We start from the raw sequence: 56,782 nt of genomic DNA on the forward strand, positions 1-56,782 counted from the left end.
GTGCGGAATATCGCGGAGGTGACGACGGCGGTGGCGCGCGGTGACCTCTCCAAGAAGATCACCGTGGACGTCAAGGGCGAGATCCTGGAGCTGAAAGACACCATCAACGTGATGGTGGACCAGCTGTCGTCGTTCGCGTCGGAAGTGACGCGGGTGGCGCGCGAGGTGGGCACCGAGGGCAAGCTCGGCGGCCAGGCTCAGGTGGAGGGTGCGGCCGGCACCTGGAAGGACCTGACCGACAACGTCAACTTCATGGCGGCCAACCTGACCGCGCAGGTACGCGGCATCGCCGGCGTGGTGACCGCGGTCGCGAACGGCGACCTCAAGAAAAAGCTGACCGTGGCCGCGCGAGGCGAAATCGCCGCGCTGGCCAACACGATCAACGAGATGACCGATACCCTGGCGGTGTTTGCCGACCAGGCCACCACCGTGGCGCGCGAAGTGGGCGTGGAGGGCAAGCTCGGCGGCCAGGCCTCGGTGCCGGGCGCCGCCGGTACCTGGAAGGATCTGACCGAGAACCTGAACCGGATGGCCGCGACGCTGACCACCCAGGTGCGTGCGATTGCGGAAGTGGCGACTGCGGTGACCCGCGGCGACCTCTCGCGGTCGATCCAGGTGGAAGCGCGCGGCGAGGTGGCGGACCTGAAGGACAACATCAACGAGATGATCCGCAACCTGAAGGAAACCACGCAGAAGAACGCGCAGCAGGACTGGCTCAAGACCAACCTCGCGCGCTTCACCCGCCTGCTGCAGGGCCAGCGCGACCTGACCGCGGTGACGTCGCTGATCCTGTCCGAGCTGGCGCCGCTGGTGTCGGCACATCACGGCGTGTTCTACATGATGGATTCGCAGGAGCCGGATGCCCGTCTGCGGATGATTGCGAGCTACGGCTATCGCTCCAGCCGCAAGCTGCCGACCTCCTTCCTGCCGGGCGAAGGTCTGGTGGGACAGTGCGTGCTGGAAAAGCAGCGCATCTGGCTGACCAATGTTCCGCGCGACTACATCCAGGTCTCTTCCGGACTCGGCGCCGCGCCGCCCACCAATATCGTGGTGCTGCCGATCCTGTTCGAGCAGCAGGTGAAGGCGGTGATCGAAATCGCCTCACTCGACCGCTTCACCGAGACCCACCTGTCCTTCCTCGACCAGCTGATGGAATCCATCGGCGTGGTGCTCAACACCATCGAGGCCAACAGCCGTACCGAGTCGCTGCTGACCCAGTCGCAGTCCCTCGCCCAGGAACTGCAGCAGACCAACCTGGAGCTGGCGGAAAAGGCGCGCCTGCTGTCGGAACAGAACATCGAGGTGGAACGCAAGAACCGCGAGGTGGAGCAGGCCAAGCTGGCGCTGGAAGAAAAAGCCACGCAGCTGGCGCTGTCGTCCAAGTACAAGTCCGAGTTCCTGGCCAACATGTCGCACGAGCTGCGTACGCCGCTCAACAGCCTGCTGATTCTGGCCCAGCAACTGTCGGACAACCCGGACGGCAACCTGACCGAGCGCCAGGTGGAATTCGCCAAGACCATCTTCGGCTCCGGCAGCGACCTGCTGACCCTGATCAACGACATTCTCGACCTGTCGAAGATCGAGTCGGGCACCGTCACGCTGGAACTCAGCGAATACCGCTTCCGCACGCTGGCGGGCTATGTCGAGCGCACCTTCCGCCACATGGCCGAAGCCAAGCAGCTCGGCTTCTCGGTGGAGCTCGACGAGGAGTTGCCGCAGTCGATGATGACCGACACCACGCGCCTGCAGCAGATCCTCAAGAACCTGCTGTCGAACGCGTTCAAGTTCACCAGCCGCGGCAACGTGGCCCTCAGGATCGGCATGGCGCGCTCGGGCTGGACGCCGGAGCATGCCAACCTGGCGCAGGCGGACGCGGTGCTGGCCTTCTCGGTCAGCGATACCGGCGTCGGCATCGCGTCCGACAAGCTGCAATTGATCTTCGAAGCCTTCCAGCAGGCCGACGGCAGTACCGCGCGCAAGTATGGCGGCACCGGCCTCGGCCTGTCGATCAGCCGCGAGCTCGCGCGCCTGCTCGGCGGCGAGATCAGGGTCGAGAGCGTGGTGGGCGCGGGCAGCACCTTCACCCTGTACCTGCCGTACAACCGCTCCGGCTTCATCGGCAATGAAAGCGGGACGTCGTCCCGCCGCGTGCTGGCGCTGCACTCTGCCGACGACGGCGACGTGATCGACGTGGTCGATAACCAGGCCGAACTCGAACACAGCCAGCTGAGCGTATCGCCGGCGGCGATTCCCTACGAAACCAGCAGCGACGACCGCGCGCTGGTGTCGCCGGGCGATCCCTCGGTGCTGATCGTGGAGGATGACGCCCGCTTCGCCAATGTGCTGCTCGATCATGCACGGGAGAAGAACTTCAAGGGCATCGTGACACACAGCGGGGATTCCGCGCTGACGCTGGCGCGCGACTACCTGCCGGCCGCCATCCTGCTCGACATCGACCTCCCGGACATCGACGGCTTCACCGTGCTGGACCGCCTCAAGCGCGATCCGGGCACGCGCCACATCCCGGTGCATGTGATGACCAACCTGAAGGAGCGCGAACGCGTGCTGCGCCAGGGCGCGATTTCCTATCTCCACAAGCCGGTCAGCCGCGAGCGCCTGCAGGAAGAATTCAGCCGCATCCAGCAGTTCCTCATCCGCGGCAAGCGCAGCCTGCTGGTGGTGGAGGACGATGTGCTGCAGCGCGATTCCATCGTCGAACTGATCGGCGCCGGCGATGTCCATATCGTCGCCGTCGGCAGCGGCAAGGAGGCGCTGGAAGCGCTCGAGGCGGCGCATTTCGATTGCATGGTGCTCGACCTGACGCTGCCCGACATCAGCGGCTTCGACCTGCTGGCCCGTATCGGCGACGATGCGGCCCTGCGCGATCTGCCGGTCGTGGTGTACACGGCCAAGGATCTCAGCCGCAAGGAGGTCGCCCAGCTCAAGCGCGTGGCCAAGACCATCGTCGTCAAGGATGCGCGCTCGCCGGAGCGGCTGCTCGATGAAACCGCGCTGTTCCTGCATCGTTCGCCGACCAGCCTGCCCGAGATGCAGCGCCGCATGCTGGAGGAAATCCAGGCGGCCGACGGCGGTCTCGCGGGACGCAAGGTGCTGATCGTCGACGACGACCTGCGCAACATCTTCGCGCTCAGCTCCGTGCTGGAGCGCCAGCAGATGCAGGTGCTGTTCGCCGAGAACGGCAAGGACGGGATCGAGGTGCTGGAAAAGGATCCGGGCATCGAGATCGTACTGATGGACATCATGATGCCGGAGATGGATGGCTATGACACGATGCGCGCGATCCGGGCGATTCCCCGCTTCCGGTCGCTGCCCATCATCACGCTCACCGCGAAGGCGATGAAGGGCGACCGCGACAAGTGCCTCGCCGCCGGCGCATCGGATTACATCACCAAGCCGGTGGACGTGGCTCAGCTGCTGTCCCTGATGCGCATATGGCTACATCAATGACAGGAACGCCCTCGGGCGCGGTGCCGCAGACCGTGGAGGCGCTGGAGATCGATCTCCTGCTGGAGGCGATCTTCCGCTGCTACGGCCACGATTTCCGCGGCTATCGGCGGGAGGTGCTCAAGCGGCGGCTGCAGCCTCTGATCAGGGACGAGGGGCTCGACGGATTGTCGGCGCTGCAGGGCAGGGTGCTGCACGACCCCGCGTGCAGCGCACGGGTGATCCGGGCGCTGACGCAGCGCCCGGCCTCGCTGTTTGACGATCCGGAGTACTTCAGGCAGCTGCGGGAAGTGATGACGCCCTGGCTGCGCTCCTGCCCGTCGCCGAGGGTGTGGCTCGCCGAGTGCGGGACCGCGGAGGACGCCTGCGCGCTCGCCATCCTCCTCGCCGAGGAAGGCTTGCATGAGAAGACGCATATCTTTGCGACCGCGGAGGACGAGGGCTTGTTGCGGGACGCCAGCAGCGGGCGCTTCGCCGCCGGCCGCCTGGCCGAGTATGTCTACAACTACCGGGCCGCGGGCGGCAAGCGGGAGCTGTCGGACTACTTCGGCCGCGACGCCGGCGGTCCGCTGTTCAGCGAGGCGCTGCGCAGCAATATCACCTGGGCGCAGTACAGCCTCGCCACGGACGCATCGTTCAATGAATTCCAGATGATCGTTTGCCGCCGCGCGCTGCGCGACTTCGGCGGCCACCTGCGCCGCCGCACCCTGCAGCTGTTCTATGAAAGCATGCCGCTGTTCGGCATATTGAGTGTCGACGAGCGGGACGACATGCAGGCCGCGCCCTTCGTCCAGCGCTACAAGCCGGTCGCGGAGGCGTGCGGCCTGTACCGCCGGATTGCGTGAGCGGCGCCGCGCCGCGTTTTCAGCCGGCGGCGGGCAGTGAATAGCCGAGCACGCTGGAGATGCGGCCGGCGGTGCTCACCAGGTCTTCCACCCATTCATCCTGCAGGCGGTCGGCCGGCGCCGAGATAGACAGGCCGGCCACCAGCTTGCCGCTGTCGTCGTGGATGCCGGCGGCGATGCAGCGCACCCCGAGTTCCAGCTCTTCATTGTCGCGCGCGTAGCCGCGGGCACGCACCAGGCTCAGCTCGCGTTCGAGCTTCACCAGGTCGGTGATGGAATTCTTGTTGTGCCCCGCCAGCCCGGTCCGGGTGGCATAGGCGCGCACCTGCTTGGGATCGTCGGCCGACAGGAACAGCTTGCCGGTCGAGGTCAGGTGCAGCGGCGCGCGTCCGCCGATCGCACGCACCACCTGCATGCCCGAGCGCTCCGAGAACGAACGGTCGATGTACACGATCTCGTCGCCCTGGCGCACCGACAGGTTGACCGTCTGGTGGGTCTTGCGGTGCAGTTCGCGCATGAACTCCAGCGCCGCTTCGCGCACATCCAGCCGGCTCTTCACGATATTGCCCAGTTCGAGCAGACGCATGCCAAGCCGGTAGGAGCCTGCTTCCGCGCGGTCGACGAAACGCTTGACGACGAGGTCGTTCAGGATGCGGTGGGCGGTGGAGGGATGCAGCCCGGTGGTGGCGGACAACTCCTTCAGGCTGACGGGATCGGGATATTGGGCCAGAGCGTCCAGCAGCGAGATCATGCGCTCGATCACCTGGATCGATATCTGGCTTTCGGTGGAGGACTGTTCCGTTTTCATGTTCCGATTGGTGCGTTGCAATAAGCGCTTTTATACCACATTGTGAAAAATACGAAAAGGCGTGCGAAAATTTTTTCGCTCTTGCAGGCCGAATTTTTCATCCTTGGTGCGCGCGCCTTTTTCGCGCTGTCGGCCTCATAATGCGGGATCGGAAATTCGGGGAAACAGATGCGCGTAGGATTGTTTGTCACCTGCCTGGTGGACGCAATGCGGCCGGAAATCGGCTTTTCGACCTTGAAACTGCTCGAGGCGGCGGGCTGCGAAGTGGTGGTGCCGGAGACTCAGACCTGCTGCGGACAGCCGGGCTACAGTTCGGGCGACCGCAAGGCCGCCCGCGCGCTGGCGGAAAAGTTCGTGCAAGAGTTCGAGGGATTCGACTATGTCGTGATCCCTTCCGGCTCCTGCGGCGGCAATGTGAAGACGCATTACGCCGACCTGTTCGCGGATGATCCGGCGTGGTCGGCCCGCATGGCGCGACTCGCTCCGCGTGTGTACGAGCTGACGGATTTCCTGCACAGCGTGGCCCGGATCCGGGACCTGCCCGGCGCCGGCAAGTGCAGCGCCACCATCACCTACCACGACTCCTGCTGCGGCCTGCGCGAACTCGGCGTGCAACGCCAGCCGCGCGCACTGCTGGAGCAGGCCGGGGTGACGGTTACCGAGATGAAGGACAGCCGGCAGTGCTGCGGCTTCGGTGGCACCTTCGCCGTCAAGTACGGCGACATCTCATCGGCGATCGTCGACGACAAGTGCGCCAACATCCAGGCCAGCGGCGCCGACGCGGTAGTGCTCGGCGACCTCGGCTGCATGCTCAACATCGAAGGCAGGCTGCGCCGCACCGGGGACGACAAGACGCGCGTCCTGCATGTGGCGCAGGTGCTGGCGGGAGACATCTGATGCAGATCCAGTCCATGCATTTCAAGGCGCGCGCGGGCCAGAAACTCGCCGACCAGCGCCTGCAGCAGAATCTGAAAAAGCTGTCGACCAAGTTCGTCAGCGGCCGCGCGTCGGCGATCACCGAACTCGACGACTTCGAGGGCACGCGCGATGCCGCCATCGAGCGCCGCATGCGCGCGATCGAGAACCTCGACGTCTGGCTGGCCACCTTCGAGCAGAACGCCACCCGCGCCGGCGCCACCGTGCTGTATGCGGAGAGCGCGGAAGACGCTTCCCGGCTGGTGGTCGAGATCGCGAAGAAGCACGGCGTGAAGAAGGCGACCAAATCCAAGTCCATGGTGTCCGAGGAGATGGCGCTCAACAAGGCGCTCGAGGCCGCCGGCATCCAGCCGGTGGAGACCGATCTCGGCGAATACATCCTGCAGATCAACAACAACGAGGCGCCGTCGCACATCATCGCGCCGGCGGTGCACAAGGACAAGGAGGAGATTTCCGATCTCTTCGCACGCGTGCACCAGCGGCCGCGGCTGACGGACATTCCGCAGATGACGCGCGAGGCGCGCGAGATGCTGCGCCCGCACTTCCTGTCTTCGGACATGGGCATCACCGGCGGCAACTTCGTGATCGCCGAGACCGGCTCGGTCGCGGTCGTCACCAACGAGGGCAACGAGGGCATGTGCACGATCCTGCCGCCCAAGGTGCACGTGGTCGTCACCGGCATCGAGAAAGTGCTGCCGACCCTGGAGGACTTCGCCACCGTGATGCGGCTGCTGCCGCGCTCGGCCACCGGGCAGTCGATCTCCAACTATGTGTCGCTGCTTACCGGCCCGCGCCGCGAAGGCGACCGCGACGGCCCGGAGCACATGTACTTCGTGCTGGTGGACGGCGGCCGCACCGGCCTCGTCGGCAGCGAGTTCCAGGAGATGCTGCGCTGCATCCGCTGCGGCGCCTGCATGAATCACTGCCCGGTCTATCAGAAGATCGGCGGCCACAGCTATGGCTGGGTGTATCCGGGCCCGATGGGCAGCGTGCTCACGCCGTCCTATGCAGGCGTCGAGAAAGCCGTCGACCTGCCGCAGGCCTCGACCCTGTGCGGCGAATGCCATGTGGTCTGCCCGGTGCGCATCCCGCTGCCCGACCTGTTGCGCAAGCTGCGCGAGAAGCAGGTGGCGCAGCATCTGCGGCCGGGATTCGAGCGCCTGGGACTGACCGTCTGGGCATTTGTCGCGCGCCGGCCGGCGCTGTATCGTATCGCCAGCAGGTTCGGCGTGCGCGCGCTGCGGCTGCTGGCCGGCGGCCGCAAGACGATTTCCAGGCTGCCGTTCGCGCGCGGCTGGACCGATTACCGGGAGATGCCGGCGCCCAGCGGCAAGACATTCAGGGAGCTGTACAGGGAACGCAAATGACGGAGCAGTCCAGGGTCAGCGAGTTCAAGAGCAAGAGCGGCATCAGGCGCATCCTCAATGCCTGTTCCTATTCCCTGCAGGGCCTGCGCAATGCGTTCCGCACCGAGCATGCATTCCGCCAGGAGCTGATGGTGGCGGTGCCGGCGGCCGTCGTGGCGCTGCTGCTGCCGCTGCCGGCGCTGCACAGGCTGGCCCTGATCGGCGTGCTGCTGCTGGTGCTGATTGTCGAACTGATCAATTCCGCCATCGAGGCGGTGGTCGACCGCATTTCCCTCGAACGGCATCCGCTCTCCAAGAACGCGAAGGACTTCGGCAGCGCGGCGGTCATGATCGCGCTGCTGCTGGCCGCCGCGACCTGGGCAGTCATTCTCTGGCCCCTCCTGGCATGACGCGCGGTGTCGCCTCCGCGCATCGCCGGAGGGCATAAGCATTGCCAAAATCCTTCGTTTCCCTCACGCCCGCGCCGCGCTAGTCTACAATCTGCGGAGATTTTTCCTTGCGGCACCCCGACTGCCGCACCAGACCATGAGCGCGAGGTAAGAAGGGATGCAGATCGAGATTCGGACAGCACGGACGGACGATGCGCAGGAGGTATGCAGCCTTCTTTGCAGAAGCATCGCGCAATGCTGTACCGAGGATCATCGCAATGACCCCGCCATACTCGCCGCCTGGCTCGGCAACAAGACGCCGGAAAACATCGCTTCCTGGTTTGCCTGCGGCGCCAACATCTCTCTCGTGGCCGAACTCGACGGCCGGATCGCCGGCATCGCCATCCTCACCCGGGCCGGCAAGATCGCCTTGTTCTATGTGAGTCCGGAGCTGCGCTTTCAGGGCGTCGGCAAGCGTCTGCTGCAGGAGGTGGAGCAGCGGGCGGGCGGCCTGGGCGTGCAGACAGTGCAGGTGCCGAGCACGCTGACCGCGCGCCGCTTCTACCAGAGCAGCGGCTACGAAGACCGCTGCACCACCATCTCCGCCTACGGCGCGGAAGCCATCGTCATGGCCAAGGTCCTGCCCGCGGACACGCATAAACGCTGCCGCTGCGGCGGCTGAGGCAGTCGCAAAGTCGCAGGGCGCGTGGACGACGCCGATGCCGAGGATATCGAGCCGCATGAGGTCGTCCTGCGCGTAGACCTGGCGTCGGCCTGCTGCGCTTGATGCCTCGGGCCGTCATGCTGCAATGCGGGTGTGACGGCTGGTCCGGGCATGCATCTTATCCCCGCTGTCCTCCTGGTCAAGTCCGCAGAAGCGCCTGAGTACGTTGCGCATGATCTGCTGCACGGCCGGATTGACCCGGTCGCCCCAGGGGCCGAAGTCGTCCAGTCCCCAGTTCCACTGCATCGACCCGGTTGCGAACACGCCGGCACCGCTGGCGGCGGTGTAGTAGGTCATGTTGGAATACCGCACTTCCATCACCGGTACCGGTGCGGTGTCGTCTATCGGTGCCTGGTAGGGGGAGGACGCCAGGATCTGGGTGCCGGCCGGCGTCAGCAGCGGGTCGACGCGGTCGACCTCGTAGCCCAGCATGCCCCTGAGGACGGAACCCCGGCGCAGGTCCGTCCCGGCGCAGATCCAGCCCGAGCAGTCGTCCATCACCATGTCCAGGTCGACGGAGTTGTAGTCGTACATCACGCCGATCAGCGTCACCTCCGGCCGGTTGATGGCCAGGTCGCGCCATGTCAGCGTAGTGAGGGAGAGATTGCTACCGTACATCGGGTCGGCCGCCGCCGAGTGATACTTGTAGCAGACCACAGTGCGGTCAGGCTGGAGCCGGGCATCCGGCTCCAGCCTGATCTGCCAGTAGCCGGCGTTGGCGCCGACGAAGGCCAGGTGCACGCCCTTGTCGCGCGCCTGCTCCAGCGCGTCGCGCATGTTCCTGGTCCAGTATTCGTCATGGCCGACCGAGAGGAAGCCGCGATACCGCTGCACGGCTTCCGGTTTCCTGTGCACGGCGATGTTGGTTGTGTATGCAACGTCGTAGCCCTCGCGCTCGGCGAAGCGCAGCATCTTGTGCTCCCAGCTGAGGAAGTCGCCCGCGCCCTTGCCGTCGCACGGCCGCTGCGGATTGCGGTAGGGGCGGTTGAAGGACAGCTTGTACGCATGCCTGTTGCCGAGGCTGTTCTCGTCGTAAAAGCTGTAGCCGCCCCAGTTGTTGTAGGCCGCATAAGTGGTGACGCTGGCCTGGAACAGCAGCGCCGCCTCGCGCTCGTCGTCGCGCACCACGAAGATGATGTAGCTCTGCTTGCCGCTGACGCCGGCTCTCAGCCTGACCAGGTAAATGCCGCTTGCCCAGTCCGTGGGGTCTTCCTCGTTTCGTGGAACGGAAAGCACATAGGGATCGGTCCAGTCGCATTCCACGAGACGATTGACCGAGTCGACGGACGGCAGCGGCTGCACTACCCCCGCGCGGGTGATCGGTCCCGCCACCAGCCGTCCGCCGGCGCCGCCGTACCAGCCGATGCGGTACACCGACATGGTGTAGCCCGGCTCCGGGGTGTTGACGTACAGGCGGATGGACTCGCCGCGATTGATGCTGGTGGCGGACGCATAGCCCTCGATCTCCCCCAGGCGCGCATAGTCGCGGTCTTCGATGTACCAGTCGCGCGTGACGCCCTCCGTCTTTTCGTTCTCCAGCTGGATCACGTTCTTTTGGGGAGGCGGGGGATCCTGCGGCGGGGGATCCTCGGGAGGCGGATCGGCGGGAGCCGGGTCGCGCGGCGACAGCGGATCGGCCGGTTTATCCGCCGGAGGCGTGACCGCCGGCCCGTTGCCCGAGGCCTTGTCGCCGCCGCCGCCTCCTCCTCCGCAGCCCGCCAGTACAAGAGGAACCGTACAGAGAAACTTCCTTCGTGTGAATCGCGTCATCGCTGCCCCCCCCTTTGTGTCGGCATTGCGGCGGTCGTTATAGATTTTGTAATTGTTGAGAGATTGTAAGAAAGTGAAACAGGACACTATTGAGGTTTTTCAAGGGAAATGCGCCTGCAGGTTAAGCGCGCGAAGCGCGAACCGGTTAAGGGGAATGCTGGCGTTCAAGCGGGAAGGAGGGGAGAAACGCTTTGATCGCGGCTTACTTTTCCAGCAGAGCCCACCGCAGGCGTCGTATTCTCGAATTTGATCAAAGCGGGCTTGACGAACTATCATCCCCCCGATGGCATCATTGCCACGCGGACGTTCCCACAACAAACAAGGAAAGGATTTGCCATGAACGCATACCAGTCGGGCGGGGTGTCTGAAGACATGGGCAAGCTGCTGCTGCGGGCAACACTGGCCATTCTCATTCTGTTCCACGGGGTGGCGAAGATATTCAACGGCGTCGGCGGCATCATGGGCATGGTGGGCAAGCTCGGGTTGCCCGCGGAGTTCGGCTACCTGGTCTATGTCGGTGAGGTGCTGGCGCCGCTGCTGGTGCTGATCGGCATCATGACCCGGCCGGCCGCGCTGATCATTGCCGTCAACATGGTGTTTGCGGTGGTGCTGGCGCATATGGGCGACCTGTTCTCCGTCACCAAGACCGGGGGCTGGGCCCTCGAACTGCAGGCGATGTTCCTCGTCGCCGCGCTGGCCGTGGCGCTGCTGGGCGCGGGCCGGTACAGCGCCGGCGGCAGCGGCGGGCGGTGGAATTGACAGTCCGCGGCCGACCCGGACCCGCTCGGTGAGCGGGTTTTTGTTGGCTTATGAAGAAAGCGAATAAAGAACCGCAAAACTATTCGTTCTGAATCTCTGGCCGTTTCTTTAACCTGAGGTCCTTCGTAAAAGTCCTCAGGGAGAAAACATGCTGCTCAAGAAACTGGTCCAGGTTGCTCTCGGCATCGCGCTTGCCGTGCCGTTCGCGCACGCCGCCGACGTCAACCTGCTCAACGTCTCCTATGATCCGACGCGCGAGCTGTACCAGGACTTCAACAAGGCCTTCGCTCAGCAATGGAAGTCCAGGTCGGGCGACAACGTCACCGTCAAGCAGTCGCACGGCGGTTCGGGCAAGCAGGCGCGCTCGGTGATCGACGGCCTCGACGCCGATGTCGTCACCCTGGCCCTGGCCTACGACATCGACGAGATCGCGAGCAAGGGGCTGCTGGCCAAGGACTGGCAGAAGCGTCTGCCACACAACAGCTCTCCCTATACCTCGACCATCGTTTTCCTGGTTCGCAAGGGCAATCCGAAAGGCATCAAGGACTGGGCGGATCTGGTCAAGCCGGGCGTATCGGTGATCACGCCCAATCCCAAGACCTCCGGCGGCGCGCGCTGGAACTACCTGGCGGCCTGGGGCTATGCGCTCAGGCAGCAGGGCGGCACGGAAGCGACCGCCAAGGATTTCGTGACCCGGCTGTTCAAGAACGTGCCGGTGCTCGACTCGGGCGCGCGTGGCGCCACCACGACCTTCGTCGAGCGCGGCATCGGCGACGTGCTGCTCGCCTGGGAAAACGAGGCCATCCTGGCCATCAAGGAACTCGGTCCGGAGAAGTTTGAAATCGTCGCGCCGTCGCTGAGCATCCTCGCCGAGCCGCCTGTCGCGGTGGTGGACAAGGTGGTGGACAAGCGCGGCACGCGCAAGGTGGCCGAGGCCTACCTGCAGTTCCTCTACACCGAGCAGGGGCAGGAGATCGCGGCGCAGAACTACTACCGTCCGGTCTCCGAGAAGGTCGGCCAGAAGTATGCGGCGCAATTCCCCAGGCTCAAGCTGTTCACGATCGACGAAGCGTTCGGCGGCTGGGGCAAGGCGCAGAAGGCGCACTTTGCGGACGGCGGGTCCTTCGACCAGATCTACCAGCCGGGCCGCAAGTAAGCGGCGCGGATCTGCGGAGCCACCCATGACTATCCTACTGCTTGCCGGCAGTCCGTCGATTCCGTCGCGTTCGACGCGGCTGCTGCACTATACCGGCGAGCGCCTGGCCGAGCGCGGGATGCGCACCGTCAAGCTGCACGTGCTGGACCTGCCCGCGCAGGCCCTGCTGCACGCCGACTTTGCCAGCCGCGACATCCGCACCGCCCAGGAAACCCTTGCCAGCGCCGAGGCGGTGGTGGTGGCGACGCCCGTCTACAAGGCTGCCTACAGCGGCATCCTGAAGGCTTTCCTCGACCTGCTGCCGCAGGACGGCCTGGCCGGCAAGCTGGTGCTGCCGCTGGCCACCGGCGGCAGCCAGTCTCACATGCTGGCGCTCGACTATGCGTTGCGGCCGGTGCTGACCGCGCTCGCCGCCCGCCACGTCCTGCCCAGCGTATTCGCCACCGACGCCCAGGTCGAATGGAACCAGCAGCAGGGCCTGCTGCTCGCGGAGCCGATCGTCAGGCGCATCGAAGCCGGCGTCGACCAGCTGACGGCCACCCTCGCATCGCTGCGGGCCGCGCGCGAAGAAGCCTTTGCGCCGGTGCATTTCTCGCAGGTCCGATGTAGCGTCTGACGGCTTCGCCGTCTCTCTCCCACTGAAGAAGAACATCTGCCCGTCACGGGCAGGAGGGCGGGCTTTTGCCCTGCAATCCGCAACGACAGACAAGGAAGGAAAGAAGATGAGCAATTTCGACGACAAGCGGCAGGGCCGGCGGCGCACGCTGGGCATCCTGTCCGCGGCGGCACTCGGCGCGCTGGCATCGGGCCTGAGCACCGCGGCATCTGCGCAGCAGAAGGGCGGCCTGCGGATCGGATATCAGAAGTACGGGACGCTGACCATCCTCAAGGCGCGCGGCAACCTGGAAAAGCGCTTCGCCGCGCAGGGCATCGACGTGCGGTGGACCGAATTCCCGTCCGGGCCGGCCCTGCTGGAAGCGCTGAACGTCGGCAGCGTCGACTATGGCACGGTGGGCGAGGCGCCGCCGATCTTTGCCCAGGCAGCGGGCGCGAACCTGGTCTACGTCGCCAACGAGCCGCCGGCCCCCGCATCGGAAGCGATCGTGGTGCCGAAAGACTCGGCGCTCAAGTCGGTGGCCGAACTCCGGGGCAGGAAGGTCGCGCTGAACAAGGGCTCCAACGTGCACTACCTGCTGGTGAAGGCGCTGGAGCGCGCCGGCGTCGCCTACAAGGATGTCAACGTGGTCTACCTCCCGCCCTCCGACGCCCGTGCCGCCTTCGAGCGCGGCAGCGTGGACGCCTGGGTGATCTGGGATCCCTTCCTCGCGGCGGCGGAGAAGCAGCTCGGCGCACGCATACTCGCCGACGGCCAGGGACTGGTCGCGAATCACCAGTTTTTTCTCGCTTCGCGTCCCTATGCGGAGAAGAACCCGGACGTGATCAAGGCGATACAGGATGAGCTGGTGGCGGTCGACGAATGGAGCAGGCGCAATGTCAAGGAGGTCGCCGCCATTCTGTCGCAGCAGATCGGCCTGCCCGCCGACATCGTCGAACTCGCCGCCGCGCGCTACAGCTACGGCGCGCAGCCGGTGAGCGACGCAGTGCTGGCGGAACAGCAGAAGATCGCGGACGTGTTCGCCTCGCTCAAGCTCATTCCGAAGAAGATCGACGTGCGCGCAGCGACGCTGCAGTCGCGCGCCTGAGGGAAAGGACAACAGCGATGAGCCTCAATGTATTCTGGTTTCTGCCGACCCACGGCGACAGCCGCTATCTCGGCACCAGCCGCGGCGCGCGATCCGTCAATCACGACTATCTCCGCCAGGTGGCGGTGGCCGCCGACAGCAACGGCTATGACGGCGTGCTGATTCCGACCGGGCGCTCCTGCGAGGATCCGTGGGTGGTGGCGTCCAGCCTCATCGGCGCCACCCGCAAGCTGAAATTCCTGGTCGCGATCCGGCCCGGCCTGAGCACCCCGGGACTGGCGGTGCGCACCGCGGCGACCTTCGACCGGCTGTCCAACGGCCGCCTGCTCGTGAACGTGGTGACCGGCGGCGACCAGGGCGAGCTGGAAGCCGACGGCCTGTTCGCCGATCATGCGCAGCGCTACGAAATCTCGGCGGAATTCCTGCGCGTGTGGCGCGCGGCGCTGGCCGGCGAGGGTGGCGCCGCGGGCTACGACTACGAGGGCAGGCATGTGCGCGTCAAGGGCGCGAAGACGCTGTATCCGGCGGTGCAGAAGCCATACCCGCCGCTGTACTTCGGCGGATCGTCCGAGGCGGCGCACGAGCTGGCGGCCGAACAGGTCGACGTCTACCTGACCTGGGGCGAGCCGCCGGCCGCCGTGGCCGAGAAGATCGCCGACCTTCGCGCACGCGCGGCGAAGCATGGCCGCACGCTGCGCTTCGGCATCCGCCTGCATGTGATCGTGCGGGAGACGAACGAACAGGCCTGGAAGGCCGCGGATGAACTGATCAGCGAACTCGACGACGAGACGATCGCCAAGGCGCAGGCATCGTTCGCGAAGATGGATTCGGTCGGCCAGCGCCGGATGGCGGCGCTGCACGGCGGCCGGCGCGACAGGCTGGAAGTGTCGCCCAATTTGTGGGCCGGCGTCGGACTGGTGCGCGGCGGCGCGGGCACCGCCCTCGTGGGCGATCCGGAAACCGTGGCCACGCGCATGCGCGAATACGCCGAACTCGGCATCGATACCTTCATCCTGTCCGGCTATCCGCACCTGGAAGAAGCCTATCGTTTCGCGGAACTGGTCTTCCCGCTGATCGGCAAGCGCAACGCGAACGCGCCGGAGGGATCGCTGACGGGACCGTTCGGCGAAGTCATCTCCAACGACATCCTGCCCAGGGTTTCGCAGAGCTGAGGAGCATTCCATGCATGTGACCACTACGGATTTCGAAGCGCTGCTGCCGGCGGCCGCCGGGCACCGCGCGAGCGCCTGGCGCGCGCAATGGTTTTCGCGCCTCGCGCCCTGGCTGGCGCCGCTGACCCTGGTCGCCGTCTGGCAGTTCGCCTCGCAGGCGGGCTGGCTTTCGAGCCGCATCCTGCCGGAGCCGCTCGCCGTGCTGCGCGCGGCATGGGAACTGGCCGCTTCGGGCGAGTTGTGGGTGCACCTGAAGACCAGCGCGTGGCGCGCATTGTCGTCGTTCGCCGTCGGCGGCGGGCTCGGCCTGCTGCTGGGCCTGCTGACCGGCACCTTCCGGCGCGCCGAGCTGCTGCTCGACACCACGCTGCAGATGATCCGCAACATCCCCGCGCTGGCGCTGATTCCGCTCGTGATCCTGTGGTTCGGCATCGATGAAACCGCGAAGCTGTTCCTGGTCTCGGTCGGCGTGTTCTTCCCCGTCTATCTGAATACCTTTCACGGCATCCGCTCGGTGGACCGCGGACTGATAGAGATGGCGCGCAGCTACGGGCTGTCCGGCTGGGCACTGTACCGGGACGTGATCCTGCCGGGCGCGCTGCCGTCCATCCTGGTCGGCGTGCGTTTTTCGCTCGGCCTGGTCTGGGTGCTGCTGATCGTGGCCGAAACCATCTCCGCGCAATCCGGCATCGGCTACATGACGATGAATGCGCGGGAGTTTCTGCAGACGGACGTGGTGCTGGTCGGCATCCTGCTCTATGCGCTGCTCGGCAAGCTGGCCGACATGCTGGCGCGGGGCGTGGAGCGATTCGCGCTGCGCTGGCATCCGGGATACCGTCAGGGAGGGCAGGCATGAAGGTAGATCGACAGGAGCGGCGCGAGCTGCAGCAGGCGGCGGGCGCGCCCAAAGCAGGCGCGGCCCTGCGCCTGCAGGGCTTGTGGAAGTCCTTCAGCGGCCGCCATGTGCTCAGGGCCATCGACCTGCAGATCGAACCCGGCGAGTTCGTCGCCATCGTCGGCCGCAGCGGCTGCGGCAAGAGCACCCTGCTGCGGCTGGTCGCCGGCCTGGAGCAGGCGGACAGCGGCCGCATGGAGTTCGACGCGGCCGGCGAGCGGCCCGATACCCGCATCATGTTCCAGGACTCGCGGCTGCTGCCGTGGAAGAAAGTGCTCGACAACGTTGCCCTCGGCCTGCAGGGCGGGCGGGAGAGAGCAGGGCAGGCGCTGGAGAAGGTCGGCCTGCGCGAGCGCGCCGGCGAATGGCCGGCCGTGCTGTCCGGCGGCCAGCGGCAGCGCGTGGCGCTGGCCCGTGCGCTGGTGCATGAACCGCGGCTGCTGCTGCTCGACGAGCCGCTCGGTGCCCTCGATGCCCTGACGCGGATCGAGATGCAGCAGCTGATCGAAGACTTGTGGCGCCAGCGCGGCTTCACCGCCCTGCTGGTCACGCATGACGTGCAGGAAGCGATCGCGCTCGCGGACCGCGTGCTGCTGGTCGAAGACGGCCGCATCACGCTCGACCAGCGCATCGATCTGCCGCGGCCGAGAGCGCGCGGCAGCGCCGCCTTCGCCAGCCTGGAAGAAGCCGTGCTCGCACGCGTGCTGCAGCATCGGCCGGCGACGGCGAGCGGCGAGGGCGAATTCGGCGACGTTTCGCTGCTGCGCACCGTCGGCCAGGTGGCCTGGGCCGTCTGACATCGACCATTCAACCGTTACAACTAAGGAGAAAACATGAGCATTACCGCCATCAACGTACGCAACCAGTTCCGCGGCAAGGTCAAGGCCATCATCGACGGACCGGTGGTGTCCGAAGTGGATGTCGAGACGCCGGCCGGCATCGTGACGTCCGTGATCACCACGCGCTCGGTGCGCGACCTCGGGCTGGCGCCGGGCGTGGAAGTGGTCGCGCTGGTGAAGGCGACCGAGGTGTCGATCGCCAAGCTTTGATCTTGCGGAGGCGGGCATGCCTTTTCCCGTGCTGCAGGATTATCTCGGCAGGCTTTACAGTACGCCCGGGGCCAATACCCGGGTCTGGGCCGACGCCTCGGGACGCGCCTTCGGGCGCTTCTTTTCATTCCGGCGTTGGCACATTGTTAGAACGGGCCCAGGCAAATACGAAATCCTGATAAACACATGCAAAAAGATTCGTTCGCCATATAACGACGCAATGCAATCATGGCGCTTCCTTAGCAGATTTTGTAATAAGAGAAGAACCATGGCATTGGCAATCGCTGCGGCAGGGCAAGTCAGAAAGCCCGCTCGCGTGATACCGGGCTTTCATCTGTCGCTCGGTTTCACCCTGTTTTACCTGGCGCTGATCGTGCTGATCCCGCTGTCGGCCGTTTTCCTGAAGACCTTCACCATGACCTGGGATGCCTTCTGGACCGCGGTCAGCAACGAGCGGGTGGTCGCGTCCTACAAGCTCACCTTCGGCGCCTCGCTGATCGGCGCGGCGCTGAACGTCGTGTTCGGCGGCATCGTCGCCTGGGTACTGGTGCGCTACCGCTTCCCCGGCAAGAAAATCGTCGACGCACTGGTCGACCTGCCGTTCGCGCTGCCGACCGCGGTCGCCGGCATTGCGCTCACCGCCCTCTACTCGGGCAACGGCTGGATCGGCCGTCACCTCGAACCGCTCGGCATCAAGGTGGCGTTCACGCCGCTGGGCGTGCTGGTGGCGCTGACCTTCATCGGCCTGCCTTTCGTGGTGCGCACCGTGCAGCCGGTGCTGGAAGAGGCAGAGCGCGAACTGGAGGAGGCCGCGGCCAGCCTCGGCGCGAGCCGCCTGCAAACCTTCGCCCGGGTGATCTTCCCGACGATCCTGCCGGCGCTGCTCACCGGTTTCGCGCTGGCCTTCGCCCGCGCCACCGGGGAATACGGCTCGGTGATCTTCATCGCCGGCAACATGCCGATGGTTTCCGAGATCACGCCGCTGTTCATCATTACCAAGCTGGAGCAGTACGACTACACCGGCGCCACCGCGATCGCGGTGGTCATGCTGCTGGTCTCGTTCGCGCTGCTGTTGACCATCAACCTGTTGCAAGCCTGGACGCGCAAGCGCGGCCATGGCGGGAGGGCATGACATGAGCGGCGCAGCCGTATCCACATTGCCGGTCGGCGCCGTCGCGGCGGAGCCGGTCTACGCGCCGGCGGCGACCGTCGAACCCGCCTGGGTGCGCGGCATGCTGATCGCCGTCGCGCTCGGTTTCCTGACGCTGTTCCTGTTCATCCCGCTGGTGGCCGTATTCAGCGAAGCGCTGCGCAAGGGCTGGGACGCCTATGCCGCGGCCATCGTCGAACCCAACGCCCTGGCGGCGATCCGCCTGACGCTGCTGACCGCCGCCATCGCGGTGCCGCTGAACCTGGTGTTCGGCGTGGCCGCCGCATGGTGCATCGCCAAGTTCGAATTCCGCGGCAAGAATATCCTGCTGACCCTGATCGACCTGCCTTTCTCGGTGTCGCCGGTGATCTCGGGCCTGATCTATGTGCTGCTGTTCGGCGCGCAGGGCTGGTTCGGGCCCTGGCTGCGCGAGTACGACATCAAGATCCTGTTCGCGGTGCCCGGCATCGTGCTGGCCACCATCTTCGTGACCTTTCCCTTCGTCGCCCGCGAACTCATCCCGCTGATGCAGTCGCAGGGTACGGAAGAGGAAGAGGCGGCCCTGGTGCTGGGCGCCTCGGGCTGGCGCACCTTCTGGCACGTGACCCTGCCCAACATCAAATGGGGCCTGCTGTACGGCGTCATTCTCTGCAACGCGCGGGCGATGGGCGAGTTCGGCGCGGTGTCGGTGGTGTCCGGGCATATCCGCGGCGAGACCAACACCATGCCGCTGCAGGTCGAGATCCTCTACAACGAATACAACTTCGCGGCGGCGTTCGCCGTGGCCTCCCTGCTGGCATTGCTGGCGCTGGTCACGCTGGCGCTGAAAACCCTGGTCGAATGGCGCGCCAGGGACTCGCATCTGAAACCTCTGCATGAAGGCCGGGAGCAGCAATGAGCATCGAAGTCAAACATATCCATAAACAGTTCGGCAGTTTCGTCGCCCTCGACGATGTCTCGCTCGCCTTTCCGCAGGGCGAACTGACGGCGCTGCTCGGCCCGTCGGGCTGCGGCAAGACCACGCTGCTGCGCATCATCGCCGGCCTCGAGCAGCCCGATTCGGGACAGGTCTTCCTCGACGGCGAGGACGCCTCCGGCCATCATGTGCGCGAGCGGCAGGTCGGTTTCGTGTTCCAGCACTACGCGCTGTTCAAGCACATGACGGTGTTCGAAAACATCGCCTTCGGCCTGCGCGTGAAGCCGCGCAAGCAGCGGCCGTCGGAAAGCGAGATCAGGAAGAAAGTCATGTCGCTGCTCGAGCTGGTGCAGCTCGACTGGCTGGCCGACCGCTATCCGCCGCAGCTGTCCGGCGGCCAGCGCCAGCGCATCGCTCTGGCCCGCGCGCTCGCGGTGGAGCCGCGCGTGCTGCTGCTGGACGAGCCCTTCGGCGCGCTCGACGCCAAGGTGCGCAAGGAGTTGCGCCGCTGGCTGCGCCGCCTGCACGACGAACTGCATGTGACGAGCATCTTCGTTACGCACGACCAGGAAGAGGCGCTGGAAGTGGCGGACCAGGTGGTGCTGATGAACAAGGGCAGGGTGGAGCAGATCGGCGCGCCCGACGATGTCTACAACCATCCCGCCACGCCTTTCGTCTACGGCTTCCTCGGCAACGTGAACCTGTTCCATGGGCGCGTGCATGAAGGCGTGCTGGAAGACGGCGGGCTGTCGCTGCAGGCGCCCGACCATGCCGGCGCGCGCAATGCGCGGGGAACCGGCTACGTGCGTCCGCACGAGCTGGAGATCGACCGCTACCGCGCCGACGCGGAGGGCATCGTCGCCCGGCTGCGCCGCGCCCATGCGCTCGGACCGCTGGCGCAGCTCGAGCTGGAGCGCGCCGACAACGCGCAGCTGATCGAAGCCGTGATCTCCACCGAGCGCTATGCGGAGCTGGCGCTGCAGGAGGGCGAAACGCTGCTGGTGCGGCCCAGGCGCCTGCGCGTCTTCGTCGATGCCGCCGAGGGAGGCCGCGCATGAACTTCCAGCAATTGCGTTCGGTGCGCGAAGCCGCCAGGCGCGGCTACAACCTGACCGAGGTGGCGAACGTGCTGTTCACCTCGCAGCCCGGCGTCAGCCGCCAGATCCGCGAACTCGAGGAAGAGCTGGGCGTGGAGATCTTCGAGCGCAACGGCAAGCGCCTCACCGGGCTCACCGAGCCGGGCAAGGGCATCCTGCACATCATCGAGCGCCTGCTGCTCGAAGCGGAAAACCTGCGCCAGGCCAGCCAGGAATACGCGGGCGAGCGCAGCGGCACGCTGACCATCGCCACCACCCACACGCAGGCCCGCTACGTCCTGCCGCAGGTGGTGCAGTCCTTCCGCAACGCCTTTCCCGACGTGCGCATCGCGCTGCAGCAGAGTTCGCCGGAACACATCGCGGAATTAGTCATCTCCGGCAAGGCCGACATCGGCATCGCCACCGAGGGCCTGAGCCAGTTCGAGGAACTGGTGTCGTTCCCGTGCTACCACTGGAGCCACATGGTGGTCGTGCCCGAGTCGCATCCGCTGGCGGCGCTGACATCGGTATCGCTGCGCGACCTGGCCGACTATCCGCTGATCACCTACGACGTCGGCTTCACCGGCCGCAGCCACATCGATGACGCCTTCGGCGCTGCCGGTATCAACCCGGACATCGTGCTGACCGCGATGGATTCCGACGTCATCCAGCAGTACGTGTCGCTCGGACTGGGTGTCGGCATCGTCGCCTCCATGGCGGTCGAGCACAACCGCGCCGGTGGCCTGGTCGCGCTCGAAGCCGCGCATCTGTTCGCGCCCAACGTGACGCGGCTCGCGGTGAGGCGCGGCGCCTACCTGCGTTCCTATACCTATGAATTCATCCTGCGCTTTGCGCCGGAGCTGAAGCGCTCGGACGTCGTGACCGCGCTCAATCTGAGCGGGCAGTGAACAACCGTCCCGCGGGCGCGGGACGGTGCGGGAGAGTGATCAGGGCACCAGCGGGCGGTTGGCGGCCTGCTTGGCGCGGATATCCTTGAGTGCCTTGTCCATTGCCGCCACCCGTGCGGCCGTGGCCGGATGCTGGGCGGTGTAGGCGTTGAGCACGGTAGCCGGATACTGGCTGGCGGTACGCTGCCAGAACGGAATCACGCCGTCGAGATTGTAGTTGGCGCGCGCCAGCAGGTAGAGCGCGAGCCGGTCGGCCATCGCATCCATGTCCTGCGGTACCGGCTTCACGCCTGCCATGCCGCTCATGCTGCTGGTGTCAGGGCGGATGCGGGTGAGGTTGTCGATGATGCCGCCGAGCGTCGCGCTGAGCTTGCGGCGCGACGGATGGGCGAGGATGTTGTGGGCCAGCTCCCTGGCCATCACATAGGCCAGTTCGTCGTCGTTGCGCACATGATTCATCATGCCGCGCGTGATCATGACCCGGTAGCCGTCGGACCAGGCGTTGACGGCGTCGCTGTTGCCGAGCTCGACGCCGAAACCGCAGGCGTTCGTCAGCGGCACATTGAGCTGCACCGCGCCGCCGTTGCGCAGCACCGTCATCGCCACGGCGGAGCGCTTGCTGACCAGGGGCGCGAGTATGCCGGCCGCCTGGCGTTCCGCATTCGCGCCCTCGGGCAGCGGCTGATCTTCCACGGTAAGCAGGGTGTCGCCGCGCTGGACGCCCGCGCGCTCGGCGCCGCTGGGACTCAGCACACCCATCACCTGCAGCCGGTCGGACAGGCCGAGCACCTTCTGTGCGGCGGCGGCGTATTCCGGCGAATAGGAGTGACGGTTCTTGGCGGTGAAGCCGAGCAGGTTGCGCGCGGCCGCCTTGCACAGCGCGGTATTGTTGGTCAGCAGCGGACCGGCGACGCGATACAGCCGGTCCTGCAGCGCGGCCAGGTTGCGGACCGTGGTTTCCTCCGGCGTCGGCGCCGCCGCCACCGGCCGGTCGTCGACCGGCTTAGGCTGGGCCTGGGGCGCGGGCGGCGTCGGGCTGGTGGCGCAGGCGGTGAAGAGCACCGCGACCGGCAGCAGCATCAGCCGGGCGCGTGATTGGGTCAGTAGTACTTGTATTGCCGACATCTTTTCTCCCTCAGTGTTTTCCGGTGCTGCCGAAACCGCCGGCACCCCGTTCGCTGTCGCCAAATTCCTCCACCACCTCGAAGCCGACCTGCAGCACGGGCACGATCACCAGCTGCGCGAGCCTTTCCATGGGATTGAGTGTGAACTCACCCTGGCCCCGGTTCCAGGTCGATACCATAAGCTGACCCTGATAGTCGGAGTCGATCAGACCTACCAGATTGCCCAGCACGATGCCATGCTTGTGGCCGAGGCCGCTGCGCGGCAGGATCATCGCGGCATAGCCGGGATCGGCGATATGGATCGCGAGTCCGGTCGGCACCAGCTGGGTTTCGCCGGGCCTGAGCACCAGCGGCGCATCGATGCAGGCCCGCAGGTCGAGCCCGGCGCTGCCCGGGGTGGCGTAGGCGGGCAGCTGGTCTTTCATGCGCGGGTCGAGGATTTTTACGGCGACGGTTTTCATGTTTGGCAAGAATAAATACAAGAACCCGGCTTTCTGCCGGGAATTACAAAACGATACAGCGTCGGCGCATCAGCCAGGCAGGCGGCCGGCGATTTCCGCGACCAGCGCACGCGCCAGCTCCTGCTTGCCCGCGCGCGGCAGGTGCTTGTAGCCGTCATGGTCGAACAGCACGAGTTCATTCTCGTCGCGCCCGAAGGTCTCATGGCCGATGTTGCCGACCAGGAGAGGCACTTTCTTCTTGCGCCGCTTTTCCTCGGCATACTGGAGCAGGTTCTCCGACTCGGCGGCGAAGCCGACGCAGTAGGGCGCCTGCGGGAGCGCGGCGACGGCCGCCAGGATGTCCGGGTTCTGCTCGAAGCGCAGCTGGGGCGTGTCGCCGTCCGCGTTCTTCTTGAGCTTCTGCGCGCTGGCATTGGCGACGCGCCAGTCGGCCACCGCGGCGACCGCGATGAAGACGTCCTGGCCGTGGGCCGCCGCCATCACCGCGTCATGCATCTGCTGCGCGGTCCTGACGTCGACCCTGCGCACGCCGAAGGGCGTCGGCAGCGCGGTGGGGCCGGCCATCAGCGTCACGCTCGCACCGGCTTCGCGGGCCGCCCGCGCGATCGCGAAGCCCATCTTGCCGGAGGAGAGATTGGTGATGCCGCGGACCGGATCGATCGGTTCGAAGGTCGGGCCGGCGGTGAGCAGTACGCGTTTGCCAGCGAGCCGCTTGGGCTGGAAGGCGGCGACGATCTCTTCCAGCAGCTGTTCAGGTTCCAGCATGCGTCCCATGCCGGTTTCGCCGCATGCCTGGTCGCCGCTGCCGGGGCCGAGCAGCATCACGCCATCCTCCCGGATGCGCTCGACGTTGCGCCGGGTCGCCGGGTTCTGCCACATCTCGACGTTCATTGCCGGCGCTGCCATCAGCGGCAGCCCCGCCGGCCGGGCGACGCAGAGCGTGGAGAGGAGATCGTCACAGGCGCCGTGCGCCAGCTTGAAGATGAAGTCCGCCGAACAGGGCGCAATCACCAGCGCATCGGCGTCGCGGGTGAGATCGATGTGCGGCATGTTGTTGGCGATGCGCGCGTCCCACTGGCTGGTGTAGACCGGCTGTCCGGACAGCGCCTGCATGGTCACCGGCGTGATGAAATGCTCGGCGGCGGCGGTCATCACCACCTGTACCTTCGCCCCGGCCTTGCCGAGCGCGCGCGTCAGTTCGGCCGCCTTGTAGCAGGCCACTCCCCCGGTGAGACCGAGGACGATTCGTTTGCCGGCGAGATCCATGCTGCTCCTGTGTCGACGACGAAATGCGGCTAGTGTAGCAGTTGCGGCAACATCTATTTGCCGACCCGTCGCAGCTCATCGATGATGAACAGCGCGGCGCCGCCGACGATGGCCATGTCGGCGACATTGAAGGCCGGCCAGTGCGGCAGCGTGGAGTTGGGGATGTAGAAGTCCAGGAAGTCGATCACGTGGCCGTACGCGAGGCGGTCGATCAGGTTGCCGATGGCGCCGCCGAGTATCAGCGCCAGCGCCCAGCAGAACATCCGCTGTCCCGCGTGGCGCCTGAGCAGGTGGAGGATGAAGATCACCGCTGCCACCGCGACCGCCGTGAAGAACCAGCGCTGCCAGCCGTCCTGGCCGGCGAGGAAGCTGAAGGCGGCCCCCTTGTTGTAGGTCAGCACCAGGTTGAAGAAGGACGTCACCGGCATCGAGTCGCCATAGGAAAACAGGCGGGTGATCGTCACCTTCGTGATCTGGTCGATCAGGATGATGATGGTGGCGATGCCGAGCCAGGGCAGCATGCTGGATTTCGGGCTCGATGACAGATTCTTGAAGCTCTTTTGTTTGGCCATGTCTTCTCGATAGATTGCCGTTCCCGGGCGGGAACGGCAGATTGCACTCAGGCGTACCGGCGCGGCTCGCCGCGGCCGAAGAGATTGCTCACGCAGCGGCCGCAGAGGCAGGGATGCGACGGCTCGGAGCCGACGTCGGCGCGGTAATGCCAGCAGCGCTCGCATTTCTGATGCGCGGACGGCGTGACGACCACGCCTTCATCGGCTTCGCCATCGACCCGGGTGACCCTGGCCTGCGACGTGATGAAGATGAACTTCAGGTCGTCGCCGAAACTGTCGAGCAGCGCAAACTTGTCGCCGCTGGCCTTGATCTCCAGCTCGGCCTGCAGGGAGGAGCCGATGCCGCCCGCCACCCGCAGCTCTTCGAGCTGCTTGGTGACGACTGCGCGCACCTCGCGCAGCGCGGCGAAGCGGGCCAGCAGTGCCGGCGCGTCGCCGACTTCCGGCAGCGCGTAGTAGACCTGGGTGAAGATGGTCTCGTCGCTCTGCGCATAGCCTTCCGGTCCCGCGAACACCGCCCAGGCTTCCTCGGCGGTGAACGATAGGATGGGCGCCATCAGGCGCAGCAGGGTCTGCGTGATGTGCCAGATCGCCGTCTGCGCCGAGCGGCGCGCCTTCGATTCGACGCCGGTGGTGTACAGCCGGTCCTTCAGGATGTCGAGATAGAAGCCGCCGAGGTCTTCCGAGCAATAGGCCTGCAGCCTGGCCACCACGGGGTGGAACTCGAAGACCTGGTAGTGCGCGAGGATCTCGGCCTGCAGTTCCGCCATGCGCGCGATCGCGAAGCGGTCGATCTCGAACAGTTCCGGCACGGGCACCAGATCCTTCTTCGGATCGAAGTCGGAGGTGTTGGCCAGCAGGAAGCGCAGCGTATTGCGGATGCGGCGATAGGCTTCCACCACGCGCTTGAGGATTTCGTCGGAGATCGACAGTTCGCCCGAGTAGTCGGTGGAGGCGACCCACAGGCGCAGGATTTCCGCGCCCAGCGTGTCCGACACCTTTTGCGGCGCCACCACGTTGCCCTTGGACTTGGACATCTTCTTGCCCTCGCCGTCGACCACGAAGCCGTGGGTGAGCAGCGCCTTGTAGGGCGGGCAGCCATTGATCATGGACGAGGTCAGCAGCGAGGAATGGAACCAGCCGCGATGCTGGTCCGAGCCCTCGAGGTAGAGGTCGGCCGGGAACTGCGACTGCTCCGCGTGCGAGCCGCGCAGCACCGTCTGGTGCGTGGTGCCGGAGTCGAACCAGACATCGAGCGTGTCCTTGTTCTTCAGGTACATCTCCGCCTCGGCGCCGAGCAGGTCCTTCGGGTCGAGCGCCTGCCAGGCCTCGATGCCGTGCTGTTCGACGCGCCGCGCGACTTCTTCCAGCAGTTCCGGCGTGCGCGGATGCAGTTCGCCGGTTTCCTTGTGCACGAAGAAGGCCATCGGCACGCCCCACTGGCGCTGACGCGACAGGGTCCAGTCCGGGCGGTTGGCGATCATGCCGTGCAGGCGCGCCTTGCCCCATGACGGGAAGAAGGCGGTCGCGTCGATGCCTTCGAGGGCGGTCTCGCGCAGGCTCTTGCCGCCGTCCTTCGGCTTGCGGTCCATGCTGGCGAACCACTGCGAGGTCGCGCGGTAGACCACCGGCGTCTTGTGGCGCCAGCAGTGCATGTAGCTGTGATCGAGCATGGCCAGCTTGAAGAGCGCACCGGCTTCGTCGAGTCTGGCGCAGATCGGCTTGGAAGCTTCCCAGATCGTCATGCCGCCGAACAGCGGCAGCCAGGACGCGTACTTGCCGTCGCCCATGACCGGATTGAGGATGTCCTCATCCTTCATGCCATGCGCCTTGCAGGAATTGAAGTCTTCCACGCCGTAGGCGGGCGAGGAGTGCACGATGCCGGTGCCGGAATCGGTGGTCACATAGTCGCCGAGGTAGACCGGCGAGCTGCGATCGTAGCCCTTGTCCATCTCCGCGAGCGGGTGGCGGAAGCGGATTTCCGACAGCTTCGCGCCCTGCGCGGTGGCGATGACGCTGCCCTGCAGGCCGAAGCGCTGCAGGCAGGAATCCACCAGGTCCCTGGCCAGGATCAGCAGCAGGGCCTCGCCGTTGCGCTCGGTCTGCACCAGCGCGTATTCCACTTCCGGATGCATGTTCAGCGCCTGGTTGGCGGGGATGGTCCACGGCGTGGTGGTCCAGATCACCGCATAACCCTTCTGCACGGGCAGACGGGGCAGGCCGAACGCGGCCGCCAGCTTGTCGTGTTCGAGGAAGGGGAAGCCGACGTCGATCGCCGGATCGCGCTTGTCCTGGTACTCGACCTCCGCCTCCGCCAGGGCCGAGCCGCAGTCGAAGCACCAGTTGACCGGCTTCAGGCCGCGGTAGACGTAGCCCTTCTCCAGGATGGTGCCGAGCGCGCGGATCTCGTCGGCCTCATTGCTGAAGTTCATGGTCTTGTACGGGTTGTCCCATTCGCCGAGCACGCCGAGGCGGATGAAGTCCTTCTTCTGGCGCTCGATCTGCTCGGCCGCGTAGGCGCGCGACTTGGCCTGCACTTCGGCGGTCGGCAGGTTCTTGCCGTACTGTTTTTCGATCTGGATCTCGATCGGCATGCCGTGGCAGTCCCAGCCCGGTACATACTGCGCGTCGAAGCCCGCCATGTTGCGGCACTTGACGATCATGTCCTTGAGGATCTTGTTGACCGCGTGGCCGATGTGGATGTCGCCGTTCGCATACGGCGGGCCGTCATGCAGGATGAATTTCGGGCGGCCCTTGGAAGCCTTGCGGATGCGCTGGTAGATCTTCTTGTCCTGCCATTCCTTGACCCATTTCGGTTCGCGCTTGGCGAGGTCGCCGCGCATCGGGAAGGCGGTTTCGGTCAGGTTGACCGGGTACTTGTTTTTTTGCTCGGACATGTCGGTTTCAATCGTAAGAATCGGGTGGATCGGGCGAAGCCAGGGGCTAGTTCGTCCGGTCCTGAATTCGGTCGGTGGCGGAGACGGCCAGCGCGCCGCGCTCGCGGAAGTAGGCGCGCGCCTGCTGCGCGTCGCGCTCGATGGCGGCGGTCAGGGTGGGCAGGTCGACGTATTTTTCTTCTTCCCGCAGCTTCTTCAGGAATTCGACCCGCACGATGCGGCCGTAGCATTGCTCGCGGTAGTCGAACAGGTAGGTCTCGAGCAGCACGCGCCCGCTGTCTTCCACCGTCGGCCGCACGCCCATGCTGGCCACGCCCGGAATCGGCTGCGCCGCCAGGCCGTGCACCTGCACCACGAAAACGCCGGACAGCGCCGGGCGCTTGTGGGCGATTTTCAGGTTCATCGTGGGGAAGCCGATGGTGCGGCCGAGCTTCCTGCCATGGATCACATGGCCCGACACCGCATACGGATGGCCGAGCAGCTGCGCGGCCAGGCCGAAGTCGCTGGCGGCGAGCGCCGCGCGCACCGCCGACGACGAAATCCGCACGCCGTCGTTGAGCACCGCCGGCAGGGCCTCGACATGAAAGCCGTACTTGCGGCCCGCTTCCTTGAGGGTGGCGACATTGCCCGCGCGCCGCGAGCCGTAACAGAAGTCTTCGCCGACCATCAGCCACTTGACGTGCAGGCCTTCCACCAGCACGCGCTCGACGAATTCCTCGGGCGGCATGGAAGCGAAGTGGGCATTGAAATGCTCGACGATCACCCTGTCGATGCCGGCGTCGGACAGCGACTGCAGCTTGTCGCGAAGATTGGCGATGCGGGCCGGCGCCCTGGACAGGTCGCCCGCCTGCAGCGCGAAGAATTCCCGCGGGTGCGGCTCGAACGTCATTACCGCCGCTTCGATCCCCAGGCGTCCGGCGGCCTCGCGCACGCGCGACAGCAGGGCCTGGTGGCCGCGATGCACGCCGTCGAAATTGCCGATCGTCAGGGCGCACGGGGCGCGCGACGCGGCATTGGGAAGTCCGCGGAAAACCTTCATCGGGAAAAGGCGGGGAACGTTTGCAAAACGAGAGATTATAAAGGCATGAGGGGATTTTGCCGGTAATACAGACGCAGCAGGTCGAAAACCTCGGGATATTCCCGCGCCAGCGGTTCGGGCAGCACGAAAAACGCTTCCGAGGCGACCGCGAAGAATTCCGCCGGATGACGCGCCGCATAGGGATCGAGCGGCAGCTCGGCGGCCAGCCCGTCGTACAGGGACGCATGCGACGGTTTGTCGTCGTCGAAATCGTCCGGCAGCTGCGCCTCCAGCGCATCCACCCGCGCCACGAAATCCTCGTAGGCGGCCTCGAATTCCCGCCGCCAGCGGCCGGGCGACAGTTCGCGATGGAATTCGGGAAGGAAGGGCGGGCGGCCGTTGGCGCCGCCGTCGGCCATGTCGATCTTGTGCACGAACTCGTGGATCACCACGTTGTAGCCCGCCGTGTCGCTCTGCTGCGCGTCTTCCCAGGACAGCACCACTGCGCCGCCGGCATCGATCGCCTCGCCCGACACCGGTTCTTGCCATTCATGCACGACACCGGCTTCGTCGATTTCGGTCTGCGGTATGACGAACGCGGCCGGATAGACGATCACGCCCGCCATGTCGCGGTAGAGATCCAGCGTGAGATTGAGCACCGGCAGGGTGGCCTGGGCCGCGATCAGCACCGCGGTTTCATCGTCGAGCGCCAGGCCGTCGGCGCCGCTGAAGGTTTTCCGCGCCAGCAGCTCTTCCGACAACGTCTTCAGCCGGGCCTGATCGTCGGCCGGCAGGCGGGCGAGGAAGTCCAGGCGCGCCACGCAGTACTGCCAGAGCGGATCGGGGATGCGCGGCGCATGGCGCCGGAAAAGTTGAGTCAGCCATTCCATGCGGGCATTGTGGCGGAAACCGTCCGCCCCCGCCATGAAATCAATGGAACCCGCCCATGAAATGGTCGAGCAGCGCACTCATGTTGCCGACCCCGCCGCGCGGAATGCGGCCCTCCGGCGTCAGCTGGTCGACCAGGTCCGGCAGCATCGCCGACAGCCGCCGCGCGACGTCGGGCTCTGCGTAGCCGGTCTCCTCCGCGATCTGCTGCAGGTGGCCTTCGCCGAGGACCTGCTGCAATTCGCCGGCGCTGACCTCGATGTTCGGGCCGTCGGCGATCCAGGACTGGATCACGTTGCCCAGCCCCGCCTCCTGAAAGCGCTCGACCAGGCCGTGCAGTCCTCCCGCCTGGCCGTTGTTGGCGACGAGCGAAAGCGCCGCCTGCAGCAGCCGGGTGCGGGAATCGAGAAGCGGAAAATGGTTATCCTCCAGCATGTCGAATGCCCTGTCGAGCAGTCCCATGTCCGTCTCCGGTTCGTTGAATTAGGGCCTACCTTAGAAGAAAGCCGGACGGGACGCAGAGGTATTCGAGGATTATTTGATTTGCATTAGTTTCCGGAATGGTCAGATCTCGCCCCAGCAGGCGTTGAGCGCGGCAAGCGCGGCCAGGCCGGCGGTCTCCGTGCGCAGGACCCGCGCGCCCAGGCCCAGCACCAGCGCGCCGGCGGCGATCGCCGCATCTTCCTCTTCCGGACTGAAACCGCCCTCCGGGCCGATCATCAGCGTGAGCGCCTGGGGCGGATGGTGCCGCGCCCAGGCCGAGAGTTCCTGCCCGGCGCGCGGCGAAAACAGGATGCGCGGATGCAGGCAGCTCTGCGCCATCCAGGCGTTGAATTCCATGGGCGCGCCGAGCTGCGTCAGGCGGTTGCGGCCGCATTGTTCGGCGGCGGCGGCGGCGATCGCCTGCCAGTGCTCCAGCTTCTTCTCCGCGCGCTCCGGCGACAGGCGCACGACGCAGCGGCGCGCGGCCAGCGGCTGAATCGCGGCGGCGCCGAGTTCCACCGCCTTTTCCACGATCCAGTCCATCTTCGATCCTTCCGGCAGCGCCTGGGCCAGCGTCAGCGCATACGGCAACTCCGCCTCGCGCGGCGAAAAGGCCTTCACTTCCGCCTGCGCCTGCCTTTTGCCGATCACGCTCAGCACCGCCGCGTATTCGCCGCCTTCGCCGTTGAACAGCGTCAGCGTGTCGCCCGCGGCCAGGCGCAATACATGAACATGGTGGGCAATGGCGTCCGGGAGGGTGACGGTGGCGCCGACGGCGAGCGGGAGTGGGCAGTAGAAACGGGGCATCGAAGGTTTTTGTTTTGACAAGAACGGCCGCGGATGGCGCCGGGCGGGCCTTCGCGCCGCGTTTCGGGGCGCGTTCGGAATCCGGCGATTTTAATGCCGCCATGTCCAGTCTGGTAAAATACCGGGCTTTTCATGCTTCCCCGGAACGGCCCGCATTCCGCTCCACCCCGCCACACACCTTGCTTGATTTGAAATGACTTCCTCTCTCCCCACCGACAAGATGGCCAACGCGATCCGCGCGCTGGCGATGGACGCAGTGCAAAAGGCGAATTCGGGCCACCCCGGCATGCCGATGGGCATGGCCGAGATTGCCGTCGCCCTGTGGACCAGGCACCATCGCCACAACCCGCTCAATCCGCGCTGGATCAATCGCGACCGCTTCGTGCTGTCGAACGGCCACGGCTCGATGCTGCAGTACGCGCTGCTGCACCTGTCCGGCTACCGCCTGTCGATGGATGAGATCCGCAATTTCCGCCAGCTGCATTCCAAGACCCCGGGACACCCGGAGTATGAAATCACCGAAGGCGTCGAGACCAGCACCGGCCCGCTCGGCCAGGGCATCACCAATGCCGTGGGCATGGCGCTGGCCGAAAAGCTGCTGGCCGCCGAATTCAACAAGCCCGGTTTCGAAATCGTCGATCACTACACCTACGTGTTCACCGGCGACGGCTGCCTGATGGAAGGCATCTCGCACGAAGCCTGCTCGCTGGCCGGCACGCTGCGCCTGAACAAGCTGATCGCGCTGTACGACGACAACGGCATCTCGATCGACGGCAAGGTCGACGGCTGGTTTACCGACGACACGCCGAAACGCTTCGCGTCCTACGGCTGGAACGTGATCGCCGACGTCGATGGCCACGATGTGGCGGCTGTCGACGCCGCGATTGCGGCAGCCAAGAAGTCCGATCGTCCGACGTTGATCTGCTGCAAGACAGTGATCGGCAAAGGCGCGCCTAATATGCAGGGTTCCGACAAGGTGCATGGCGCCGCGCTGGGCGACAAGGAAGTCGCCGCCACGCGCGAGGCCATCAACTGGCCGTATCCGCCCTTCGAGATTCCGGCCGACGTGTACGAGGCATGGGATGCGAAGAAGGCCGGCCAGGCGGCGGAAGATCAGTGGAATGCATTGTTCAGGGCGTATGACGAGCGTTATCCGCAGGAGGCAGGCGAATTGCTGCGCAGGATGAAGGGCGAACTGCCCGGCAACCTGGACTCGGCAATGGAGGCCTACATCGCTTCCTGCGTCGAGAAGAAGGAAAACATCGCGACCCGCAAGGCCAGCCAGAACGCCATCCAGGCGCTGGCCCCGGTGCTGCCGGAATTCCTCGGCGGTTCCGCCGACCTCACCGGTTCCAACCTGACCAACTGGAAGGAATGCGTGGCGGTGCGCAGCGAGCAGCCGGGCAACCACATCAACTATGGTGTGCGCGAATTCGGCATGGCCGCGATCATGAACGGCATTGCCCTGCACGGCGGCTACCTGCCTTTCGGCGCGACCTTCCTGACCTTCTCGGACTACAGCCGCAATGCGATCCGCATGGCGGCATTGATGAAGATTCGTTCGCTGTTCGTGTTCACGCACGACTCGATCGGCCTCGGCGAAGATGGCCCGACCCACCAGTCGGTCGAGCACATCTCCAGCCTGCGCCTGATCCCGAACCTCGACAACTGGCGTCCCTGCGACACGGTGGAGTCGGCGGTGGCATGGCGCGAGGCGGTCAAGCGCCGCAACGGCCCGAGCACGCTGATCTTCTCGCGTCAGAACCTGCCGTACATGGAGCGTTCGGCGCAGCAGGTGGCGGATGTGGCGCGCGGCGGCTATGTGCTGCGCGACGCGGCCGATGCCAGGGTGGTGCTGATCGCCACCGGCTCGGAAGTGGAACTGGCCATGAAGTCGGCCGACGCGCTGGCGCAGCAGGGCATCGCCGCACGCGTCGTGTCGATGCCGAGCACCGACGTGTTCGACCGTCAGGATGCGGCCTACAAGGCGAGCGTGCTGCCCAAGGGCCTGCCGCGCGTCGCCATCGAGGCCGGCGTGACGGACTTCTGGTACAAGTACGTCGGTCTGGAAGGCGCCGTGGTCGGTATCGACACCTTCGGCGAATCCGCACCGGCGGGCGTGCTGTTCAAGCACTTCGGCTTCACCACGGACAACGTGGTCGCCAAGGTGAAATCGGTTTTAGCTTAACCAACGTTCAGGAGATAGAACCATGACCATTCGCGTCGCAATCAACGGCTACGGACGTATCGGCCGCAACATCCTGCGCGCCCACTACGAAGGCGGCAAGAAGAACGACATCCAGATCGTGGCGATCAACGACCTCGGCAATGCCCAGTCGAACGCCCACCTGACCCGCTACGACACGGCGCACGGCAAATTCCCCGGCACCGTCGAAGTCGACGGCGAGTTCATGGTCGTCAACGGCGACAAGATCAAGGTCTTCGCCCAGCGCAACCCGGCTGAAATCCCGTGGGGCGAGCTCAACGTCGACGTCGTGCTGGAGTGCACCGGCTTCTTCACCACCAAGGAAAAGGCTTCGGCCCACCTCAAGGGCGGCGCCAAGAAGGTGATCATCTCCGCGCCCGGCGGCAAGGACGTGGACGCCACCGTCGTCTTCGGCGTCAACCAGAACGTGCTCAAGGCATCGGACACCGTCATCTCCAACGCCTCCTGCACCACCAACTGCCTGGCCCCGCTGGTCAAGCCGCTGCACGACAAGATCGGCCTGCTGAACGGCCTGATGACCACTGTGCACGCCTACACCAACGACCAGGTGCTGACCGACGTGATGCATGAAGACCTGCGCCGCGCCCGTTCCGCCACCCAGTCCATGATCCCGACCAAGACCGGCGCCGCCGCCGCGGTCGGCCTGGTGCTGCCGGAGCTGAACGGCAAGCTGGACGGCTACGCGATCCGCGTCCCGACCATTAACGTCTCCATCGTCGACCTGTCCTTCATCGCCGCCCGCGACACCACCGTGGACGAAATCAACGCGATTATGAAGGAAGCGGCGGAAGGCCAGCTCAAGGGCATCCTGACCTACAACACCGACCCGCTGGTCTCGGTCGACTACAACCACAACCCGGCATCGAGCAACTTCGACGCCACCCTGACCAAGGTCTCCGGCCGTCTGGTCAAGGTCTCGTCCTGGTACGACAACGAGTGGGGCTTCTCCAACCGCATGCTCGACACCACCGTCGCGCTGATGGCGGCGAAGTAAGACGTGTCGCTGTAAGGCAGTAAAAAAGGACGGGGCGACCCGTCCTTTTTCTTTTGGCTATCTCTTTGTCTCCCCGGCGTTCAGTCGTCCGCCATGATCAGATTGCGCGTCTGCGCATCCGTGACGACTTCCTTCACCCTGTCCTTGCCGTCGAATACGACCTGGAACTCGGCGAAGCTGCTGAGCCAGAAGCGCCATACCTTGGCGTTCAGGTCGGCATTCTCGCTGCTGACTGGATAGCCTACCGACATCAGTACCTGTTCCCGGGTCATCCCGGGCAAGAGCCGCGCGCTCTTGATGGCTTCGCGGACTTTGGGCGAGTAGCTGCCGAGCTTCAGCCTGGGATCCTCGGCGACGACGTAGCGGCGGGCGAAGCTTTCGAGGTCGAGGTCGCGGCTGTAGTCGTTGCCGATCGCCTGCTTGCTGCCGTCGAGACTGACATGCACCCGGTAGCGTCCGTATCCGGTGACTTTGGCTGGCGTGCCCGCGGGGATGACGCGCTTGCCGCTCTCCTGATAGTTGATGTCGCTGATCCAGCTGCCGTCGGTGCGCATGTTGCAGCAGAGGTAGCCTTCGGGCATGGCCTGGGCGAAGACGGCGACGGGAAGCAGGGCGAGCAGGGCGGCGGGCAGGACAGGACGCAGACGCATGGAATCTCCTTGAGAAGTTGCACGGGTTAACGAATTTGCAATTCTAGGATGATTTCCGGCAAATGTCGCCCACCCCTGTTGTATTGGGGCAGGCGCCGGCACGGGTCAGTCTTCCGCCAATCCGAATACCTCGGCCCACAGGCGCCGCACGCGCTCGCCATCCTCGGCGACGCTTGCCGCCTCCACGCGGGCGCGGTCGCTTCCCTGCAGCCGGATCTGATGCTGGAGCCGGCGGAAGCGGCGATAGGCGTTCGCCACCTGCTCGCCGAGTGCGCCGTCCACCAGGCCGAGTTGCCCGAACAGGCGCAGCAGCGCGATGTTGCCGATGTCGGCGGTGAGCTGCGGATGGCGTGCCGACTCGCGCAGCACGAGGAATTGCACGATGAACTCGATGTCGATCATGCCGCCGGCGTCGTGCTTGAGGTCGAAGAGTCCGGACCGGTTCGGATGGGCTTCGTGCATCCTGCGCCGCATGGCGAGTACCTCCTCGCGCAGCTTGACGGGGTCGCGCTGCTGGCGCAGCACCGCCTCGCGTATCGCCTCGAAGCGCGTGCCGATCTCCGCGTCGCCCGCGCAGAAGCGCGCCCGGGTCAGCGCCTGATGCTCCCACACCCAGGCCGAGTTCAGCTGGTATTTCTCGAAGGCCGATACGCGCGACACCAGCAGGCCGCTGGCGCCGTCGGGCCGCAATGCGATGTCGATGTCGAACAGGATGCCGGCTGGGGTATGGCTGGTCATCCAGGTGATGAAGCGCTGGGCCAGCTTCGCATAGAGCGCGGGCGCTTCCTGGTCGTCGTCGTCGTACAGGAAGATGACGTCGAGGTCCGACGCATAGCCGAGCTCCTTGCCGCCCAGCTTGCCATAGGCGATCACCGCGAAGCGGGGCACCTCGCGGTGCCGGGTCGCGATGGTCTTCCAGGCCGCCCTGACGGTCGCGTCGACCAGGATATCGGCGAGGGCCGACAGGTGGTCGGCCAGTTTCTCCACCGTCAGCTTGCCCTCCAGGTCCTGCGCCAGCAGGCGGAACAGCTGGGCGTGGTGCAGGTCGCGCAGGATGTTCATCTGCTGTTCGGTATCGCCCTCGGCATCGTCGAGCCGGCGCTGCACCTCCTGCGCGAACGCGGGCCAGTCGGGCGCCATGTCTAGATGACGCAGATCCAGCAGCTCGTCGAGCAGGATGGGATGCCGCGTCAGATACTTCGCGGTCCAGTCGCTGGCGCCCATCATGCGCACCAGGCGGTCCAGCGTCTGCGGAAATTCGGTCAGCAGCGCGAGATATGAAGCGCGCCGCGCGATCGCCTCGAGGAAGTCGAGCAGGCGTCCCAGCGTCGCATTGCGATCGCCATCGTTCTCGGCGACGATGGGCAGCGCCGAGGCGACGAGGGCGGCGAGGCGGGCGCGGCTGATTTCCGGCAGCGACTGCAGGCGCGGCGACTGCGACAGGCCGAGCACCCTTCGCGCCGCTCCCGCGGGGTCGGTGAAGCCGAGGCCGGCGAGATGCGCTTCAATCGCCTCCGCGTTCTCGGGGTCGGCCAGCACCGCCTGCACCTGCGCCACGGCGTCGGCCTGTGCGTCCGGCTGCTCGCCGGCCTTGTCGGCGAACATGGCGTCGAACTGCGCGGCCACCTTCGCGCGCTGCCGGTCGAGTTCGGCCAGCAGCGACTCCGCATCCGCGTAGCCCATCATCTTGGCCACCGTGAGCTGGTCGTCCGGGTTGGATGGAATGCTGTGGGTCTGGGCGTCGTCGAGATACTGCAGCCGGTGCTCGAGATTGCGCAGGAAGACATAGGCCTGCTGCAGCTCGTCCACCTCGGCCCGGGTGAGCAGGTTCTTGTCCGCCAGGGTGTCGAGCGTCACTCGCGTCGAGCGATCGCGCAGATCGGGGTCGCGGCCGCCGCGGATGAGCTGGAAGACCTGCGCTAGGAATTCGATTTCGCGTATCCCCCCGCGGCCCAGCTTCACATTGTTCGCGCGGCCCGGATGCCGCGCTTCCTGGCGCTTCACCTCGGCGCGGATCTGGCCGTGCATGTTGCGCATCGCCTCGATCGCGCCATAGTCGAGATAGCGGCGGTACACGAAGGGCTTGAATATCTGCTCGAGCGCGGCGATGTCCTGCTCGCGTCCCGTCATCGCCCGCGCCTTGACCCAGGCGTAGCGTTCCCATTCGCGGCCCTGCACCAGCAGGTACTCCTCCACCATGCCGAAGCTCGCCGCCAGCGGGCCGGAATTGCCATTCGGCCGCAGCGCCATGTCGACCCGGAACACATAGCCGTCCTCGGCGATCTCGGACAGGGCGCCGATCAGCTTCTTGCCCAGCCTGATGAAGAATTCATGGTTCGACAACTGGCGCTGGGATGCGTCGTCAAGCCTGGTCTCGCCATCCTCCGGATAGACGAAGATCAGGTCGATGTCCGAGGACACGTTGAGCTCGTATCCCCCGAGCTTGCCCATGCCGAGCACGATCATCTGCTGCGGCTCGCCCGAGTCCCGGCCGACGGGCGTGCCGTGGGCGGCGCACATCTCCGCGTGCAGCGCATCGAGCAGCGTGGCGACCGCGAAATCGGCAAAGCCGCTGATGGCCGTCAGCACTTCGTGCAGATCGGCCTGGCCGCCGAGGTCGCGCTCGATCAGCGTACACACGACCAGGTTCCGCAGGCGGCGCATGGCCCGCGGCAGCGGCATCCCGGCCGCAGTTTCGTTTTGTAAAAGTCGAGCAAAAATGTCGGGTGTAATGGATAATCCGGCAAGCCCGTTTACCATGCGTTCGCGCGCCGGGTCGGCGTGCAGCCAGCGGGCATAGAACCGGGAAGCAACGCTGCTGGTCAAAAGGGATCTGGTCACGATGTCGAGGGGAGTCTGATAGGGGAAAGCCTGCATTGGGCGGACGCCCGCCGCCCGACCTGTGACGGAGGAGCATACCCGCGCGAACCCCCCGTTTGCAAATTTGAATCGCGGCCCCACCACGCCGCCCCCGCTTGTTGATTGATGTCCATCGACCAGAACATCCTGCGCCGAGTCCGGGCGCGCCTGACCGCCGGCTGGCGCGCGACACAATACTGTTATCGATTCGCCAATACTCTCAGCTTCCGCCTGCTCGGCTTCGCGCTCAAGCTGGTCCTGGTCCTCTATTTCCTGTTCGCCCTGATCGTGCTCGGGCTGCGCTATGTCGTGCTGCCCAATATCGATGCCTACAAGCCCGCCATCGAGCGCCTCGCCAGTGAAGCGCTCGGCAATCCGGTCACGCTGGGAGAAATCGACGCCTCCTGGTCGGGGCTGCGGCCGCGCCTGGCGTTTGACCGGCTGGTGGTCCATGACAAGGCAGGCAATGCGGCGCTGAGCCTGCCGCAGGTTTCGGCGACCCTGTCATGGTGGTCGCTGGTGGCAGGCGAGCTGCGCCTGCATCAGCTGGAGATTCTCCGGCCCGACCTCGACGTGCGGCGCGACAGCGCCGGCGGCCTGCACGTCGCGGGCATCCTGCTCGACAACGGAAAGAAAGGCGACGGCCGCGGCGCCGACTGGGTGCTCTCGCAGGACGAGATCGTGATCCGCCAGGGCCGCGTGCGCTGGAACGATGAGCTGCGCGGCGCGCCGGAACTGGCCCTCGACAATGTGGACTTCGTGCTGAGAAACGCCTGGCGCCATCACCGTTTCGCCCTGAGGGCGACGCCGCCCGCGGGCTTTGCCGCGCCGATCGACGTGCGTGCGGATTTTCAGCATCCCGCGTTCGCCGCCAGCATTTCCGACCCGACCCGCTGGACCGGCCAGTTGTACGCCGATGTGCGCGACACCGATCTCACCGTATGGCGCAGCTATGTCGATTACCCCGTCGACATGCAGCAGGGCAGCGGCTCGGTGCGCGCCTGGCTGGATTTCGACCATGCGCGGGTTGCGAATTTCACCGCCGACGTGACCCTCGCCGATGTCAGGACGCGCCTTGCGCCCGACCTGGAACCGCTGTCCCTTTCCGCCGTCAGCGGCCGCATCTCGGTCCAGGAAGAACTCAACCGCGCGGTGCAGGACGGCAGGCCGACCTTCGGCCAGAACGGGCATGCGATCGCGCTGACCAATTTCAGCCTGCGGACCGAGGATGGACTGTTCCTGCCGCAGACCACGATCTCCGAACGTTTTGTCGCCGCGCGCAACGGCAAGCCGGCGCGCACCGAGCTGCAGGCGAAGCTGCTCGACCTGCAAACCCTGGCCAGCTTCGCCGGGCGGCTGCCGCTGCCGGCCGAGCAGCGCCGCATGCTCGCCGACTTCGCGCCGCGCGGCGTGCTCAGGGAATTCTCCGCGCAGTGGCAGGGCAGCTATCCGCAGCTGATCGGCTACAGCGTCAAGGGGCAGTTCGAGGGCTTGAGCATGCAACCGCGCGCCGCAATCCCGGCAGTGCCGAAGTCCGCGGCGGGGCCGGCGCAGGCCGCGGTGCCGGCCATCCCCGGGTTCGAGAATCTCACCGGCCGCGTCGACGCCACCGAGCGCGGCGGATCGCTGAGCCTCGCCTCCGTCAACACCAGCCTGCAGATGCCGGCCTGGTTCGAGCGGGGCGAGATGCCATTCGAGCGCCTGCAACTGCAGGCGAACTGGGCCTTTCAGGACAAGAACCAGCTGCTGCTCGACCTCCAGCGGCTGGAGTTCATCCAGGACGGCCTGACCGGCACCCTCGTCGGCAAGTACCAGTTGCCGCTGTCGCGGCAGCCGGGGCAGAGCCCGGGCACGGTCGATGTCACCGGGCGCATCGAGCACGTCGCCCTGCGCGAGGTCGGGCGTTATCTGCCGGTGCAGACGCCCGAGCACCTGCGGCAGTGGCTGAGCGGCGCGCTCGCCGGCGGCAGCGCCAGGGATCTCAAGCTGCGGCTCAAGGGAGACCTCGCACACTTCCCGTTCCTGGCGAGGAATCCGAGCGAGCGGGCGCGGGGCGAGTTCAGCGTCAGCGCCAGGATCGAAGATGGCGTGCTCAACTATGCGCCGGGCCAGTTCGCGGCGGACGGGACCTCGCCTAGATGGCCGCTCATCGATCGCATCGACGGCAGCATCGTGTTCGACCGCGCGCGCATGGAGATCCATGCCGACAGCGCGCGCAGCGCCGGTGCCACGCTGTCCAGGGTCAAGGCGGTGATACCCGAACTGCATGCGCAGAACCTGATGCTGGAAGTCGACGGCGATGCCGCCGGCCCGCTGCAGAATCTGTTGCGCTTCACGCTCGACAGCCCGGTCGCCGGCTGGATCGGCAATTTCACCGACGAGACGCGGGCCAGCGGTGATGCCCGGCTGGCACTGTCGCTGAAGCTGCCGCTGCACCGGCTCGAGGACGCGAAGGTGAACGGCGTCCTGCATTTCGCCAACAATACCGTGACCTTGCGCAGCCTGCTGCCGCCGCTCGCGGGCGTCGGCGGCCGGCTGGAATTCAACGAGAAGGGTTTCGGCCTGCAGGGGGTACGCGCAAGCTTCCTCGGCGGACCGACCGCGGTTTCCGGCGGCACCCAGCGCGACGGCAGCATCGTGGTGAAGGCGGAGGGAAGCCTCACCGCGGACGGCATCCGGAAGGCGCTTTCGACGCCGAAAACCGAGCGTTCGCTGCAGCGCATCAGCGGCGGCACGCGTTATGTGACGACGATACGGGTGCGTAACAAGCAGCCCGAGATCACCGTCGAATCGAGCATGGCGGGCATCGCCCTCGACTTCCCCGCGCCGCTGCGCAAGGCGGCCGGCGAAAGCATGCCGCTGCGCTTCGACATGACCGGCCTGCCATCCTCCGATCCGGCGGCGCTGCGCGACGAGATCCGCATCGCGCTCGGCTCCGCGATTTCGGCACGCTACGAGCGCCGCAGGGATCTGGCGCGGGAGGCGGACTGGAAGGTCGTGCGGGGCGGCATCGGCGTCAACGTGCCCGCGCCGCAGCCCGACAGCGGCGTGATCGCCAACGTCAGCATGGCGCGTCTCGATATCGACGCCTGGCGCAGGGTGGTCGCGTCGATGGCCGGCACGCCGCAGCCCGCCGACGGCAGCACGCGCCAGACGGACAGCTACGGCATCGGCCAGTACATCGAGCCCGAGGTGCTCGCCGCGCGGGCCAACGAGCTGATCATCATGGACCGCAAGCTCGACAACGTCGTGGTCGGCGCCTCGCACCAGAGCGACGTCTGGCAGGCCAACATCGATTCGGAGCAGGCGTCGGGCTACATCACCTGGGTCGAATCCGGATACAGCGGCGGACTTGGAAGGGTCACCGCCCGGCTGGCATCGCTGATCATTCCGAAGTCCGCTGCCGGCGAGGTCACCGAACTCCTGGACAGCCAGGACAGCGCCACGCAGATGCCGGCGATCGATATCGTGGCCGAGAATTTCGAGCTCTTCGGCAAGAAGTTCGGACAACTGGAACTCGCCGCCCGCAACGCGCGCGGCCCGTCCGGCAGGGAGTGGCGCATCAACCGCCTCGCCATCTCCAATCCCGACGGCGAATTCAAGGCATCCGGCCGCTGGTATCGCAAGGAAGGGGAAAACATCTCCAGCCTGAACTACACCCTCGACATCGCCGATGCGGGCCGCCTGCTCGACCGTTTCGGTTTCGCCAACCTGCTGCGCGGCGGCAAGGGCAAGATGACCGGGGAGGTGAGCTGGAAGGGCATGCCGTTCTCGCTCGACATTCCCACCCTCGGGGGCAACCTGCAGCTCGATCTTGCCGCCGGCCAGTTCCTCAAGGCCGACGCCAATGCCGCCAAGTTGCTCGGCGTGCTCAGCCTGCAGTCGCTGCCGAGGCGGCTGGTGCTCGACTTCCGCGACGTGTTTTCGGAGGGATTTGCCTTCGACGGCGTCGCCGCCACGGCGACCATCTCCCAGGGCGTCGCCAAGACCGACAATTTCAAGATGCGGGGCGTCGCCGCCACTGTTCTGATCGACGGCAGTGCGGACATCGCGCAGGAGACGCAGAATCTGCATGTCGTGGTCATTCCGGACTTCAACGTGGGCGCCGCATCGGTGGTCTACGGCCTCGCCGTGAACCCGGTGATCGGCGTGGGCACCTTCCTTGCTCAGCTGTTCCTGCGGGAGCCGCTGATGCGTGCCTTCACTTTTGAATACCAGGTCACCGGGCCGTGGAAGGATCCGGTGGTGAACAAGCTGGCGCGCAGGAACCAGGTGCCGGCGCCCGCCGACGGCCAGCCGAGTGCCGAGCCGCGCGGCTGAACAGGAGGCAGACATGCAGGACGACAGGCTGACGATCGCGGCGGTGCAGATGGTATCCACGCCGGTGGTGGAGGAAAATTTCGCCGCCGCCGGACGGCTGGTCGCGCAGGCCGCGGGACGCGGCGCGCGCCTCGTCCTGCTGCCGGAATACTGGCCGGTGATGGGCATGAAGGAAACCGACAAGCTCGGCCATGCCGAACAGCCGGGCAGCGGCCCGATACAGGCCTTCATGGCGGCCCTCGCGCGCGAGCACGGCATCTGGCTGATCGGCGGCACGCTGCCGATGGCCGCGGAGGAAAGCGGCAAGGTCCTCAATACCACCCTCGTCTACGACCCGCAGGGGCGGCTCGCGGTACGTTACGACAAGATCCACCTCTTCAGTTTCACCCGCGGCGAAGAATCCTACGACGAGGCCCGCACCATCGTCCACGGCAGGGAAGTCGGGCATTTCGATGCGCCTTTCGGCCGCGTCGGACTCTCGGTCTGCTACGACTTGCGCTTCCCCGAGCTTTACCGCGCGCTCGGCGACTGCCGGCTGATCGTCGTGCCGGCCGCGTTCACCTACACCACCGGCCGCGCGCACTGGGAAGTGCTGTTGCGCGCGCGCGCGATAGAAAACCAGTGCTACGTGCTGGCGGCGGCGCAGGGCGGACACCATCCGAACGGCCGCCGCACCTGGGGCCACAGCATGCTGATCGACCCGTGGGGGGAAGTGCTCGATGTGGTGGCAGAGGGCGAAGGACTGGCCTGCGGCGAGTTCGATCCGGAGCATCTGCGCCGCGTGCGCGAGAGCCTGCCCGCGCTGCGTCACCGTCGGCTCTGAGCATGGCCGGACGGCGGTGCGTCAATGCTCTACAATCTGACGCTTGACATCACCAGGCGCCCTGCGGCGCCGCCCAAGAACGAGGCGACATGAAAGTCTTCGAACCGAATCTCCAGACCCTGGCCATCGCGCGCGACACCCTGCTTGTACCGTTCGGACTCGACGAGTCGAAACTGCTCGGCGCACTATCGTCCATTTTCACCCACAAGGTCGACTATGCCGACCTGTACTTCCAGTTCAGCAAGAGCGAGGGATGGGGGCTGGAGGAAGGCATCGTCAAGACCGGCAGTTTCTCCATCGACCAGGGCGTCGGCGTGCGCGCGGTATCGGGCGACAAGACGGCGTTTTCCTACTCCGACGAAATTTCCGAGCGGGCATTGCTCGATGCGGCCGCGGCTACCCGCACCATCGCTCGTCAGGGTGCCGGCAAGCTCAAGGTCGCAAGCGCGGTGCGTCCTTCCGGCGGACGCTCGCTCTATCTGCCGCACGATCCGCTGACCTCGCTCGACGCCGCCGAAAAGGTGCAGCTGCTGGAGCGGCTGGAGCGCATCGCGCGCGCCAAGGATCCCCGTGTCGTGCAGGTGATGGCGGGCCTCGCCGGCGAATACGACGTGGTGCTGGTGGTGCGCAGCGACGGCGTCCTCGCCGCCGACGTGCGGCCCCTGGTGCGCGTCTCGGTGACCGTGATCGCCGAGCAGAACGGGCGCCGCGAGTCGGGTTCCAGCGGCGGCGGCGGGCGTTACGACTTCCGCTATTTCACCGATGAATTGCTGGACAAGTATGCGAGCGAAGCGGTACGCACCGCGGTGACCAATCTCGATTCCCGTCCGGCGCCCGCCGGCCCCACCACGGTGGTGCTCGGGCCCGGCTGGCCCGGCGTGCTGCTGCATGAGGCGATCGGACACGGCCTGGAAGGCGACTTCAACCGCAAGGGCTCGAGCGCCTTTTCCGGCCGCATCGGCGAACGCGTCGCCGCGCCCGGGGTGACGGTCGTCGACGACGGCACGCTCGCCGACCGCCGCGGTTCGCTCAATATCGACGACGAAGGCAACCCGACCCAGTGCACGACACTGATCGAGGACGGCATCCTGAAGGGCTACATCCAGGACACGATGAATGCGCGCCTGATGAACATGCCCGTCACCGGCAACGCGCGGCGCGAATCCTATGCGCACCTGCCGATGCCGCGCATGACCAATACCTACATGCTCGGCGGAGACAAGGATCCCGAAGAGATCATCGCATCGGTGAAGAACGGACTGTATGCGGTCAACTTCGGCGGCGGACAGGTCGACATCACCAATGGCAAGTTCGTGTTTTCCGCGAGCGAGGCCTACATGATCGAGGACGGCAAGATCAGCTATCCGGTCAAGGGGGCAACCCTGATCGGCAACGGGCCGGACGTGCTGAACCGGGTGTCCATGATCGGCAACGACATGCGCCTCGACAGCGGTATCGGCGTATGCGGCAAGGAAGGGCAGAGCGTGCCCGTCGGCGTGGGCCAGCCGACGCTGCGGATCGACGGCCTGACCGTCGGCGGCACCGCCTGATTCGCAGCCGTGCCGCGGAACGCTTGCCAAATCCTTTGATTTACTGCACTATTCCCTGCAACCGGAACCGCAGACGCAAAAAATGCACTTCGCCCGCTTTTACTTTTATTTCCACTTTAGCTGGTCCAGCCCGATGGCGGTGGAAAAGCGGCAAGCGCACGAATAAAAGAGCCTGACCGAAAATCCTGAAAAAACCGCCAGAGATGGCGGTTTTTTTTTACCCTTTGCTGACAACTTCCTGGAGATACGACGATGCCGCGCACAGACGACCTTCGCATACGCGAGATGAAAGAACTGCTTCCTCCTTCGCACCTGATCCGCGAGTTCGCCTGCTCGGACAAGGCCGCCACCACGGCGGCGGGCGCCCGCACCGCGCTGCATCGCATCCTGCATGGCCAGGACGACAGGGTGATGGTGGTGATCGGACCGTGCTCCATCCACGACCCGAAGGCGGCAATGGAGTACGCACACCGCCTGGTGAAGGAGCGCGAGCGTCTCGCGGGCGAGCTCGAAATCGTGATGCGCGTGTACTTCGAAAAGCCCCGCACCACGGTCGGCTGGAAGGGCCTGATCAACGATCCCTACATGGACAACAGCTTCCGCATCAATGACGGCCTGCGCATGGCGCGCGAGCTGCTGTTGAACATCAACGAGCTCGGCCTGCCGGCCGGCACCGAATTCCTCGACGTGATCAGCCCGCAGTATGTCGCCGACCTCATCAGCTGGGGCGCGATCGGCGCCCGCACCACCGAGTCCCAGGTGCACCGGGAGCTGGCTTCCGGCCTGTCCTGTCCCGTCGGCTTCAAGAACGGCACCGACGGCAACGTCAAGATCGCGGTCGATGCGATCAAGGCCGCGTCTCAGCCGCACCACTTCCTGTCGGTGACCAAGGGCGGCCACTCCGCCATCGTCTCCACCAGCGGCAACGAGGATTGCCATATCATCCTGCGCGGCGGCAAGACCCCCAACTACGATGCCGCAAGCGTCGATGTCGCCTGCAAGGAAATCGCCGCCAACGGCCTGGCATCGCGCCTGATGATCGATGCCTCGCATGCCAACAGCTCCAAGAAGCCGGAAAACCAGGTGCCGGTATGCGCCGAGATCGGGCGCCAGATCGCGGCCGGGGATACCCGCATCGTCGGTGTGATGGTGGAGTCGCACCTGGTCGCCGGACGCCAGGACCTGGTGCCGGGCAAGGAACTGACCTATGGCCAGTCGGTGACCGACGGCTGCATCGACTGGGAGTCCAGCGTCAAGGTGCTGGAAGGCCTGGCGGAAGCAGTCCGGCAGCGCCGCCTGCAGGGCGAAGAGTAAGGGCACAGCAGAACGGGAGCCGAGGCTCCCGTTTTCTCGCGTACGCCGGGAAGGACCGGCTCAGAAACGCTTGGTCAGCACCATCTGCTGTCCGTCGCGCCGCATCTCGGTCCGATTGAGAAACGACATGCCGAGCAGGATGATGTCCAGCCCCTGTTCCTGCACCATCGCGTCGACCTGGTGGATTTCGATGTCACCCACCTTGACCCGGTCGAGCCTGACCATGTAGGCCGGGGCGACGCCATTGGCGGTATTGACGAAGCCGGTGCGCCCGCGCTTGTAGTCGATGTTCAGGCGGCGTGCCTCGGACGCCGGCATCGCCACCAGAGTCGCGCCCGTGTCCACCAGCATGCGCACGCTGCCGCCATTGATCTGGCCCTGCACCATGAAATGGCCGCGGGAATCGGCCGGCAGCGTGACGCTCGCGCGGTCGCTGCCGCCGGACTGCCGGCTCACGTGTTCGCCGAGCGCGATCGTCTGCCGGCGTCCGTTGACTTCGATCGTGGCGCCGCCGTCGCCCGCCGCGATGAGCTTCATCCCCGGCGCGATGGTCGCGCCCACGGTGTAGGTTTTCGGGGCGGCGCCGTCTATCACCAGCACCGCCTTGTTCGGGAACAGTCCGACGACGCCGACATCGGCGGCCTGCGCCGCGGATGCAGAGGCAAGCAGCAGCGCAAGCGCGGGCAGGCGTTTCATGGGACGGATCAGTCGCGGAAGTTGTTGAATTCCAGGGGCAGGTCGGTCACTTCCTTGCGCAGCAGCGCGATCGCCGACTGCAGGTCGTCGCGCTTGCCGCCGGTGACGCGCACCGCATCGCCCTGGATGCTGGCCTGGACCTTCATCTTGCTGTCCTTGATGATGCGAACGATCTTCTTGGCGTCTTCGGTCTCGATGCCGTTGCGGATCTTGATCACCTGCTTGACCTTGTCGCCGCCGATCTTTTCGATCTTGCCGATGTCGAGGAAGCGCACGTCGACATTGCGCTTGACCATCTTCCCGGTGAGGACGTCTCGTACCTGGCTGAGCTGGAAGTCGCTGTCGGCATAGGCGGTCAGCTCGCGCTCCTTCTGCTCGACGCGCGCGTCGGTGCCCTTGAAGTCAAAGCGGGTGGAAATCTCTTTGTTCGACTGGTCGACGGCGTTCTTGACTTCGACCAGGTTGGCTTCGCATACGACATCGAAAGACGGCATGGCAAATCTCGCTTGCTAGAGTTGAACGGCCGCGGAGCGCGGCCTTGTCATCGGATCAACGGGCCATTCTAGCGGACAAAAATCGCGGTGGCTACCCGCTATAATGCCTGCCCTATGGCGCTACCCATCCAAACCGGCTACCCGCTGCGGCAGCTCAATACCTTCGGCATCGACGCGCGCGCCGCTGCCTATCTGCAGGTGACGAACGAGAACATGCTCGCCGAAGCGCGGCGCGACCCCGCGCTCGCTGCGATGCCTCGACTGGTGCTCGGCGGCGGCAGCAATCTGCTGTTCACCCGGGACTTCGACGGCCTGGTGCTGCACATGGCGACGTCGGGGATCGACATCGTCGGCGAGGATGAGGCAAGCGTGTTCGTCCGCGCCGCCGCCGGCGAGAACTGGCATCGTTTCGTGCTGCACACCGTCGCCCGCGGCCTGCCCGGCCTGGAAAACCTGTCGCTGATTCCCGGCAGCGTCGGCGCCGCCCCGATCCAGAACATCGGTGCCTACGGCGCTGAGCTGAAAGACTGCTTTCATGCGCTGCGCGCATTCGACTTCGACAGCGGCAAGATCCTCGAGCTCGGCCGCGCCGCCTGCCGCTTCGGCTACCGCGACAGCATCTTCAAGCACGAGCTCGCCCGGCGCGCGGTCATTCTCGATGTCACCTTCGCGCTGCCGAAACAATGGCAGCCGAACCTGCGCTACGCCGAGCTCGCCCAGGAACTCGCGGCGCGGGGCAAGACCGCGCCCGGCGCGGCGGACATCAGCGACGCAGTGGTCGCGATCCGCAGCCGCAAGCTGCCCGACCCGGCGTCCATCGGCAACGCCGGCAGCTTCTTCAAGAATCCGGTGGTGTCGCGCGAGACCTGCGATGCGCTGCTGGCGCGCTTTCCCGGCATGGTCAGCTACGCACAGCCCGACGGCAGCTGCAAGCTGGCGGCAGGATGGCTGATCGATCAGTGCGGATGGAAGGGGCGGAGTATCGGCCCGGCCGGGGTCTACGAAAAACAGGCCCTGGTGCTGGTCAATCGGGGCGGCGCGAGCGGCCGCGACATCGCCGAGCTGGCCCGGGCCGTTCAGGCCGACGTGATGCAGCGTTTCGGCGTCATGCTGGAGCCGGAGCCGGTGTTCGTCTAGGCCGGGACACGCGCAACCGCCGTCGCAACGGCGGCCGCGCGGAGATCGGGAAGGCGCGGACGCGCTTTCCCCTGACGGTCAATCAAGCGGCCACGAAGTGGCAGACGTAGTCCAGCGTTTCCAGCGTCTCGATATCGAAGCTGGAATTGCCCGGCACCTTGAAGCTCTGGCCGCCCTCATAGGTCTTCCATTCCTGCTCGCCATTGAGGCGGATGCGGCACTTGCCCGCATTGAGCTCCATGACTTCCGGCGCCCCGGTGTTGAAGGTCAGCGAGGAGGGGAAGATGACGCCGATGGTTTTTTTCGTGCCATCGGCGAACAGCACCGTGTGCGAGACGCACTTGCCGTCGAAGTAGAGGTTGGCCTTCTTGACGACGGAGACGTTGTCGAATTGCGTGGTCATGTTGATGTTCCGATCCTGGTCGTTATTTGTCGCCGTCCTTGCTCAGGCGCGGCAGGCCGACGGAACTGTTGGAACCGAGCAGTCCGGACTTGCTGTAGATGCCCAGCTTGTCGCGGGTATCGGCGATGTCGAGGTTGCGCATGGTCAGCTGGCCGATACGGTCCTGCGGCGTGAACGCGCCTTCGCCCTTTTCCATCGTCAGGCGCTCGGGCTGATAGGTCAGGTTCGGCGACTCGGTGTTCAGGATCGAGTAGTCGTTGCCGCGGCGCAGTTCGATGGTGACTTCGCCGGTGACGGCACGCGCCACCCAGCGCTGCGAGGCTTCGCGCAGCATGATCGCCTGCGGATCGAACCAGCGGCCCTGGTAGAGCAGGCGGCCGAGCTTGCGGCCGTTCTCGCGGTACTGCTCGATCGTGTCTTCGTTGTGGATGCCGGTGACGAGGCGCTCATAGGCGATGAACAGCAGCGCCAGGCCCGGGGCTTCATAGATGCCGCGGCTCTTGGCTTCAATGATGCGGTTCTCGATCTGGTCGCTCATGCCCAGACCGTGGCGGCCGCCGATGCGGTTGGCTTCCATCATCAGCTCGACCAGGTTCGGGAAGCTCACGCCGTTGAGGGCGACCGGGCGGCCTTCCTCGAAGCGCACGCTGACTTCCTCCCGCTTGACCTCGACGTCGTCGCGCCAGAATGCCACGCCCATGATCGGCTCGACGATCTTCATGCCGCTGCTGAGATGCTCGAGATCCTTCGCCTCGTGCGTCGCCCCGAGCATGTTCGAGTCGGTCGAATACGCCTTCTCCACCGACATCTTGTAGTTGAAGCCGGACTTGATCATGAACTCGGACATTTCCTTGCGGCCGCCGAGTTCCTGGATGAACTGCTGGTCCAGCCAGGGCTTGTAGATGCGCAGCGAGGGGTTGACCAGCAGGCCGTAGCGGTAGAAGCGCTCGATGTCGTTGCCCTTGAAGGTGCTGCCGTCGCCCCAGATGTCGACCTGGTCTTCCTGCATCGCGGCCACCAACATGGTGCCGGTGACGGCGCGGCCCAGCGGGGTGGTGTTGAAGTAGGTGACGCCGGCGGTCGAGATGTGGAAGGCGCCGCTCTGCAGCGCGGCGATGCCTTCGGCGACCAGTTGTTCGCGGCAGTCGATCAGCCGCGCCTGCTCGGCGCCGTACAGTCTGGCCTTTTCCGGGATCGCGTTGTAGTCGGGTTCATCCGGCTGGCCCAGGTTGGCCGTGTACGCGTAGGGAATCGCGCCCTTCTGGCGCATCCAGTGCAGCGCGGCGCTGGTGTCGAGGCCGCCGGAAAAGGCGATGCCCACTTTCTGATTGACGGGTACGGACTGGAGTATGGTCGACATGATTTCTGCTTCAGGTACTGGTATGGGTAAGACGGTGGATTCGGTTTGCCTGCGGCCCTTACTCGACCCTGCCGAGGAGCAGGTATTCAAGCAGCGCCTTCTGGACATGCAGCCGGTTCTCGGCTTCGTCCCAGACGACCGACTGCGGGCCGTCGATGACTTCGGCGGCGACTTCCTCGCCGCGATGCGCGGGCAGGCAGTGCATGAACAGCGCGTCGGGCTGCGCGCGCTTCATTTTTTTGCCGTCCACGATCCAGCCGTCGAAGGCCTTCAGGCGCGCGGCGTTTTCTTCCTCGTAGCCCATGCTGGTCCAGACGTCGGTGGTGACCAGGTCGGCTCCCGCGCAGGCATCGGACGGATCGGGGAAGACGGTGTAATTGCGGTTGTCGGACGCGACCAGCGCCTGATCGATTTCATAGCCAGCGGGCGTCGAGACGTTGAGGTGGAAGCCGAACACCTGCGCCGCCTGCAGCCAGGAGTACAGCATGTTGTTGGCATCGCCTATCCAGGCGACGGTGCGGCCCTTGATCGAGCCGCGATGCTCGACATAGGTGAAAACGTCGGCCAGCACCTGGCAGGGATGGTGTTCGTTGGTCAGGCCGTTGATGACGGGTACGCGGGAATGCGCGGCGAAGCGCTCGATGATTTCCTGGCCGAAGGTGCGGATCATGATGATGTCGCACATGCGGGAGATGACCTGGGCCGCGTCTTCCACCGGCTCGCCGCGGCCGAGCTGGCTGTCGCGGGTATTCAGATAGATGGCCGCGCCGCCGAGCTGATGCATGCCGGCCTCGAAGGACAGGCGGGTGCGCGTCGAATTTTTTTCGAACACCATGACCAGCGTGCGGTCCACCAGGGGATGGTACTGCTCGTAGCTCTTGAACTTGCGCTTGATGAGGCGTGCCCGCTCGATCACGTAGTCGAACTCATCCAGCGAAAAGTCGGAGAACTGCAGGAAGTGTTTGATTGCCATAAATGAAAACGGCGGCAAGTTGGCGCCTGCCGCCGATGGTTTTTTATAACTTGTTCAATTATATGGCTTTTGTACCCGGAAAGACAGCTTCGGTTAGCGGGCGGTCCCGGGATTTGCGGAATGACAATAATGCGAGGCGCGGCCGCCCATGTCCACCTATCTCCTGCTTAAAACGCTGCATGTGCTGTCTTCGGTGATCCTTGCCGGCACCGGCTTCGGCTCCTTCTTTTACCTGCTGTGCGCCAATCGCAGCCGCAGCGTGCCGGCGCAGGCGGTGGTGGTGCGCTACGTGGTGCTGGCCGACTGGATGTTCACCACCCCGGCCGGCTTCATCCAGCCGATCACCGGTTTCATGATGATGGCGATGGCGGGCTGGTCGTGGACCGCGCCCTGGATCTTCTGGTCGCTGGTGCTGTACGTACTGGCCGGCGCCTGCTGGCTGCCGGTGCTGTGGCTGCAGCTGCAGATGCGCAAGATGGCGGAAAAGGCGATGAAGTCGGAGACGGCGCTGCCGGAGGTTTACTGGCGCTACGCCCGGCGCTGGGAGCTGCTCGGCTGGCCGGCCTTCGGTTCGATGGTGGCGATCTACTTCCTGATGGTCGGCAAGCCGATGTTCGGTCAGTAGCCGAGCGTCTGCGCGGACTCGTGCACCAGCTGGCGGTACAGGTCGTGGCGCATCGCTGCGATCCGGCCGGACTCCACCGCGGACAGCACGCCGCATCCCGGTTCGTTCAGGTGATGGCAGTTGTAGAAGCGGCACTGGCCGAGATGCGGCCCGAACTCCCGGAACGCGCGCTCCAGCATGCCTTCGGTCAGGTGATGCAGGCCGAATTCCTGGAAACCCGGGGAGTCGATGATCGCAGTGTCGTCGCCGACCTGGTACAGGCGGGTGAAGGTGGTGGTGTGCTTGCCCGAGTCGAGCGCGGCCGAGATCTCGCGGGTGGCGATGTCCGCATCCGGCACCAGCAGGTTGATCAGCGACGACTTGCCCATGCCCGACTGCCCGATCAGGATCGTCGACTGCCCCTGCAGCAGGGGCATGAGCCGGGCGCAGGTCGCCTCGGGAGACGTCCTGGCCGACACCTCATGCACCGGATAGCCTAGCCCGGCATAGAGGGCCAGCCTTTCCCGCGCCTTCGGCAGCAGGTCCGCGACATCGGTCTTGTTGAGCACGAGATGGGCGGCGATGCCGCCGGCTTCGGCTGCCACCAGCGCGCGCGATACGAGGTCGTCCGAGAACGACGGCTCGGTCGCGACCACGATGAACAACTGCGTCAGGTTCGCCGCAAGCAGCTTGGACTTGTACTGGTCGGAGCGGTAGAGCAGGGTGCGCCGCTCGCCGATCTTCTCGATCACGCCCTGGTCCGCGGAGGTGCGCTTGAAGTCGACGATGTCGCCTACCGCCACGTCGCTCTTCTTGCCGCGGGTGACGCAATGCAGCTTCTCACCGCCGGTCTCGACGAGGTAGTGCCTGCCGTGCGCCGCTATGACGGTGCCGTGTTCCCGTTGCACCGTCACTGCGCCTTCTGCCGGTAGACGGCATCGACCTTGGCGGCGAGGATGAAGTCGTTTTCCGATATGCCGCCGCGGCCGCCATTGACCGAATGGGTATCGAACTTCACCACGCAGCGGTTGTAGGTGACGGTCAGTTCAGGGTGATGGTCGTCGGCGTGCACCGGCCAGGCGATCGCGTTGACGAAGGCCAGGGTCTCGTAATAGTTGGCGAAGCCGAAGGTCTTGGTCAGCTTGCCCTCTTGCAGCGACCAGCCGTCGACGGCGGCGAGGTACGCCTTGATCTCGGACTCGTCGAGGCCGGTTTCCAGGTGCCGGCCCTTCCTTGCGAGCAGTTCTTCGTTGGTAATCATCTTGTCTCCCTTTACCGGCCGGCCAGCAGGTGCTGGATGCGCACGCTGGCCGGCGGGTGCGAATCATAGAATGCGGAATGCAGCGGGTCCGGCGTCAGCGTCGAGGCATTGTCTTCGTAGAGCTTGACCAGGGCCGAGACCAGGTCCTGCGGATCGGTGTGGCGCGCGGCGAAGGCATCCGCCTCGAACTCATGCTTGCGCGAAGTGATCGAAGCCAGCGGCGACAGCACGAAGGTGAATACCGGCAGCGCCAGCATGAACAGGATCAGCGCCATCGCGTCATTATCGCCGAGCAGCATGGGATTGACGCCGAGGCCGGTGTAGAACCACACCTGTTCTTTCAGGTAGCCGAGCAGCGCCAGGAAGCCGAGCGACAGCGCGAACATCACCACGATGCGCTTGAGCACATGCCTGAGCTTGAAGTGGCCGAGTTCATGGGCGAGCACCGCTTCGATCTCCCGAGGGCCGAGCCGGGCCAGCAGGGTGTCGAAAAAGACGATGCGCTTGGCCGCGCCGAAGCCGGAGAAATAGGCATTGCCATGGGCGCTGCGCCGGGAGCCGTCCATCACGAACAGGCCCTTGGAGGCAAAGCCGACGCGCTGCATCAGGCCCTCGATCCGGGAACGCAGGCCGTCATCCTGCAGCGGCGTGAACTTGTTGAACAGCGGCGCGATGACGGTGGGGTAGAGCACCAGCATCAGCAGCTGGAAGCCGGTCCACACCAGCCACGCGTAGAACCACCAGAGCGCCCCGGCCTTGTCCATCAGCGTCAGCGTCACCCACACCAGCGGCAGTCCGATCACGGCGGCGACGACGGCGTTCTTCATCAGGTCGCTGACGAACAGGCCGATACTCATCTTGTTGAAGCCGAAGCGCGCCTCCAGCACGAACTGCCGGTAGTACTCGAAGGGCAGATCCAGCAGTCCGCTGATGATCGCGAACGCCGCGATCAGCCCGATCTGGTAGGTCATGCCGCCACCGGTGAGCTGGAAGACGGCGTTCGACAGCCATTGCAGCCCGCCGAGCAGCGTGAAGCCGATCAGCACCGCGGCGTTGAACAGCAGCGAGAACAGGCCGAACTGCGTGCGCGCCACCGTGTAATCGGCGGCTTTCTGGTGCGCACCCAGTGGGATCTTTTCGGCAAATTCCGCCGGCACCGCGCCGCGATGCGCGAGCACATGGCGGATGTGGCGCGAGCCCAGCCAGAAGCGCAGCGCCAGCGTGGCAACGAGGAAGCTGACAAAGAGCGCCGAAAACGTAATGGAAGACATGCTGTGCTGTGAGAAAATGGCGGATTCCGAAGGAACAAATTATGTCACAAGCGACTGAAACCAATATTGCCCCGACCAAGCCGGTCCGCCCGAATGAATTCAACCTTGTCTGGCTCGACATGGAAATGACCGGCCTGGACCCGGACAACGACCGCATCATCGAAGTAGCGGTGGTCGTCACCGATTCCGAGCTGAACGTCATCGCCGAAGGTCCGGTGTTTGCAATTCATCAACCGGACGAGGTGCTGGACCGCATGGATGCCTGGAACAAGGGCACCCACGGCCGCTCCGGCCTGATCGACCGCGTCAAGGCGTCGACTGTCACCGAGGCCCAGGCCGAGACCGAGCTGATTGCCTTCCTCAGGCAGTATGTCCCGGCCGGCAAGTCGCCGATGTGCGGCAACAGCATTTGCCAGGACCGCCGCTTCATGGCGCGGGGCATGCCCAAACTCGAAGCCTTTTTCCATTACCGCAACCTGGACGTGTCCACGCTCAAGGAGCTGTGCAAGCGCTGGAAGCCGGAAATCGCCAGCGGCTTCAAGAAGGCGCAGAAGCACACCGCCCTGGCCGACATCGTGGAGTCGATCGAAGAACTGCGCTACTACCGCGAGCACTTCATCAAGCTCTGACCGTTCCGGCGCGAAGATATTCCCCGTTCGGCCCGCGGCGCCCCCTCGGCGTCACGAGCCGGTAGAATTCCGTCCTTTTTCCTTAGGCGCACCATGGCCTCCGCAACCGACCTGCCGTCGCAAGACGCCACCGATACTCCCGCCGAGGGCCGCAAGCCCGCGACCGACCTGATTGCGCGCGAAGTCGCGCGGCGCCGCACTTTCGGCATCATTTCCCACCCTGATGCCGGCAAGACGACGCTTACCGAGAAACTGCTGCTGTTCTCCGGCGCGATCCAGCTCGCCGGCACGGTCAAGGCGCGCAAGAGCGGCCGCCACGCGACCTCCGACTGGATGGAGATCGAGAAGCAGCGCGGCATTTCCGTGGCCAGCTCGGTGATGCAGTTCGAGTACCGCGAGCACGTGGTCAACCTGCTCGACACGCCCGGCCACCAGGACTTTTCCGAAGATACCTATCGCGTGCTGACCGCGGTCGACTCCGCGCTGATGGTGATCGATGCCGCCAAGGGCGTGGAAGAGCAGACCATCAAGCTGCTCAATGTCTGCCGCATGCGGGCCACGCCCATCCTCACCTTCATGAACAAGATGGACCGCGAGACGCGCGACCCGCTCGAGCTGCTCGACGAGGTGGAGTCGGTGCTCAAGATTCAGTGCGCACCGGTGACCTGGCCGATCGGCATGGGCAAGAACTTCCGCGGCGTCTACCATCTGCTGCGCGACGAGATCCTGCTGTTCAAGGCGGGCGAGGAGCGCGCCGACCAGGAATTCGAAGTCATCAAGGGCATTGACAATCCTCGCCTGGCGGAGATGTTCCCGCTTGAGATGGACCAGCTGAAGATGGAAGTGGAGCTGGTGCACGGCGCCTCGCACCCCTTCGATCTCGACGCCTTCCTCGCCGGTACGCAGACGCCGGTCTTCTTCGGTTCGGCGATCAACAATTTCGGCGTGCGCGAAATCCTCAACGCGCTGCTCGACTGGGCGCCCGCCCCGCGTCCGCGCGATGCGACGGTGCGTTCGGTGCAGCCGCAGGAAGCGCCGTTCTCCGGTTTCGTCTTCAAGATCCAGGCCAACATGGATCCGGCGCACCGTGACCGCATCGCCTTCCTGCGGGTGTGCTCCGGCCGCTTCGAACGCGGGATGAAGATCAAGCATCTGCGCCTCAATCGCGAGATCAAGGTATCGAGCGTGGTGACCTTCATGGCCTCCACCCGCGAGCAGGTGGAAGAGGCCTATGCGGGCGACATCATCGGCCTGCCCAACCACGGCAACATGCAGATCGGCGACAGCTTCTCCGAGGGCGAGCTGCTCCAGTTCACCGGCATTCCGTACTTCGCGCCCGACATGTTCCGTGTCGTCCGCATCCGCAATCCGCTCAAGATCAAGCAGCTCCAGAAGGGGCTGCAGCAGCTGGGCGAGGAGGGCGCGGTGCAGGTGTTCAAGCCGGTGCACGGCGGCGACCTGATCCTCGGCGCGGTTGGCGTGCTGCAGTTCGAGGTGGTCGCCAGCCGGCTGATGAACGAGTACGGCGTCGACGCGCTGTTCGAGACCGCGAGCATCAGCAGCGCGCGCTGGATCTCGAGCGACGACAAGAAGGCGCTGGCCGATTTCGAGAAGTCGTCCGCCGGCGCCAACATCGCCTACGACGCCGCCGGCAACATGGCTTATCTCGCCACCTCCGGCGTCAACCTGAAGCTCACCCAGGAGCGCTGGCCGCAGCTCACCTTCCATGCGACCCGGGAGCATGCGGTAAAGGTCGGCTGAGCGACCGGAGGTCCGGAATTCGCTTGCGGCAAGATGTCGGGAGTAGCCGCTTTTTTAGCGGCAAAAGATAGATGGATCGCGGGAGTTCTGTCGGCAGTTTGAGCCGGGTCAAGGGCGCGGGGAAGCTCCGTCCTATACTCGGCGGACTGCATTTTTCCCTTGAGCCCCACCAAGCCGCCGCCAATGGGAACGGCGAGCGGGGACTCCCCGCATCCGTCTTTCTACATGTGAACGCCCATGCTGACTTCCACTTATTCCCTCGTCGCGATCACGGCCGAACAAGAACGCTCGCGCGGCATGCTGGCCCGGCTGCGCCAGCATTTCCAGAACGCCTGGAAAGGCGTCGTGCAGGCCGACTTCGGCATCCTCGAGAACGCCTGCCAGCGGCTCATGCAGTTCGATAATTTCTTCCGTTGCCGCAAGATCGACACCTATCTGGTACCGGTGATGCGGATGATGGGGCGCGAGGCGCAGTCCATCGTCAGCGAACTCGAATCCCTTGCCGCCCGGGCTGCGGGCATGCTCGATCGCATCCGCCAGCAGCTACGCAGCGCCGACACACGCGCCGCGCCGGACGCCATGCGGGATCTCGTCAGCGGATACTGCGACACCGTGTCCCTCCGGCTCGACCGCGAGGAGCACGAACTGCTGCCCCTGTCGCGGCGCCTGCTCTCGGTCGAGGACTGGTTTTCGATCGCTGCGCGCATGCTGGCCGACGACGGCGGGCGGCGCGGCCGCGCGCCGCGCGCCATCATCCTGCCGCGCGGGGTGAGCCCCGCCGCGCAGCGCGCACTCGGCACGCGCTGACAGCCCTGCTGCCGGCGGCGCTTGCAGTCCGGCAGCTTTCTTGGCATCGTGTCGCCCTTGGTTTCA

The 56,782-nt window shown here is 65.6% G+C and carries 50 protein-coding genes (1 of these 50 running past the window's edge); 29 read left to right on the forward strand and 21 right to left on the reverse strand.

Annotation, left to right across the window (positions count from 1 at the left end):
* Both NCCP691_RS03180 and NCCP691_RS03185 read left to right on the forward strand, forming a co-directional pair.
* Positions 1-3,468 carry the 3' portion of a HAMP domain-containing protein gene (locus NCCP691_RS03180; protein WP_220806793.1) on the forward strand. 2,811 nt of this gene lie to the left of the window's left edge, so only the last 3,468 of its 6,279 coding nucleotides appear in the window; the start codon falls outside the window, past its left edge; the stop codon is at positions 3,466-3,468.
* Positions 3,465-4,310, forward strand: coding sequence for a CheR family methyltransferase (locus NCCP691_RS03185; protein ID WP_220806794.1), 846 nt, complete (start codon positions 3,465-3,467; stop codon positions 4,308-4,310). The genes NCCP691_RS03180 and NCCP691_RS03185 overlap by 4 nt, the downstream gene beginning before the upstream one ends.
* 19 nt (positions 4,311-4,329) lie before the next feature.
* Here the strand turns inward: NCCP691_RS03185 and NCCP691_RS03190 are convergent, their stop codons facing one another.
* Positions 4,330-5,118: an IclR family transcriptional regulator gene (locus tag NCCP691_RS03190; protein WP_220806795.1), complete on the reverse strand. Its 789-nt coding sequence runs from the start codon at positions 5,116-5,118 to the stop codon at positions 4,330-4,332.
* A 168-nt stretch (positions 5,119-5,286) separates the two neighbouring features.
* Between NCCP691_RS03190 and NCCP691_RS03195 the strand changes: the two genes are divergently transcribed.
* From NCCP691_RS03195 to NCCP691_RS03210, 4 genes are all read left to right on the forward strand, one after another.
* Positions 5,287-6,015: a (Fe-S)-binding protein gene (locus tag NCCP691_RS03195; RefSeq protein ID WP_220806796.1), complete on the forward strand. Its 729-nt coding sequence runs from the start codon at positions 5,287-5,289 to the stop codon at positions 6,013-6,015.
* A complete protein-coding gene (locus NCCP691_RS03200; RefSeq protein WP_220806797.1) occupies positions 6,015-7,421 on the forward strand; it encodes a LutB/LldF family L-lactate oxidation iron-sulfur protein in 1,407 nt (468 codons plus the stop codon). Before NCCP691_RS03195 ends, NCCP691_RS03200 begins: the two co-directional genes overlap by 1 nt.
* Positions 7,418-7,810, forward strand: coding sequence for a diacylglycerol kinase (locus NCCP691_RS03205; protein WP_220806798.1), 393 nt, complete (start codon positions 7,418-7,420; stop codon positions 7,808-7,810). The genes NCCP691_RS03200 and NCCP691_RS03205 overlap by 4 nt, the downstream gene beginning before the upstream one ends.
* Positions 7,811-7,967: 157 nt before the next feature.
* Positions 7,968-8,471 (forward strand): GNAT family N-acetyltransferase, encoded by a 504-nt coding sequence (locus NCCP691_RS03210; RefSeq protein WP_220806799.1) that lies wholly within the window; start codon positions 7,968-7,970, stop codon positions 8,469-8,471.
* 117 nt (positions 8,472-8,588) lie between these two features.
* Here NCCP691_RS03210 and NCCP691_RS03215 read toward each other — a convergent pair whose 3' ends face one another.
* The gene (locus NCCP691_RS03215) at positions 8,589-10,283 is read right to left on the reverse strand and encodes a N,N-dimethylformamidase beta subunit family domain-containing protein (RefSeq protein WP_220806800.1); all 1,695 of its coding nucleotides are present in this window, start codon (positions 10,281-10,283) and stop codon (positions 8,589-8,591) included.
* Positions 10,284-10,619: 336 nt separating this feature from the next.
* Here NCCP691_RS03215 and NCCP691_RS03220 point away from each other — a divergent pair, with 336 nt between their 5' ends.
* The 12 genes from NCCP691_RS03220 (at position 10,620) to NCCP691_RS03275 (ending at position 21,067) form a co-directional block, all read left to right on the forward strand.
* Complete coding sequence (locus NCCP691_RS03220) at positions 10,620-11,042, forward strand: DoxX family protein (RefSeq protein ID WP_220806801.1); 423 nt, start codon at positions 10,620-10,622, stop codon at positions 11,040-11,042.
* 148 nt (positions 11,043-11,190) lie between these two features.
* Positions 11,191-12,198, forward strand: a complete 1,008-nt coding sequence (locus NCCP691_RS03225) for a sulfate ABC transporter substrate-binding protein (protein WP_220806802.1) — start codon at positions 11,191-11,193, stop codon at positions 12,196-12,198.
* A 25-nt stretch (positions 12,199-12,223) separates the two neighbouring features.
* Positions 12,224-12,814, forward strand: coding sequence for an NADPH-dependent FMN reductase (gene ssuE, locus NCCP691_RS03230; RefSeq protein WP_220806803.1), 591 nt, complete (start codon positions 12,224-12,226; stop codon positions 12,812-12,814).
* 106 nt (positions 12,815-12,920) lie between these two features.
* Positions 12,921-13,901 carry a sulfonate ABC transporter substrate-binding protein gene (locus NCCP691_RS03235; protein ID WP_220806804.1) on the forward strand — a complete coding sequence of 327 codons (981 nt, stop codon included), beginning with the start codon at positions 12,921-12,923 and terminating at the stop codon, positions 13,899-13,901.
* Between the two features lie 17 nt (positions 13,902-13,918).
* Positions 13,919-15,073: an FMNH2-dependent alkanesulfonate monooxygenase gene (ssuD, locus tag NCCP691_RS03240; RefSeq protein WP_220806805.1), complete on the forward strand. Its 1,155-nt coding sequence runs from the start codon at positions 13,919-13,921 to the stop codon at positions 15,071-15,073.
* Between the two features lie 16 nt (positions 15,074-15,089).
* Positions 15,090-15,929, forward strand: coding sequence for an aliphatic sulfonate ABC transporter permease SsuC (ssuC, locus tag NCCP691_RS03245; protein ID WP_373870318.1), 840 nt, complete (start codon positions 15,090-15,092; stop codon positions 15,927-15,929).
* On the forward strand, positions 15,926-16,765 hold the full coding sequence (locus NCCP691_RS03250; protein ID WP_220806807.1) for an ATP-binding cassette domain-containing protein: 840 nt from the start codon (positions 15,926-15,928) through the stop codon (positions 16,763-16,765). Before ssuC ends, NCCP691_RS03250 begins: the two co-directional genes overlap by 4 nt.
* A 36-nt stretch (positions 16,766-16,801) precedes the next feature.
* On the forward strand, positions 16,802-17,017 hold the full coding sequence (locus tag NCCP691_RS03255; protein ID WP_220806808.1) for a TOBE domain-containing protein: 216 nt from the start codon (positions 16,802-16,804) through the stop codon (positions 17,015-17,017).
* Positions 17,018-17,285: 268 nt separating this feature from the next.
* Positions 17,286-18,149: a sulfate ABC transporter permease subunit CysT gene (gene cysT / locus NCCP691_RS03260; RefSeq protein ID WP_220806809.1), complete on the forward strand. Its 864-nt coding sequence runs from the start codon at positions 17,286-17,288 to the stop codon at positions 18,147-18,149.
* A 1-nt stretch (position 18,150) separates the two neighbouring features.
* The gene (cysW, locus tag NCCP691_RS03265; protein ID WP_220806810.1) at positions 18,151-19,065 is read left to right on the forward strand and encodes a sulfate ABC transporter permease subunit CysW; all 915 of its coding nucleotides are present in this window, start codon (positions 18,151-18,153) and stop codon (positions 19,063-19,065) included.
* Positions 19,062-20,141: a sulfate/molybdate ABC transporter ATP-binding protein gene (locus NCCP691_RS03270; protein WP_220806811.1), complete on the forward strand. Its 1,080-nt coding sequence runs from the start codon at positions 19,062-19,064 to the stop codon at positions 20,139-20,141. The genes cysW and NCCP691_RS03270 overlap by 4 nt, the downstream gene beginning before the upstream one ends.
* On the forward strand, positions 20,138-21,067 hold the full coding sequence (locus NCCP691_RS03275; protein ID WP_220806812.1) for a CysB family HTH-type transcriptional regulator: 930 nt from the start codon (positions 20,138-20,140) through the stop codon (positions 21,065-21,067). The genes NCCP691_RS03270 and NCCP691_RS03275 overlap by 4 nt, the downstream gene beginning before the upstream one ends.
* 39 nt (positions 21,068-21,106) lie before the next feature.
* Here the strand turns inward: NCCP691_RS03275 and NCCP691_RS03280 are convergent, their stop codons facing one another.
* The 9 genes from NCCP691_RS03280 to NCCP691_RS03320 all read right to left on the reverse strand — a co-directional run bounded on the left by NCCP691_RS03280 (position 21,107) and on the right by NCCP691_RS03320 (position 30,583).
* A complete protein-coding gene (locus NCCP691_RS03280) occupies positions 21,107-22,192 on the reverse strand; it encodes a M48 family metalloprotease (RefSeq protein WP_220806813.1) in 1,086 nt (361 codons plus the stop codon).
* Between the two features lie 10 nt (positions 22,193-22,202).
* Positions 22,203-22,652 carry a dUTP diphosphatase gene (gene dut / locus NCCP691_RS03285; RefSeq protein ID WP_220806814.1) on the reverse strand — a complete coding sequence of 150 codons (450 nt, stop codon included), beginning with the start codon at positions 22,650-22,652 and terminating at the stop codon, positions 22,203-22,205.
* A gap of 69 nt (positions 22,653-22,721) precedes the next feature.
* Positions 22,722-23,918 carry a bifunctional phosphopantothenoylcysteine decarboxylase/phosphopantothenate--cysteine ligase CoaBC gene (coaBC, locus tag NCCP691_RS03290; protein WP_220806815.1) on the reverse strand — a complete coding sequence of 399 codons (1,197 nt, stop codon included), beginning with the start codon at positions 23,916-23,918 and terminating at the stop codon, positions 22,722-22,724.
* 53 nt (positions 23,919-23,971) lie between these two features.
* The gene (gene lspA / locus NCCP691_RS03295) at positions 23,972-24,490 is read right to left on the reverse strand and encodes a signal peptidase II (protein ID WP_220806816.1); all 519 of its coding nucleotides are present in this window, start codon (positions 24,488-24,490) and stop codon (positions 23,972-23,974) included.
* 47 nt (positions 24,491-24,537) lie between these two features.
* Complete coding sequence (gene ileS, locus NCCP691_RS03300) at positions 24,538-27,387, reverse strand: isoleucine--tRNA ligase (protein ID WP_220806817.1); 2,850 nt, start codon at positions 27,385-27,387, stop codon at positions 24,538-24,540.
* 46 nt (positions 27,388-27,433) lie between these two features.
* Positions 27,434-28,426, reverse strand: coding sequence for a bifunctional riboflavin kinase/FAD synthetase (locus tag NCCP691_RS03305; protein WP_220806818.1), 993 nt, complete (start codon positions 28,424-28,426; stop codon positions 27,434-27,436).
* 35 nt (positions 28,427-28,461) lie between these two features.
* The gene (locus tag NCCP691_RS03310) at positions 28,462-29,295 is read right to left on the reverse strand and encodes a M90 family metallopeptidase (protein WP_220806819.1); all 834 of its coding nucleotides are present in this window, start codon (positions 29,293-29,295) and stop codon (positions 28,462-28,464) included.
* Between the two features lie 40 nt (positions 29,296-29,335).
* Entirely contained in the window at positions 29,336-29,755 is a 420-nt protein-coding gene (locus NCCP691_RS03315) for a YidB family protein (protein ID WP_220806820.1), read from the reverse strand.
* Between the two features lie 102 nt (positions 29,756-29,857).
* Positions 29,858-30,583 carry a 16S rRNA (uracil(1498)-N(3))-methyltransferase gene (locus NCCP691_RS03320; RefSeq protein ID WP_220806821.1) on the reverse strand — a complete coding sequence of 242 codons (726 nt, stop codon included), beginning with the start codon at positions 30,581-30,583 and terminating at the stop codon, positions 29,858-29,860.
* Between the two features lie 193 nt (positions 30,584-30,776).
* Between NCCP691_RS03320 and tkt the strand changes: the two genes are divergently transcribed.
* Together tkt and gap are read left to right on the forward strand one after the other, a co-directional pair.
* Positions 30,777-32,771, forward strand: coding sequence for a transketolase (tkt, locus tag NCCP691_RS03325; RefSeq protein ID WP_220806822.1), 1,995 nt, complete (start codon positions 30,777-30,779; stop codon positions 32,769-32,771).
* A 22-nt stretch (positions 32,772-32,793) separates the two neighbouring features.
* A complete protein-coding gene (gene gap, locus NCCP691_RS03330; RefSeq protein WP_220806823.1) occupies positions 32,794-33,804 on the forward strand; it encodes a type I glyceraldehyde-3-phosphate dehydrogenase in 1,011 nt (336 codons plus the stop codon).
* An 80-nt stretch (positions 33,805-33,884) separates the two neighbouring features.
* On the opposite strand, the gene NCCP691_RS03335 is transcribed toward gap, so the two are convergent.
* Positions 33,885-34,454, reverse strand: coding sequence for a hypothetical protein (locus NCCP691_RS03335; protein WP_220806824.1), 570 nt, complete (start codon positions 34,452-34,454; stop codon positions 33,885-33,887).
* A 105-nt stretch (positions 34,455-34,559) separates the two neighbouring features.
* Positions 34,560-37,331, reverse strand: a complete 2,772-nt coding sequence (glnE, locus tag NCCP691_RS03340; RefSeq protein ID WP_220806825.1) for a bifunctional [glutamate--ammonia ligase]-adenylyl-L-tyrosine phosphorylase/[glutamate--ammonia-ligase] adenylyltransferase — start codon at positions 37,329-37,331, stop codon at positions 34,560-34,562.
* A gap of 108 nt (positions 37,332-37,439) precedes the next feature.
* Between glnE and NCCP691_RS03345 the strand changes: the two genes are divergently transcribed.
* The 4 genes from NCCP691_RS03345 (at position 37,440) to aroG (ending at position 45,320) form a co-directional block, all read left to right on the forward strand.
* Entirely contained in the window at positions 37,440-41,633 is a 4,194-nt protein-coding gene (locus NCCP691_RS03345; protein WP_220806826.1) for a YhdP family protein, read from the forward strand.
* Positions 41,634-41,646: 13 nt separating this feature from the next.
* Positions 41,647-42,456 (forward strand): carbon-nitrogen hydrolase family protein, encoded by an 810-nt coding sequence (locus NCCP691_RS03350; RefSeq protein ID WP_220806827.1) that lies wholly within the window; start codon positions 41,647-41,649, stop codon positions 42,454-42,456.
* 89 nt (positions 42,457-42,545) lie between these two features.
* The gene (gene tldD, locus NCCP691_RS03355) at positions 42,546-44,006 is read left to right on the forward strand and encodes a metalloprotease TldD (protein WP_220806828.1); all 1,461 of its coding nucleotides are present in this window, start codon (positions 42,546-42,548) and stop codon (positions 44,004-44,006) included.
* A gap of 252 nt (positions 44,007-44,258) precedes the next feature.
* Positions 44,259-45,320, forward strand: coding sequence for a 3-deoxy-7-phosphoheptulonate synthase AroG (aroG, locus tag NCCP691_RS03360; RefSeq protein ID WP_220806829.1), 1,062 nt, complete (start codon positions 44,259-44,261; stop codon positions 45,318-45,320).
* A gap of 60 nt (positions 45,321-45,380) precedes the next feature.
* Here the strand turns inward: aroG and NCCP691_RS03365 are convergent, their stop codons facing one another.
* The gene (locus tag NCCP691_RS03365; RefSeq protein ID WP_220806830.1) at positions 45,381-46,016 is read right to left on the reverse strand and encodes a retropepsin-like aspartic protease family protein; all 636 of its coding nucleotides are present in this window, start codon (positions 46,014-46,016) and stop codon (positions 45,381-45,383) included.
* Positions 46,017-46,024: 8 nt separating this feature from the next.
* Positions 46,025-46,510, reverse strand: coding sequence for a YajQ family cyclic di-GMP-binding protein (locus NCCP691_RS03370; protein WP_220806831.1), 486 nt, complete (start codon positions 46,508-46,510; stop codon positions 46,025-46,027).
* Between the two features lie 114 nt (positions 46,511-46,624).
* On the opposite strand from NCCP691_RS03370, the gene murB reads away from it, so the two are divergent.
* On the forward strand, positions 46,625-47,647 hold the full coding sequence (gene murB / locus NCCP691_RS03375) for a UDP-N-acetylmuramate dehydrogenase (protein ID WP_220806832.1): 1,023 nt from the start codon (positions 46,625-46,627) through the stop codon (positions 47,645-47,647).
* A gap of 82 nt (positions 47,648-47,729) precedes the next feature.
* On the opposite strand, the gene ppnP is transcribed toward murB, so the two are convergent.
* The 3 genes from ppnP to argF are packed head-to-tail and all read right to left on the reverse strand — an operon-like array spanning position 47,730 to position 50,383.
* A complete protein-coding gene (ppnP, locus tag NCCP691_RS03380; protein ID WP_220806833.1) occupies positions 47,730-48,050 on the reverse strand; it encodes a pyrimidine/purine nucleoside phosphorylase in 321 nt (106 codons plus the stop codon).
* Between the two features lie 22 nt (positions 48,051-48,072).
* Complete coding sequence (argG, locus tag NCCP691_RS03385) at positions 48,073-49,410, reverse strand: argininosuccinate synthase (RefSeq protein ID WP_220806834.1); 1,338 nt, start codon at positions 49,408-49,410, stop codon at positions 48,073-48,075.
* A 58-nt stretch (positions 49,411-49,468) separates the two neighbouring features.
* Entirely contained in the window at positions 49,469-50,383 is a 915-nt protein-coding gene (gene argF, locus NCCP691_RS03390) for an ornithine carbamoyltransferase (protein ID WP_220806835.1), read from the reverse strand.
* 148 nt (positions 50,384-50,531) lie between these two features.
* On the opposite strand from argF, the gene NCCP691_RS03395 reads away from it, so the two are divergent.
* Positions 50,532-51,008 carry a DUF2269 family protein gene (locus tag NCCP691_RS03395; protein WP_220806836.1) on the forward strand — a complete coding sequence of 159 codons (477 nt, stop codon included), beginning with the start codon at positions 50,532-50,534 and terminating at the stop codon, positions 51,006-51,008.
* Here the strand turns inward: NCCP691_RS03395 and rsgA are convergent.
* Genes rsgA through NCCP691_RS03410 form a run of 3 tightly spaced genes read right to left on the reverse strand, consistent with a single transcriptional unit; the run spans position 51,002 to position 53,519 of the window.
* Entirely contained in the window at positions 51,002-51,895 is an 894-nt protein-coding gene (rsgA, locus tag NCCP691_RS03400) for a ribosome small subunit-dependent GTPase A (protein WP_220806837.1), read from the reverse strand. The two genes, NCCP691_RS03395 and rsgA, sit on opposite strands and share 7 nt — an antisense overlap.
* A 2-nt stretch (positions 51,896-51,897) precedes the next feature.
* On the reverse strand, positions 51,898-52,248 hold the full coding sequence (locus NCCP691_RS03405) for a 4a-hydroxytetrahydrobiopterin dehydratase (RefSeq protein ID WP_220806838.1): 351 nt from the start codon (positions 52,246-52,248) through the stop codon (positions 51,898-51,900).
* An 11-nt stretch (positions 52,249-52,259) separates the two neighbouring features.
* The gene (locus NCCP691_RS03410) at positions 52,260-53,519 is read right to left on the reverse strand and encodes a M48 family metallopeptidase (RefSeq protein WP_220806839.1); all 1,260 of its coding nucleotides are present in this window, start codon (positions 53,517-53,519) and stop codon (positions 52,260-52,262) included.
* A 41-nt stretch (positions 53,520-53,560) separates the two neighbouring features.
* On the opposite strand from NCCP691_RS03410, the gene orn reads away from it, so the two are divergent.
* The 3 genes from orn (at position 53,561) to NCCP691_RS03425 (ending at position 56,716) form a co-directional block, all read left to right on the forward strand.
* The gene (gene orn, locus NCCP691_RS03415) at positions 53,561-54,148 is read left to right on the forward strand and encodes an oligoribonuclease (RefSeq protein ID WP_220806840.1); all 588 of its coding nucleotides are present in this window, start codon (positions 53,561-53,563) and stop codon (positions 54,146-54,148) included.
* A 93-nt stretch (positions 54,149-54,241) separates the two neighbouring features.
* Positions 54,242-55,909 (forward strand): peptide chain release factor 3, encoded by a 1,668-nt coding sequence (locus NCCP691_RS03420; RefSeq protein WP_220806841.1) that lies wholly within the window; start codon positions 54,242-54,244, stop codon positions 55,907-55,909.
* A 237-nt stretch (positions 55,910-56,146) separates the two neighbouring features.
* On the forward strand, positions 56,147-56,716 hold the full coding sequence (locus tag NCCP691_RS03425) for a hypothetical protein (RefSeq protein ID WP_220806842.1): 570 nt from the start codon (positions 56,147-56,149) through the stop codon (positions 56,714-56,716).
* Positions 56,717-56,782: the final 66 nt, after the last annotated feature.

Origin of the sequence: Noviherbaspirillum aridicola (genome assembly GCF_019656455.1) — a bacterium.
Lineage (GTDB): Bacteria > Pseudomonadota > Gammaproteobacteria > Burkholderiales > Burkholderiaceae_D > Noviherbaspirillum > Noviherbaspirillum aridicola.

Bases quoted from the DNA above. Each gene is read 5' to 3' on its own strand.
- NCCP691_RS03320 (WP_220806821.1), bottom strand. From the start codon at position 30,583: ATGCCCCGTTTCTACTGCCCACTCCCGCTCGCCGTCGGCGCCACCGTC.
- NCCP691_RS03215 (WP_220806800.1), bottom strand. From the start codon at position 10,283: ATGACGCGATTCACACGAAGGAAGTTTCTCTGTACGGTTCCTCTTGTA.
- NCCP691_RS03200 (WP_220806797.1), top strand. From the start codon at position 6,015: ATGCAGATCCAGTCCATGCATTTCAAGGCGCGCGCGGGCCAGAAACTC.
- NCCP691_RS03405 (WP_220806838.1), bottom strand. From the start codon at position 52,248: ATGATTACCAACGAAGAACTGCTCGCAAGGAAGGGCCGGCACCTGGAA.
- coaBC (WP_220806815.1), bottom strand. From the start codon at position 23,918: ATGGATCTCGCCGGCAAACGAATCGTCCTCGGTCTCACCGGGGGAGTG.
- NCCP691_RS03220 (WP_220806801.1), top strand. From the start codon at position 10,620: ATGAACGCATACCAGTCGGGCGGGGTGTCTGAAGACATGGGCAAGCTG.
- NCCP691_RS03305 (WP_220806818.1), bottom strand. From the start codon at position 28,426: ATGAAGGTTTTCCGCGGACTTCCCAATGCCGCGTCGCGCGCCCCGTGC.
- NCCP691_RS03195 (WP_220806796.1), top strand. From the start codon at position 5,287: ATGCGCGTAGGATTGTTTGTCACCTGCCTGGTGGACGCAATGCGGCCG.
- tldD (WP_220806828.1), top strand. From the start codon at position 42,546: ATGAAAGTCTTCGAACCGAATCTCCAGACCCTGGCCATCGCGCGCGAC.
- cysW (WP_220806810.1), top strand. From the start codon at position 18,151: ATGAGCGGCGCAGCCGTATCCACATTGCCGGTCGGCGCCGTCGCGGCG.
- NCCP691_RS03410 (WP_220806839.1), bottom strand. From the start codon at position 53,519: ATGTCTTCCATTACGTTTTCGGCGCTCTTTGTCAGCTTCCTCGTTGCC.
- NCCP691_RS03420 (WP_220806841.1), top strand. From the start codon at position 54,242: ATGGCCTCCGCAACCGACCTGCCGTCGCAAGACGCCACCGATACTCCC.
- ssuD (WP_220806805.1), top strand. From the start codon at position 13,919: ATGAGCCTCAATGTATTCTGGTTTCTGCCGACCCACGGCGACAGCCGC.
- NCCP691_RS03370 (WP_220806831.1), bottom strand. From the start codon at position 46,510: ATGCCGTCTTTCGATGTCGTATGCGAAGCCAACCTGGTCGAAGTCAAG.
- NCCP691_RS03250 (WP_220806807.1), top strand. From the start codon at position 15,926: ATGAAGGTAGATCGACAGGAGCGGCGCGAGCTGCAGCAGGCGGCGGGC.
- orn (WP_220806840.1), top strand. From the start codon at position 53,561: ATGTCACAAGCGACTGAAACCAATATTGCCCCGACCAAGCCGGTCCGC.
- NCCP691_RS03235 (WP_220806804.1), top strand. From the start codon at position 12,921: ATGAGCAATTTCGACGACAAGCGGCAGGGCCGGCGGCGCACGCTGGGC.
- NCCP691_RS03205 (WP_220806798.1), top strand. From the start codon at position 7,418: ATGACGGAGCAGTCCAGGGTCAGCGAGTTCAAGAGCAAGAGCGGCATC.
- ppnP (WP_220806833.1), bottom strand. From the start codon at position 48,050: ATGACCACGCAATTCGACAACGTCTCCGTCGTCAAGAAGGCCAACCTC.
- NCCP691_RS03190 (WP_220806795.1), bottom strand. From the start codon at position 5,118: ATGAAAACGGAACAGTCCTCCACCGAAAGCCAGATATCGATCCAGGTG.
- NCCP691_RS03310 (WP_220806819.1), bottom strand. From the start codon at position 29,295: ATGGAATGGCTGACTCAACTTTTCCGGCGCCATGCGCCGCGCATCCCC.
- NCCP691_RS03255 (WP_220806808.1), top strand. From the start codon at position 16,802: ATGAGCATTACCGCCATCAACGTACGCAACCAGTTCCGCGGCAAGGTC.
- NCCP691_RS03425 (WP_220806842.1), top strand. From the start codon at position 56,147: ATGCTGACTTCCACTTATTCCCTCGTCGCGATCACGGCCGAACAAGAA.
- NCCP691_RS03365 (WP_220806830.1), bottom strand. From the start codon at position 46,016: ATGAAACGCCTGCCCGCGCTTGCGCTGCTGCTTGCCTCTGCATCCGCG.
- lspA (WP_220806816.1), bottom strand. From the start codon at position 24,490: ATGGCCAAACAAAAGAGCTTCAAGAATCTGTCATCGAGCCCGAAATCC.
- aroG (WP_220806829.1), top strand. From the start codon at position 44,259: ATGCCGCGCACAGACGACCTTCGCATACGCGAGATGAAAGAACTGCTT.
- argF (WP_220806835.1), bottom strand. From the start codon at position 50,383: ATGGCAATCAAACACTTCCTGCAGTTCTCCGACTTTTCGCTGGATGAG.
- ileS (WP_220806817.1), bottom strand. From the start codon at position 27,387: ATGTCCGAGCAAAAAAACAAGTACCCGGTCAACCTGACCGAAACCGCC.
- NCCP691_RS03270 (WP_220806811.1), top strand. From the start codon at position 19,062: ATGAGCATCGAAGTCAAACATATCCATAAACAGTTCGGCAGTTTCGTC.
- NCCP691_RS03395 (WP_220806836.1), top strand. From the start codon at position 50,532: ATGTCCACCTATCTCCTGCTTAAAACGCTGCATGTGCTGTCTTCGGTG.
- NCCP691_RS03210 (WP_220806799.1), top strand. From the start codon at position 7,968: ATGCAGATCGAGATTCGGACAGCACGGACGGACGATGCGCAGGAGGTA.
- NCCP691_RS03335 (WP_220806824.1), bottom strand. From the start codon at position 34,454: ATGCGTCTGCGTCCTGTCCTGCCCGCCGCCCTGCTCGCCCTGCTTCCC.
- tkt (WP_220806822.1), top strand. From the start codon at position 30,777: ATGACTTCCTCTCTCCCCACCGACAAGATGGCCAACGCGATCCGCGCG.
- glnE (WP_220806825.1), bottom strand. From the start codon at position 37,331: ATGCAGGCTTTCCCCTATCAGACTCCCCTCGACATCGTGACCAGATCC.
- NCCP691_RS03345 (WP_220806826.1), top strand. From the start codon at position 37,440: ATGTCCATCGACCAGAACATCCTGCGCCGAGTCCGGGCGCGCCTGACC.
- NCCP691_RS03280 (WP_220806813.1), bottom strand. From the start codon at position 22,192: ATGTCGGCAATACAAGTACTACTGACCCAATCACGCGCCCGGCTGATG.
- argG (WP_220806834.1), bottom strand. From the start codon at position 49,410: ATGTCGACCATACTCCAGTCCGTACCCGTCAATCAGAAAGTGGGCATC.
- dut (WP_220806814.1), bottom strand. From the start codon at position 22,652: ATGAAAACCGTCGCCGTAAAAATCCTCGACCCGCGCATGAAAGACCAG.
- NCCP691_RS03185 (WP_220806794.1), top strand. From the start codon at position 3,465: ATGACAGGAACGCCCTCGGGCGCGGTGCCGCAGACCGTGGAGGCGCTG.
- NCCP691_RS03275 (WP_220806812.1), top strand. From the start codon at position 20,138: ATGAACTTCCAGCAATTGCGTTCGGTGCGCGAAGCCGCCAGGCGCGGC.
- ssuE (WP_220806803.1), top strand. From the start codon at position 12,224: ATGACTATCCTACTGCTTGCCGGCAGTCCGTCGATTCCGTCGCGTTCG.
- NCCP691_RS03350 (WP_220806827.1), top strand. From the start codon at position 41,647: ATGCAGGACGACAGGCTGACGATCGCGGCGGTGCAGATGGTATCCACG.
- NCCP691_RS03225 (WP_220806802.1), top strand. From the start codon at position 11,191: ATGCTGCTCAAGAAACTGGTCCAGGTTGCTCTCGGCATCGCGCTTGCC.
- gap (WP_220806823.1), top strand. From the start codon at position 32,794: ATGACCATTCGCGTCGCAATCAACGGCTACGGACGTATCGGCCGCAAC.
- cysT (WP_220806809.1), top strand. From the start codon at position 17,286: ATGGCATTGGCAATCGCTGCGGCAGGGCAAGTCAGAAAGCCCGCTCGC.
- murB (WP_220806832.1), top strand. From the start codon at position 46,625: ATGGCGCTACCCATCCAAACCGGCTACCCGCTGCGGCAGCTCAATACC.
- NCCP691_RS03315 (WP_220806820.1), bottom strand. From the start codon at position 29,755: ATGGGACTGCTCGACAGGGCATTCGACATGCTGGAGGATAACCATTTT.